Annotated in this window: 53 protein-coding genes (2 of these 53 running past the window's edge); 21 read left to right on the top strand and 32 right to left on the bottom strand. The window is 44.3% G+C overall.

Features of this window, described 5'->3' with window-relative positions; translation table 11 throughout:
- From C7Y69_RS09250 to mgtE, 12 genes are all read left to right on the top strand, one after another.
- Window positions 1–83 carry the final stretch of a calcium/sodium antiporter gene (locus tag C7Y69_RS09250; protein WP_126872533.1) on the top strand. It extends 874 nt beyond the left edge of the window, so only the last 83 of its 957 coding nucleotides appear in the window; its start codon lies off the left edge, out of view; the stop codon is at window positions 81–83.
- Complete coding sequence (locus C7Y69_RS09245; protein ID WP_126872500.1) at window positions 83–1,057, top strand: KpsF/GutQ family sugar-phosphate isomerase; 975 nt, start codon at window positions 83–85, stop codon at window positions 1,055–1,057. Before C7Y69_RS09250 ends, C7Y69_RS09245 begins: the two co-directional genes overlap by 1 nt.
- Complete coding sequence (kdsC, locus tag C7Y69_RS09240; protein ID WP_126872499.1) at window positions 1,057–1,623, top strand: 3-deoxy-manno-octulosonate-8-phosphatase KdsC; 567 nt, start codon at window positions 1,057–1,059, stop codon at window positions 1,621–1,623. The genes C7Y69_RS09245 and kdsC overlap by 1 nt, the downstream gene beginning before the upstream one ends.
- Complete coding sequence (lptC, locus tag C7Y69_RS09235; protein ID WP_013785357.1) at window positions 1,620–2,198, top strand: LPS export ABC transporter periplasmic protein LptC; 579 nt, start codon at window positions 1,620–1,622, stop codon at window positions 2,196–2,198. The genes kdsC and lptC overlap by 4 nt, the downstream gene beginning before the upstream one ends.
- Entirely contained in the window at window positions 2,167–2,730 is a 564-nt protein-coding gene (lptA, locus tag C7Y69_RS09230) for a lipopolysaccharide transport periplasmic protein LptA (RefSeq protein WP_126872498.1), read from the top strand. Before lptC ends, lptA begins: the two co-directional genes overlap by 32 nt.
- Window positions 2,731–2,732: 2 nt before the next feature.
- Window positions 2,733–3,458: an LPS export ABC transporter ATP-binding protein gene (gene lptB / locus C7Y69_RS09225; protein ID WP_013785359.1), complete on the top strand. Its 726-nt coding sequence runs from the start codon at window positions 2,733–2,735 to the stop codon at window positions 3,456–3,458.
- Between the two features lie 75 nt (window positions 3,459–3,533).
- Complete coding sequence (locus C7Y69_RS09220; RefSeq protein ID WP_013785360.1) at window positions 3,534–5,018, top strand: RNA polymerase factor sigma-54; 1,485 nt, start codon at window positions 3,534–3,536, stop codon at window positions 5,016–5,018.
- Between the two features lie 29 nt (window positions 5,019–5,047).
- A complete protein-coding gene (gene hpf, locus C7Y69_RS09215; RefSeq protein ID WP_013785361.1) occupies window positions 5,048–5,335 on the top strand; it encodes a ribosome hibernation promoting factor in 288 nt (95 codons plus the stop codon).
- A gap of 8 nt (window positions 5,336–5,343) precedes the next feature.
- Window positions 5,344–5,787, top strand: coding sequence for a PTS IIA-like nitrogen regulatory protein PtsN (ptsN, locus tag C7Y69_RS09210; RefSeq protein WP_013785362.1), 444 nt, complete (start codon window positions 5,344–5,346; stop codon window positions 5,785–5,787).
- Window positions 5,788–5,825: 38 nt separating this feature from the next.
- Window positions 5,826–6,671: an RNase adapter RapZ gene (rapZ, locus tag C7Y69_RS09205; protein ID WP_041453031.1), complete on the top strand. Its 846-nt coding sequence runs from the start codon at window positions 5,826–5,828 to the stop codon at window positions 6,669–6,671.
- Window positions 6,671–6,943: an HPr family phosphocarrier protein gene (locus C7Y69_RS09200; protein ID WP_013785364.1), complete on the top strand. Its 273-nt coding sequence runs from the start codon at window positions 6,671–6,673 to the stop codon at window positions 6,941–6,943. The genes rapZ and C7Y69_RS09200 overlap by 1 nt, the downstream gene beginning before the upstream one ends.
- A 158-nt stretch (window positions 6,944–7,101) precedes the next feature.
- On the top strand, window positions 7,102–8,460 hold the full coding sequence (gene mgtE, locus C7Y69_RS09195; protein ID WP_013785365.1) for a magnesium transporter: 1,359 nt from the start codon (window positions 7,102–7,104) through the stop codon (window positions 8,458–8,460).
- A gap of 37 nt (window positions 8,461–8,497) precedes the next feature.
- On the opposite strand, the gene C7Y69_RS09190 is transcribed toward mgtE, so the two are convergent.
- From C7Y69_RS09190 to rplM, 15 genes are all read right to left on the bottom strand, one after another.
- Window positions 8,498–10,516 (bottom strand): cache domain-containing protein, encoded by a 2,019-nt coding sequence (locus C7Y69_RS09190; RefSeq protein ID WP_126872497.1) that lies wholly within the window; start codon window positions 10,514–10,516, stop codon window positions 8,498–8,500.
- A gap of 187 nt (window positions 10,517–10,703) precedes the next feature.
- The gene (locus C7Y69_RS09185) at window positions 10,704–11,597 is read right to left on the bottom strand and encodes an AraC family transcriptional regulator (RefSeq protein ID WP_126872496.1); all 894 of its coding nucleotides are present in this window, start codon (window positions 11,595–11,597) and stop codon (window positions 10,704–10,706) included.
- Between the two features lie 79 nt (window positions 11,598–11,676).
- A complete protein-coding gene (locus C7Y69_RS09180) occupies window positions 11,677–12,213 on the bottom strand; it encodes a hypothetical protein (RefSeq protein ID WP_126872495.1) in 537 nt (178 codons plus the stop codon).
- 138 nt (window positions 12,214–12,351) lie between these two features.
- Window positions 12,352–12,807, bottom strand: a complete 456-nt coding sequence (locus tag C7Y69_RS09175; protein WP_126872494.1) for a ClpXP protease specificity-enhancing factor — start codon at window positions 12,805–12,807, stop codon at window positions 12,352–12,354.
- Window positions 12,804–13,436 carry a stringent starvation protein SspA gene (gene sspA / locus C7Y69_RS09170; RefSeq protein ID WP_013785368.1) on the bottom strand — a complete coding sequence of 211 codons (633 nt, stop codon included), beginning with the start codon at window positions 13,434–13,436 and terminating at the stop codon, window positions 12,804–12,806. Before sspA ends, C7Y69_RS09175 begins: the two co-directional genes overlap by 4 nt.
- 109 nt (window positions 13,437–13,545) lie before the next feature.
- Window positions 13,546–14,280 carry a cytochrome c1 gene (locus C7Y69_RS09165; protein WP_126872493.1) on the bottom strand — a complete coding sequence of 245 codons (735 nt, stop codon included), beginning with the start codon at window positions 14,278–14,280 and terminating at the stop codon, window positions 13,546–13,548.
- Window positions 14,280–15,542: a cytochrome b gene (locus tag C7Y69_RS09160; RefSeq protein ID WP_126872492.1), complete on the bottom strand. Its 1,263-nt coding sequence runs from the start codon at window positions 15,540–15,542 to the stop codon at window positions 14,280–14,282. The genes C7Y69_RS09165 and C7Y69_RS09160 overlap by 1 nt, the downstream gene beginning before the upstream one ends.
- Before the next feature lies 1 nt (window position 15,543).
- Window positions 15,544–16,176 carry a ubiquinol-cytochrome c reductase iron-sulfur subunit gene (gene petA / locus C7Y69_RS09155; RefSeq protein WP_013785371.1) on the bottom strand — a complete coding sequence of 211 codons (633 nt, stop codon included), beginning with the start codon at window positions 16,174–16,176 and terminating at the stop codon, window positions 15,544–15,546.
- Between the two features lie 350 nt (window positions 16,177–16,526).
- Window positions 16,527–18,050 carry an amidohydrolase gene (locus C7Y69_RS09150; RefSeq protein ID WP_232363147.1) on the bottom strand — a complete coding sequence of 508 codons (1,524 nt, stop codon included), beginning with the start codon at window positions 18,048–18,050 and terminating at the stop codon, window positions 16,527–16,529.
- Window positions 18,047–19,243 carry a M14-type cytosolic carboxypeptidase gene (locus C7Y69_RS09145; protein WP_126872491.1) on the bottom strand — a complete coding sequence of 399 codons (1,197 nt, stop codon included), beginning with the start codon at window positions 19,241–19,243 and terminating at the stop codon, window positions 18,047–18,049. The genes C7Y69_RS09150 and C7Y69_RS09145 overlap by 4 nt, the downstream gene beginning before the upstream one ends.
- A 74-nt stretch (window positions 19,244–19,317) precedes the next feature.
- Window positions 19,318–22,443, bottom strand: a complete 3,126-nt coding sequence (locus tag C7Y69_RS09140) for a TonB-dependent receptor (protein ID WP_185864153.1) — start codon at window positions 22,441–22,443, stop codon at window positions 19,318–19,320.
- Between the two features lie 66 nt (window positions 22,444–22,509).
- A complete protein-coding gene (locus tag C7Y69_RS09135) occupies window positions 22,510–23,499 on the bottom strand; it encodes a FecR family protein (RefSeq protein WP_126872490.1) in 990 nt (329 codons plus the stop codon).
- Window positions 23,499–24,062 (bottom strand): RNA polymerase sigma factor, encoded by a 564-nt coding sequence (locus C7Y69_RS09130; RefSeq protein ID WP_013785376.1) that lies wholly within the window; start codon window positions 24,060–24,062, stop codon window positions 23,499–23,501. Before C7Y69_RS09130 ends, C7Y69_RS09135 begins: the two co-directional genes overlap by 1 nt.
- A gap of 141 nt (window positions 24,063–24,203) precedes the next feature.
- A complete protein-coding gene (gene rpsI, locus C7Y69_RS09125) occupies window positions 24,204–24,596 on the bottom strand; it encodes a 30S ribosomal protein S9 (protein WP_013785377.1) in 393 nt (130 codons plus the stop codon).
- 12 nt (window positions 24,597–24,608) lie between these two features.
- On the bottom strand, window positions 24,609–25,037 hold the full coding sequence (gene rplM, locus C7Y69_RS09120; protein WP_013785378.1) for a 50S ribosomal protein L13: 429 nt from the start codon (window positions 25,035–25,037) through the stop codon (window positions 24,609–24,611).
- Window positions 25,038–25,323: 286 nt separating this feature from the next.
- On the opposite strand from rplM, the gene C7Y69_RS09115 reads away from it, so the two are divergent.
- The gene (locus C7Y69_RS09115) at window positions 25,324–26,214 is read left to right on the top strand and encodes a transporter substrate-binding domain-containing protein (protein ID WP_126872489.1); all 891 of its coding nucleotides are present in this window, start codon (window positions 25,324–25,326) and stop codon (window positions 26,212–26,214) included.
- A 94-nt stretch (window positions 26,215–26,308) separates the two neighbouring features.
- Window positions 26,309–26,953, top strand: coding sequence for a tetratricopeptide repeat protein (locus C7Y69_RS09110; protein ID WP_126872488.1), 645 nt, complete (start codon window positions 26,309–26,311; stop codon window positions 26,951–26,953).
- A 50-nt stretch (window positions 26,954–27,003) separates the two neighbouring features.
- Here the strand turns inward: C7Y69_RS09110 and mazG are convergent, their stop codons facing one another.
- The 11 genes from mazG to djlA all read right to left on the bottom strand — a co-directional run bounded on the left by mazG (window position 27,004) and on the right by djlA (window position 38,584).
- A complete protein-coding gene (mazG, locus tag C7Y69_RS09105) occupies window positions 27,004–27,960 on the bottom strand; it encodes a nucleoside triphosphate pyrophosphohydrolase (protein WP_126872487.1) in 957 nt (318 codons plus the stop codon).
- Window positions 27,938–30,121: a GTP diphosphokinase gene (relA, locus tag C7Y69_RS09100; RefSeq protein ID WP_126872486.1), complete on the bottom strand. Its 2,184-nt coding sequence runs from the start codon at window positions 30,119–30,121 to the stop codon at window positions 27,938–27,940. Before relA ends, mazG begins: the two co-directional genes overlap by 23 nt.
- A gap of 12 nt (window positions 30,122–30,133) precedes the next feature.
- Window positions 30,134–31,555: a 23S rRNA (uracil(1939)-C(5))-methyltransferase RlmD gene (gene rlmD / locus C7Y69_RS09095; protein ID WP_126872485.1), complete on the bottom strand. Its 1,422-nt coding sequence runs from the start codon at window positions 31,553–31,555 to the stop codon at window positions 30,134–30,136.
- A gap of 17 nt (window positions 31,556–31,572) precedes the next feature.
- Entirely contained in the window at window positions 31,573–31,950 is a 378-nt protein-coding gene (acpS, locus tag C7Y69_RS09090; RefSeq protein WP_013785384.1) for a holo-ACP synthase, read from the bottom strand.
- Between the two features lie 72 nt (window positions 31,951–32,022).
- Window positions 32,023–32,760 (bottom strand): pyridoxine 5'-phosphate synthase, encoded by a 738-nt coding sequence (gene pdxJ, locus C7Y69_RS09085; protein ID WP_013785385.1) that lies wholly within the window; start codon window positions 32,758–32,760, stop codon window positions 32,023–32,025.
- 158 nt (window positions 32,761–32,918) lie between these two features.
- Window positions 32,919–33,629, bottom strand: a complete 711-nt coding sequence (recO, locus tag C7Y69_RS09080; protein WP_013785386.1) for a DNA repair protein RecO — start codon at window positions 33,627–33,629, stop codon at window positions 32,919–32,921.
- A 43-nt stretch (window positions 33,630–33,672) separates the two neighbouring features.
- Complete coding sequence (locus C7Y69_RS09075) at window positions 33,673–33,948, bottom strand: hypothetical protein (protein ID WP_013785387.1); 276 nt, start codon at window positions 33,946–33,948, stop codon at window positions 33,673–33,675.
- Between the two features lie 102 nt (window positions 33,949–34,050).
- Complete coding sequence (recJ, locus tag C7Y69_RS09070) at window positions 34,051–35,772, bottom strand: single-stranded-DNA-specific exonuclease RecJ (RefSeq protein WP_126872529.1); 1,722 nt, start codon at window positions 35,770–35,772, stop codon at window positions 34,051–34,053.
- 137 nt (window positions 35,773–35,909) lie between these two features.
- A complete protein-coding gene (gene dsbC / locus C7Y69_RS09065; RefSeq protein WP_126872484.1) occupies window positions 35,910–36,632 on the bottom strand; it encodes a bifunctional protein-disulfide isomerase/oxidoreductase DsbC in 723 nt (240 codons plus the stop codon).
- A gap of 183 nt (window positions 36,633–36,815) precedes the next feature.
- On the bottom strand, window positions 36,816–37,733 hold the full coding sequence (gene xerD, locus C7Y69_RS09060) for a site-specific tyrosine recombinase XerD (protein ID WP_126872483.1): 918 nt from the start codon (window positions 37,731–37,733) through the stop codon (window positions 36,816–36,818).
- Window positions 37,733–38,584: a co-chaperone DjlA gene (djlA, locus tag C7Y69_RS09055; RefSeq protein WP_013785391.1), complete on the bottom strand. Its 852-nt coding sequence runs from the start codon at window positions 38,582–38,584 to the stop codon at window positions 37,733–37,735. The genes xerD and djlA overlap by 1 nt, the downstream gene beginning before the upstream one ends.
- A 441-nt stretch (window positions 38,585–39,025) precedes the next feature.
- Here djlA and C7Y69_RS09050 point away from each other — a divergent pair, with 441 nt between their 5' ends.
- The 7 genes from C7Y69_RS09050 to C7Y69_RS09020 all read left to right on the top strand — a co-directional run bounded on the left by C7Y69_RS09050 (window position 39,026) and on the right by C7Y69_RS09020 (window position 47,886).
- Window positions 39,026–41,260: an LPS-assembly protein LptD gene (locus C7Y69_RS09050; protein ID WP_126872482.1), complete on the top strand. Its 2,235-nt coding sequence runs from the start codon at window positions 39,026–39,028 to the stop codon at window positions 41,258–41,260.
- A 54-nt stretch (window positions 41,261–41,314) separates the two neighbouring features.
- Window positions 41,315–42,601 carry a peptidylprolyl isomerase SurA gene (surA, locus tag C7Y69_RS09045; protein WP_260563486.1) on the top strand — a complete coding sequence of 429 codons (1,287 nt, stop codon included), beginning with the start codon at window positions 41,315–41,317 and terminating at the stop codon, window positions 42,599–42,601.
- A gap of 14 nt (window positions 42,602–42,615) precedes the next feature.
- A complete protein-coding gene (gene pdxA, locus C7Y69_RS09040; protein WP_013785394.1) occupies window positions 42,616–43,599 on the top strand; it encodes a 4-hydroxythreonine-4-phosphate dehydrogenase PdxA in 984 nt (327 codons plus the stop codon).
- Entirely contained in the window at window positions 43,596–44,423 is an 828-nt protein-coding gene (gene rsmA, locus C7Y69_RS09035; protein ID WP_126872480.1) for a 16S rRNA (adenine(1518)-N(6)/adenine(1519)-N(6))-dimethyltransferase RsmA, read from the top strand. The genes pdxA and rsmA overlap by 4 nt, the downstream gene beginning before the upstream one ends.
- Before the next feature lie 9 nt (window positions 44,424–44,432).
- Window positions 44,433–44,807, top strand: a complete 375-nt coding sequence (gene apaG / locus C7Y69_RS09030) for a Co2+/Mg2+ efflux protein ApaG (protein ID WP_013785396.1) — start codon at window positions 44,433–44,435, stop codon at window positions 44,805–44,807.
- A gap of 12 nt (window positions 44,808–44,819) precedes the next feature.
- The gene (locus C7Y69_RS09025; RefSeq protein WP_126872479.1) at window positions 44,820–45,635 is read left to right on the top strand and encodes a symmetrical bis(5'-nucleosyl)-tetraphosphatase; all 816 of its coding nucleotides are present in this window, start codon (window positions 44,820–44,822) and stop codon (window positions 45,633–45,635) included.
- Window positions 45,636–45,861: 226 nt separating this feature from the next.
- Complete coding sequence (locus C7Y69_RS09020) at window positions 45,862–47,886, top strand: methyl-accepting chemotaxis protein (protein WP_126872478.1); 2,025 nt, start codon at window positions 45,862–45,864, stop codon at window positions 47,884–47,886.
- Between the two features lie 114 nt (window positions 47,887–48,000).
- On the opposite strand, the gene lysC is transcribed toward C7Y69_RS09020, so the two are convergent.
- From lysC to C7Y69_RS08990, 6 genes are all read right to left on the bottom strand, one after another.
- On the bottom strand, window positions 48,001–49,365 hold the full coding sequence (gene lysC, locus C7Y69_RS09015; protein WP_013785399.1) for a lysine-sensitive aspartokinase 3: 1,365 nt from the start codon (window positions 49,363–49,365) through the stop codon (window positions 48,001–48,003).
- 72 nt (window positions 49,366–49,437) lie between these two features.
- Window positions 49,438–49,887, bottom strand: coding sequence for a DUF192 domain-containing protein (locus tag C7Y69_RS09010; RefSeq protein ID WP_126872477.1), 450 nt, complete (start codon window positions 49,885–49,887; stop codon window positions 49,438–49,440).
- Between the two features lie 70 nt (window positions 49,888–49,957).
- Window positions 49,958–52,570, bottom strand: coding sequence for a bifunctional aconitate hydratase 2/2-methylisocitrate dehydratase (gene acnB / locus C7Y69_RS09005; protein ID WP_013785401.1), 2,613 nt, complete (start codon window positions 52,568–52,570; stop codon window positions 49,958–49,960).
- 324 nt (window positions 52,571–52,894) lie between these two features.
- Window positions 52,895–53,911: a DNA ligase gene (locus C7Y69_RS09000; RefSeq protein ID WP_126872476.1), complete on the bottom strand. Its 1,017-nt coding sequence runs from the start codon at window positions 53,909–53,911 to the stop codon at window positions 52,895–52,897.
- 212 nt (window positions 53,912–54,123) lie between these two features.
- Window positions 54,124–56,937: a bifunctional aconitate hydratase 2/2-methylisocitrate dehydratase gene (locus C7Y69_RS08995; protein WP_013785403.1), complete on the bottom strand. Its 2,814-nt coding sequence runs from the start codon at window positions 56,935–56,937 to the stop codon at window positions 54,124–54,126.
- Between the two features lie 436 nt (window positions 56,938–57,373).
- On the bottom strand, window positions 57,374–57,671 hold the 3' end of the coding sequence (locus C7Y69_RS08990) for a PQQ-dependent sugar dehydrogenase (RefSeq protein WP_126872475.1). Its footprint extends 1,025 nt past the window's final position; 298 of the gene's 1,323 nt are visible here — the last part of the coding sequence; the start codon falls outside the window, past its right edge; it ends in the stop codon at window positions 57,374–57,376.

Below are 57,671 nucleotides of genomic sequence, written 5' to 3'. Positions count from 1 at the left end.
TGGGTAATCGACGAATAAGCCGAAGAAATGGCGGCTTATTGATTGCTTGCTTTATTGGTTATCAATTTTGGCTTTTTGCGTAATGTCACAAGAAAATAGCTTCATCACTTCAGCCAAGCGCGTTATAGAGATTGAAGCGCAGGCAATTTCAGCGCTTTCATCGCGTATGAACGATGATTTTGTTACCGCATGTAATTTATTACAAAACTGTGTGGGCAAAGTTGTCGTGTGTGGAATGGGTAAATCTGGGCATATCGGGCATAAGATAGCAGCAACGCTTGCCAGTACCGGAACACCTTCGTTTTTCATGCACCCAGGTGAAGCCAACCATGGCGACTTAGGCATGCTGAGTAAAGGTGATGTGCTACTCGCTATTTCTAATTCTGGTGAAACCGCAGAGCTAGTCAATTTACTGCCCATTGTGAAGCGGTTAAATGTGCCTGTTATAGCAATGACCAACAGCGTAACCAGTTCATTAGGACAGCACGCAGACGTGGTGTTGAATATCAGTGTAGAAAAAGAAGCGTGTTCTTTAGGCTTAGCACCTACCTCTAGTACCACCGCTACCTTGGTAATGGGTGACGCCCTTGCCGTGGCCCTACTTGATCGTAAAGGTTTTACCTCTGACGACTTTGCGCTTTCTCACCCGGGTGGCAGCTTAGGCAGAAAATTACTGCTGAAAGTGAGTGACATCATGCTAACTGGTAGCGAATTACCCTTGGTAGACGAAAACGCCTTGGTTGCCGAAGCACTATTGGAGATATCCAAAAAGGGGCTGGGTATGACCGGTGTTATCGATAGCGATGGCGTTTTAATTGGAATTTTCACCGATGGTGATTTACGTCGTATTTTAGATGCCCGCATAGACTTGCATACTGCCACGGTTACGCAGGTGATGACTAAAGGCGGTAAAACAACAACGCCTGAACAACTCGCCGTAGAAGCGCTAAATGTAATGGAAACTCATAAGATAAGTGCGCTTATGGTAACGGATGAAGCCCGCAAGCCTGTAGGCGCATTCAATATGCACATGCTACTTAAAGCGGGAGTTTTATAATGCGCGACACCCAAACAACCGTAAATACACTTTATACCGCTATGCCAACGGCGTTGTATTCCTCGTTAACACAAGTTCGATTATTAGTCTGTGATGTGGACGGTGTGTTTTCAGATGGCCGTATTTACCTTGGTAATGCTGGCGAAGAGTTAAAAGCATTTCATACCCGCGATGGCTATGGTGTTAAAGCGCTTGTGAATTCAGGTGTGGCAGTGGCGGTCATTACGGGCAGGCGCTCTGCCATTGTGGAAAATAGAATGAAAGCGCTGAATGTCGCACACATTGTGCAGGGTGAAGAAAATAAATCTGACGCCCTTGCTGAACTGATGGCTCGCTTATCACTTAAGCCCGAACATGTGGCGGTAGTTGGTGACGATATGCCTGATACGGGCATGTATCCTCACGCTAATGTAAGAATTGCGGTAAAAGACGCCCACCCTGTGGTTGCACAGCAAGCGAATTGGATCACCACGTTGCCCAGCGGCTTCGGGGCCGTTCGCGAAATATGTGACACCTTGCTTCAAGCAAACGACAAGCTACACGGAATTCAAGGTGCTAGCGTATGAAGGTATTAGGTTTTGACCGATTAGGCTTAAGTATTTCGGTGTTATTTATATTGGCATCCGCCCTGTATATTCCTATTTGGATGGACGAAGATCCTGCTCAGCAATCTGATCAAGGGCCGGACGCATTAAAGCCTGCATATAAAGCCAAAAACCTAACGACCACCTTATATAATCAAGAAGGACAGCTAAATCACAAAGTATTTGCAGCGTCGATGGAACATTACGACCAATTGGGCTTTGTTTTATTCCAAAAGCCCAGATATACATTGTATACCGACGATGCACAGTCACCGTGGGAAGTTACCGCGACAGAAGGCACTTTGTATAATAACGAATTGATACAGCTAGAAAATAATGTCGTTATTGAAAACCAAAGTGTCGATGACTTTGTAAGAACAATACGCACAGCGTTTATAGAGATAAACCTGTACACTAAGCAAATGACATCTGATCAGCCCGTGGAAATACGTGGCTTACAATATGTGATTAACAGCAATGGGTTTAACGCTAATTTGCGTACCCAGGAATACGAGTTAATAGACCATGTACAAACCATTTATTCGCCTAGCCACTAAAGCATTAGCGACCAGCCTCGCTGTTAGCCTATTCGCTACTGTGGCTATAGCGGCTGAAAGCGACTTTAACAAACCGATTAAAGTTGACTCGAAATCGCAATTCGTTGACGGTAAAAACAAAACCTCATTGTTTAAAGATGATGTGCGGATTACTCAAGGTTCTTTGGTGATAAATGCCGATGAAGTTGAAGTGATTGCCAGCGAAGGTGATGGACGAGAGATATTCGTGGCTCGCGGCAAACCAGCCAGCTATTCGCAAAAACTTGAAGACGGTGCTCCTGTCACAGCGAAGGCCAATGAAATTCGCTATGAAGTAGTAAATCGAACTATTTCTTTACAAGGAAATGCTGAGCTACAGCAAGACACCAGTAAAGTACAAGGCGACAAGATTACCTTCGACATGGTCACTGAACAATTACTTGCAACAGGCGGCGAAGACGGCGAAGGTGGCAGAGTCACTACCGTATTTACCCCTGAGGCAATACGTAAAGCGTCATCGAATAACGAAGACGATAAGGCGGACGACAATTAATCATGGCAACGTTGAGCGCACAGAGCCTTGCAAAGGCGTATAAAGCACGTCAAGTGGTTCGCGATGTAAGCTTATCAGTATCGACGGGGCAAATCGTTGGATTACTCGGCCCGAATGGTGCCGGTAAAACGACTACCTTCTACATGATTGTTGGCTTAGTTCCTCTAGATAAGGGCAAAATCAGTATTGATGACAGCGAATTAACCCACGAGCCCATGCACGAACGTGCTCGCCGCGGTATTGGGTATTTGCCGCAAGAAGCCTCTATTTTTAGAAAATTGACGGTGTTTGAGAACATCATGGCTATCTTGCAAACCCGTAAAGGGTTAAGTTCATCAGAACAAGAACAAGAAGCCGATGCGCTACTTGATGAATTTAATATCAACCATATACGTAATAGTACGGGTATGAGTTTATCCGGTGGTGAACGCCGCCGAGTAGAAATCGCACGAGCATTAGCAGCCGATCCGCAATTTATTTTGCTTGATGAGCCATTTGCTGGTGTTGATCCTATATCGGTTAATGATATAAAGAAGATCATTCAACATCTTCGTGACAGAGGAATTGGAATCCTCATCACCGATCACAACGTAAGAGAAACACTGGATGTGTGTGAGAAAGCGTATATTGTGAGCCAAGGCGAACTCATCGCGCAAGGGACGGCAGAACAAGTTTTAAGTAATCAGAAAGTAAGGGATGTATACCTAGGAGAACAATTCAGGCTATAGTTACTGTAACCGAATTGTCATTTTCAGTTTTAAGCACGGGTATATTCACAACAAGAGTTTAAAAATAAGACGTAGATGAAACCATCTTTACAGCTAAAGTTCAGTCAACAACTTACCATGACACCGCAGTTGCAGCAGGCAATCAAGCTGCTGCAGTTGTCTACGCTCGACCTGCAACAAGAGATTCAGGAAGCACTTGACTCAAACCCTCTTTTAGAAGTTGAAGAAGGCGGTGATGACCACCCTGTTGAGAAAAACAACATGGACGGCGACGACCCTTCTGTAGAAGCTGCTCCTACTGCTTCTAGCGATTCATTAGAAGCTGGTGACGCGCTTGAAAAGAACGATCTTCCCGACGAGTTGCCAATCGACAGCACATGGGATGAGTATTACTCGGCCTCTTCTGCCCCCGCTCCTGGCCCATCGAATAATGATGACGACCAATTGTTTCAGGGTGAAACCACCGACAATATTCAAGACCATTTGCTTTGGCAGATGCGCTTAACCCCGTTTTCAGATACAGACCGCGCCATTGCTACCGCCATTATCGACTCAATTGATGAATCTGGTTACCTTAACGTACCCATTGAACAGATTTTAGAATCGGTAAACTCTGACGATGTTGAAGAGTTGGTAGAAATGGACGAAGTTGAATGTGTACTAAAACGTATTCAAATGTTCGACCCTATTGGTTCAGGTTCACGTACACCGCAAGAATGTTTGCTCGTGCAGCTTCGCCAGTTCTCAGACGATACGCCATGGCTTACCGAAGCCAGACAGCTTATTAATGAGTACTCAGACCTGCTGAGCAGCAAAGATTACCGTACGTTAATGCGCAAGAGTCGTTTGAAAGAAGATCAACTTCGTGAAGCCATGCGCTTATTGCAAACGTTGAATCCTCGTCCTGGCAGTGCATTAATTACTAAAGAACCCGAATACGTTATTCCTGATGTTTCGGTAAACAAAAAGAATGGCCGTTGGGTAGTAGAACTTAATCCCGACAGCTTGCCAAAATTAAGCGTAAATCAACAATACGCTGCCATGAGCCGACGCTCTAAAAACAGCAGCGATTCGCAATTTATTCGCTCGCATATGCAAGAAGCCAAGTGGTTTATAAAAAGCCTTGAGTCAAGAAACGACACCTTGATGAAAGTAGCAAACTGTATTGTGCAGCAACAAATGGGCTTTTTCGAGCACGGCCCAGAAATGATGAAACCAATGGTGCTAAATGATGTCGCAGAAATGGTAGATATGCATGAATCCACCATTTCACGAGTCACCACGCAAAAGTATATGCATACCCCTCGTGGCATTTTCGAGTTGAAATATTTCTTCTCTAGCCATGTAGCAACGGAATCTGGTGGTGAGTGTTCATCTACCGCTATTCGCGCACTAATTAAAAAGCTTGTGGCAGCGGAAACGCCCAGCAAGCCATTAAGCGATAGCAAGATTGCTCAATTGTTGGCCGAACAAGGCATTAAAGTAGCCCGGCGAACAATAGCAAAATACCGGGAATCGTTATCGATTCCGCCGTCAAACCAACGCAAAAGCCTTATTTAAAGGCCTTGATAATTTAAGGAAGACGAAATATGCAAATCAACCTTACCGGTCATCATGTCGAAATTACTGATTCTTTGCGTAGCTATGTCGATACTAAGTTCAGCAAACTAGAGCGTCACTTTGATCACATATCTAATGTGCATGTCATCCTGAACGTCGAAAAACTCAATCAAAAAGCCGAAGCCACCATGCACCTTAGCGGCGCAGAAGTGTTTGCTTCATCTCATAATACAGACATGTATGCGGCGATAGACAGCATGATCGACAAACTCGACAGGCAAGTTATCAAGCATAAGGAAAAGCTGAAAAAGCACTAAATATTAGTATGGAAATTCAAGCCATAGTAAGTTTGGACCGCACCGAGTGTGCGGTTCAATGTAACAGTAAAAAACGTATTCTAGAGATTATTAGCGACATTGCTGCTAAAAATAATCCCGACATCGATCAGGCTAGTGTATTAAATAGTCTACTAACCCGTGAACGAATGGGGAGTACGGGTATTGGCAATGGTATTGCTCTGCCCCACGGTCGATTACCGGGCTTAGAACACGTTATCGCCATTATTGTAACCAGCAACCCTGCCATCGATTTTGATGCGCTTGACGATCAGCCCGTAGATATATTCTTTGCCCTATTAGTGCCAGAAGAGAAAACAGAAGGTCACTTACAAACACTCGCTACCGTGGCGGGTAAGCTAAGTGATAAAGAAACGGTGAAAGCCATTAGGCGGGCCTCCACCAGTGATGACATCATTACGGCTTTAAGCTAAAAAAGCACTGCACCATATTTTAAAAGGGAGAAATGCAGGTGAAACTGATTATTATCAGTGGTCGATCCGGTTCAGGAAAATCAGTTGCGCTACGTGCCCTTGAAGATTTAGGTTACTATTGCGTAGATAATATTCCGGTTAACCTTCTCCCTACTCTGACCCATACCGTGGTTGATGAATATGACCAAGTTGCGGTAAGTATCGATGTAAGAAACCTACCCAAAAATCCAGCGGACTTGGTAGAGATCTTAGATTACCTACCCTCATCGTGGTCTATGACCATTGTGTACATCGACGCGAGTGACGATGTACTGGTGAAGCGTTTCAGCGAAACCCGCCGATTACATCCGCTAGCTAAGCTCAACAAATCTTTATCTGAATCGATAAAAGCCGAATCAGACTTACTTGCGCCTATTGTTGAGCGCGCCGATTTGTATATTGATACGGATAAACTCACTATTCATCAACTCGCAGAGCTTATTCGCGAGCGAATTCTAGGCAAGAAAAGCTCTCGCCTAGTATTGGTGTTTGAATCGTTTGGCTTTAAGCACGGTATCCCCAAAGACGCCGACTATGTATTTGACGCCCGCTTTCTCCCCAACCCGCATTGGGAACCCGATTTAAAACACTTAACTGGCTTAGATGCCCCCGTAGAAGTATTTTTAGGTTCCCAGCCTGTTGTAACCAAATTTATTTGGCAAATTCAGAACCTAATCACTACATGGCTGCCACACTTAGAACGCAATAACCGTAGTTATGTCACCATTGCGATTGGTTGTACCGGCGGTCAGCACCGCTCAGTATTTATTGCTCAATCGTTAGCGAAAACCTTTGGCGAAATGCATCCCGATGTACAAATTCGCCACCGCGAGTTAAATCAGTAATGACAATCGAAAAAACACTTACCATAGTCAATAAATTGGGCTTACACGCCCGCGCTGCCACACAGTTGGTTCAATTAGCCAATCAATTTGACGCAAAAATCGTGTTGGTGAAAGGCGATAAGAAAGCCGATGCTAACAGTGTGCTGGGCTTAATGATGCTGGAAAGCCACCAAGGTGAACAGGTAAACGTTGTGGTTGAAGGTAATGATGCCGAAGCGGCATTAAACGCCATTGAAACGTTAATTGAAGGCCGTTTCAACGAAGACGAATAATGCAGCTTCCAATACGACTGAGAAATTCTGCTAAAAGCCGTCTATAATTTCACCATACGGCTCGTAATTGTCTGTACCTACTGCGCTTTTGTCATGACAGCGTCATGGCAAGTGCGATATCCTACCATTATTGAAATTCCATTTTTTAGGCGAAAGCAGTGGCAGAAGCGCTGGTCTCAAAATACGTACAAAGCCAACTAAGGGCACTAAATGGCGCGTTGAATAATGGCCAATTTGTTTCTGTACGTAAGCTTCTGCTTGAATTACCCCCATCTGATGTTGCACACATTCTAGAATCTAGCCCCAGTCGTACTCGTGACGAGTTGTGGGAGCTTATCGATGGTGATTTCCATGGTGATATTTTAGAAGAACTCTCTGACGACGTACGTAACGGTATCATCACCAAAATGCTGCCTGCTAACGTGGTAGACGCGTTAGAAGAGATGGATACCGATGACTTAGCGGTTACCCTTAGTAGTCTGCCTGAGCCTGTATTACAGGACATTCTAGACTCTATGGATGCACAAGACAGGGTACGTGCTGAACAGGCATTGTCTTACGGCGAAGAAACTGCCGGTTTCATTATGAATACCGACACCATTACACTTCGCCCTGATGTCACCATTGATGTGGTCCTTCGTTATATTCGCCTCAAAGGTGAATTACCTGAAAATACCGATACCTTTTATGTGGTTAACCGCACCGATAATTTGGTGGGTATTGTACCGGTAACGCGATTACTCACCGCTGAGACTGAAGCCAAAGTGTCTGATGTGATGGATGAAGAGTCTGAAGCGATTCCTGTGCATATGCCAGATGATGAAGTGGCGAGCTTATTCGAGCGCTATAACTGGCTATCGGCCCCCGTGGTTGATGAGAAACACCGCTTAGTCGGCCGAATTACCATTGATGACGTGGTAGATATTATTCGTGAGGACGCTGAGCACTCCATGATGAGTATGGCGGGTTTAGATGATGACGAAGATACTTTCGCCCCTGTGCTTCAAAGTACCAAACGACGCTCCGTTTGGTTGGCTGTAAACCTGGTTACCGCGCTAATGGCAGCCATGGTAAGCGACTTGTTTGAAGCAACGCTAAGCCAATTGGCCGTACTTGCCATATTGAACACCATAGTACCAAGCATGGGCGGTGTTGCCGGAAACCAAACCCTTACCCTTGTTATTCGCGGTATGGCGCTTGGGCACGTTAATGCCAACAACTCCCGCTGGTTAATAAGCAAAGAGATATCTATTGGCTTCTTAAACGGTGCTATTTGGGCAATCTTAATTGCTTCGGTAATAGCGCTTTGGAAACAAGACTACATGTTAGGGATTATTATTGCCTTTGCCATGCTGGTTAACATGATAGCCGCAGCAATGGCAGGCGCTACTTTGCCGCTCATCATGAAGCGTTTGAAAATAGACCCTGCACTAGCAGGAAGCGTAATTCTGACCACCATCACTGATGTGGTGGGTATATTTGCGTTCTTAGGCACTGCGACCCTGTTTTTAATGTAATGCCGCGACAATCGTGTAGGCGTTGTTCTAATGCTATTTAGCTTGGCATCATGATGAACGCCACCACATCGTTTTGATAATCACCGGTTGTTTTGTACTCTCTATACCCTTTAGACGCGGCAATACCAATTGCGTATTTCTTACCTTGATAATTTGTAATTCGAGAGTCTTTCTCGCCGCTTTTTAAACCTAAAAGTGTGTCGTCTATCTCGATAACGTCCCCCACCTGCTGAGGGCTACCTTCGGTAGCAGAAATAATCATCCCATCACGCTGGCAAAACATGCCAAAACACCCGGTTACAGTATGCCCACTTTCATCTTTAGGTAGCGAGTCGTTTAACATTTCAGTGAATTGTGGCCCACTGTCAAACACAATTCCTATACCGCCAACTACGTTGTTTTGTTCTAAACTGGTGATTGATGCGTTGTAGATGTAGGTGTGCTTATTATCGTACTGCGCGCTAGGAACAAATTTCGACACGGAATATTTTTGTGAATCTGTACAACTCAACGCATCTATAGCGCCGCTCTGTGTATCGACTTTGTCTCCAATGACTGACGCATGGTCTTTGTTAGATACCGCGACAATAATGCCATTTTTGTCATAAACGTATAAATTGGTGTAAACCGTGTATAGGTCATTAATGTAACCAAGAATATTTGAAATTTCTTGCTGAGCATCAGGCCCTACGGTGGGAAGTTGCAAGTACTGTCGAAACACAGTGGTAAGCGCCCACCAGCGACAATCGTTCGCTCTCTCGTACAGATTTCTGTCCATAATATCTACTGCTAAGCTTGCGCAAAACCTTACGTCACCAAGCCGTGCGCTTATCACTGTAGATTGTAGGTTATCGATAGAGTCAGAAAAGATTAACGCGATACTCTCACCGGTCGATTTGATCTCAGAAAGTACAGGCATGAATTCAACAGCATTATTACGCGCTGCTGCAATAATGCCATTCAATACCACTAAACTCAGATCGTCATTGATTAACATCGACGTTTTGAATATTTGCTTTAAATCATCAGAAAAGAGTTGAGAATTGAGTAACTGACAAGAGTCTGTTTGAGGTTTTCCAGTTTCTTTTGAATGCTTAAAAGCATCGTTGAGTGGCGTCATAGCTACACCCTGCCAAGATAAACCTTTAAAACCTTGGTATCCCTTAGTTTCCGACGTTGTAGATATATAGCTTTTATTTTTTATGGTGATTAAATCAGGAGACCCACTGTTAGGTATTTTTTCACCCACTTTAAACTTTTGTGAATGGCTAGTTGCCATGACTTCTCTGCTTTCAGACAAAATCATAATACTACTGGCGGCACGTTCAGATTGTAAGTTGCTAAAAATTGACTGCATTTCATCGTCAAATTTGAAGCATAGACAAAGAACACCTAGTGCTTTGGCATCTTTTTCGTTACTTTCCTTAATGACACACGAATAAATTAATGAATTGCGCTTGTGAGGCTGAAGATCTGAATAACGAAAAGTTTCTGTATAGTCATCTGTAGACGCCAAGGTTTTTGAAATTAGCGGATCTTCGCTAAATTCAATTGAGCTATCAATATCCAAATTAGCCTTAACCCGCCCCTGGGTATCGAGAAGAACAATCTCATCATATACGCTATATTTTTTTACGTATTCCGCTAAACGGTGGCGAATATTTTCAATGTCTTCGACTTGCCTATCGGTGTGAAGCAAGAAAGCTCGGATATCATCATCAGTAGCCAAAAAGCCTACATCGGCAGTACGCTCAAACAAATTTCTAATCAGAATATCGATAGCGACTTGAGATTTATTATGATCGTCAGCCAAACGCTTCAATAAATGCTCTTTCATCAGGTTTTGAATGAGCCGACCTTGTAACTCAGAAAATTTCTCTTTGGTGCTAAGCATTTCTTCCAAAATGCTATCAGATACATTATGGCTGTTGATTTTACCTATCAGCGATATTTTCCCCCACCAATGGTTCAAATCATCAAACCTATCGTTGTAATTATTGATAAGTGGAATTGCCGCTTGTAATTTTTGTCGGTTATTTGAAAGTAACTGTTCCAATACTGCACTGCCTATTATTTTTATTTTATGACAAATAGTTTTTGTGCTTGAAGAACGAATTTTCTCTTACAAGGTTGTGGTTAGTCGTATATTTTGCGTTTGACTTTACAAGGTGTAATGCACTTTTTTACCTTCCCAGTATATTTGCGACAATGCAATACAATCGGCTTACACCTTTAGTTTAATATTACAGCAATCCTGCAGGTACCTGCCTATCGTGGCTCCATTGCTTAGGTGACTGTCCATACAACCGTTTAAACTCGCGGCTAAATTGCGATGTACTTACATATCCTACATCCATTGCAGCTTCATTTACGGTCATCCCACCTACAATTTTCATTGCAGCCGTGTTCAGGCGCATAGACTTTACGAACTGAATGGGCGACAAACTTGTGGCTTGCTTGAACTTTCGATGGAATACCGCACGGCTCATGTTCACATGAGACGCCACTTCATCTATTGTGATTGGCTTGTCTAAACGGCTTGATAAATAGTGAATGGCGCGGGCAATCTCATTATCTACACCAAACGCTCTACTTGCCGACGCTCCAGCATTGCCCTTTAAAATAGCGTAGTACACTTCCCGTAAACGACTTTCACCTAGGATCGCGGTATCCGCAGCACTCTGGGTTAACTGTAATATTCTATATAGCGCCTCGGAAAAACACTCATCCCACGAAGAAAGTACGATACTTGGAGGAAGGGCACTACTGCGAGGCTGACGTGTTACCCCCGTCGCGCGCTCATATTCCATTGTAACCTCCGTCATCATCGGGGGCTCTAGCGCAATAGACACCCCTAGCAAGGGGTTCTCTTTAGATGCGTTAGGGGTTCCTGCTTCTACAGGCATAGACATACAACAGCACATATACTGTTCGGCGTCATAAACATAAGACTTTCCATCAACAATGGCTTCTTTTGTGCCACTGACTATAGCAATAACAGCAGGCTCATAGATGGCTGGTGAACACCTTACCCCTTCTGTAACTCGAAACAGTCGTACCCCTTTAACGCCGGTCTCAAACAGGCCATCTTCCGTAAGCTTACTTTCAATTAGTTGCTTTAATTTTTGCTTAAACATAGTACCGCCCAAGCTACTTCACCGATATTAGGGGGCGAAAAAACGCCTATTATCCCGCCCTATATATCAAAATACCCGTTTAATTATTGTGACTTGGTTGTTCCAAAACAGAGTGATATTTAGTCAAGAGTTTTTCGAAAGAGTCACTCCTAATTTTCCAAGTACCCTCTTCCTTTTTAAAACTCCATTTATTGTAATCCGTTCCTGGATCTACCATTTCACCTGACTCATTGACAGTAAGATTAAGTGCTATTCTTATTGAAGCAGCGTCGTCATTGTGCATTCTCAGCGTTCTTATCGTTTTAATAGTAACACTAAGCTTTTTACAGAACCTCTCTAGCGCACCTAGCCGCATTTCGAAAAGCCGCGTTACATCGGCATCAAAAGATAATTGCTCTTGACTAATGTACGTTGACGCTTCGTCGATATCACATCGATTATATGCACCAATATAATTTTCGATTATTGGCCTAAACTCGCGATTAAGTATTTTGTTTTCCAGCGCTAATTCGGCCTGGCGCTCTTTTTCGGCGATGCTAGATTGATACCACGCGAAAGCCGTTGCACATAGGACGAAGACAATAATTAAACCCAATAGAACCTTTAAAATTTTCATAGTAGTTATTATTCTTTTATTAGTTTATTAAACAATATCTATTAGAACGCAAAGCTAAAGGGAAGTGCAAGGGAAACACTAGAACAACGGGGGGGAAATAAGCTGACTTCCTGCTAAGGCAGCAGGAAGTCAGAATGCTTATTTAATCACTTTTAAGGTGGGTTTTCCCTTTTTAGGGGGAACGGGTGCATCTGTATTATCCGACGCGTCTACGTCTTCAATAGATGCTGGCCCAGTGGCTTGAGGTTCAGATGGCTTACTTGTTTTGGCCATCTCCTCTTCGGTTGCAAATACAGTACCGGCGCCATTTTCACGCGCATAAATCGCCATAATAGCTTCGCTAGGCATGCTTAATCTTCTTGGTTGGCCACCAAAACGAGCTTGAAAAGAAAGCCCGGTTAAGTCCAACGAAAAGTTAACACACGCACTAGGCGACACGTTTAAAACGATTTGCCCGTCCTTAACAAACTCTAAAGGCACTTCCACCATTTCATTCGTTGCATCAACAACAATGTATGGGGTGAGATCGTTGTCCACTATCCATTCGTAAAAGGCCCTCAAAAGGTAGGGCTGATTAGACGTCATAGATGTCATAGTGGGTTATGGATCTCGCGCTCTTGATCGGTTAGCGATGCTTTAAATGAACTGCGAGAGAAGATACGGTTCATGTAGGCATTAATTTCTTTACTACCTGCGCCATTAAGCTCAATACCTAAAGCAGGTAAGCGCCATAATAACGGAGCAAGATAACAATCAACTAAGCTGAATTCTTCGCTCATGAAGTAAGGCAATTCACCAAACACAGGTGCTAATGCAAGTAGCGCTTCACGTAAGTCGTTACGCGCAGCTTCAACATTACCTTCGCCACGGAAGATACGAGCTGCTAACGAATACCAGTCTTGTTCGATGCGATGCATCATAAGACGACTTTGGCCACGAGATACCGGATAAACTGGCATAAGTGGTGGATGCGGGAAACGCTCATCAAGGTATTCCATGATGATATGCGATTTATAAAGCACCAGTTCACGATCAACAAGAGTTGGAACGGTTCCGTAAGGGTTTAACTCCAACAGATCCTCTGACAGATTGCTAGGATCTGTGTAGCTTATTTCAACACCCACACCTTTTTCTGCCAACACAATACGCACCTGATGGCTGTAAATATCAATTGTGTCAGAGAACAACGTCATAATAGAACGTTTATTCGCGGCTACGGCCATTCAATTTCCTCCGTCGAGAAACTAGTTATGCCCACTAAATCGGGCGAAATTCAAATACTAAAAAAGGGGGCGAGAAGCCCCCTTTGCTATTATACATAATTCTGTGCGATTAGTGCACTTCTCGCCAGTATTCTTTCTTCAGCAAGTAAACAAATACAAACAGTACGGCAATGAAGATAAGAACCCATTTACCGATACGGTGTGAATCTAGCTTAGCTGGCTCACCGGTATACTCTAAGAAGTTAACAATATCGGCAACAGCTTGGTCGTACTCATCTGGAGACATTGAACCTGTACCATCAGATTTAATACCTACATATTGTTCAACCATTTCACCGTCGACCATAACTTCTTCGTGCATTTCAGTTGGTGTACCTTGCAAAGGTTGAAGCACATGCGGCATACCCACTTCTGGGAATACTTTATTGTTCACACCAAATGGACGACTCTCATCTACGTAGAAAGAACGTAGATAAGTGTAAATCCAATCTTCACCACGAACACGAGCTACAAGAGTCAAGTCTGGTGGCGCAGCACCAAACCAACCAGCCGCTGCGTCTTCAGGCATTGCACGAGTAATGTAGTCAGCAACCTTTTCGCCGGTAAACTGAAGGTTTTCTTGACCTAACTCGTCAGGAATACCTAAATCGGCAAACGTACGCTGATAACGCTGATACTTCATTGAGTGACAACCTAAGCAGTAGTTCATGAACAACTGCGCACCACGTTGCAACGAGGCCTTATCGGTTAGGTCGATAGGTGCCTTATCTAGATGCACACTACCACCAGCGGCTAACGCTACACCCGGTAGAAAAAATGCTAAAAAGCACATCAATTTTTTCATTAGGCAATCCTCTCTGGCACAGGCTTAGTTTTCTCGTTACGGCTGTATAGGAACAACAACACGAAGAAACCAAAGTACATAACGGTCGCGATTTGCGACGCAACAATCTTCCAGTTTTCTTGAGGTGTAGCACCTAAGTAACCTAAGAAAACGAATACAATTGCGAACACAATAAGGTTTACTGTGTGTAAACCACAACGATAGCGCCACGATTTAACACGACCGCGATCTATCCATGGTAAAGCAAACAAGGCTGCAATAGCACCAAACATAGCAAGTACACCAATTAGCTTATCAGGTACTGCCTTAAGGATGGCGTAGAACGGCGTGAAGTACCAAACAGGGAAGATATGTGCAGGTGTTTTCAACGGGTTCGCAATTTCGAAGTTAGGATGCTCAAGGAACTTACCGCCCATTTCAGGTGCGAAGAACAAGATATAAGTGAACAAGGCTAAGAAAATACAGAACGCTACTAAGTCTTTCAGCACCATGTGCGGGAAGAATGGCAAGATGTCATCAGCGATATCATACTTGCTTGTGTAGTACTCATGGATTTGGAATTTAGTCTTTTCTGACTCAGGTAACGAGCCTTTCTTATGCTTAATCGCAATACCGTCTGGGTTGTTTGAACCCACTTCGTGTAGCGCAATAATGTGTAAGAACACTAAAATAACAATAACCAACGGCAATGCAATAACGTGCAATGCGAAGAATCGGTTTAGGGTAGCACCCGAGATTACATAGTCACCTTGTAACCAGATAACTAAGTCTGGACCTACAACAGGAATTGCACCAAATAGCGATACGATTACCTGTGCACCCCAGTAAGACATTTGTCCCCAAGGCAATACATAACCCATGAAGGCTTCAGCCATTAGTGCAAGGTAGATGAACATACCAAACACCCAAAGCAATTCACGAGGCTTTTGGTAAGAACCGTAAATCATGCCACGGAACATATGCAGATATACCACAATGAAGAACGCTGAAGCGCCTGTACTGTGCATATAGCGGATAATCCATCCGTAATCAATTTCACGCATGATGTATTCAACAGACGCGAACGCACCTTCAGAAGTCGGTACGAAGTTCATTGTTAACCAGATTCCAGTAATAATTTGGTTAACTAAAACGATGGTAGCCAAGAATCCAAACACGTACCAAAAGTTCATGTTCTTAGGCGCTGGGTATTGGATGGCGTGCATATTCGCCACACGCATAATTGGAATACGCGCTTCAATCCACTCTAAAAAAGCATTCATATTACACAGCCTCCGCTTCTGAGCCGAGGATGATGTTTGTGTCATCTACGAACTGGTAAGGCGGAACAACAAGGTTCAACGGCGCAGGTACATTTTGGAATACACGACCAGCCATATCAAACTTAGAACCGTGACATGGGCAGAAGAAACCGTCTGGAACCCCTTCAACCACTTCTTCGAAAGCGCCATCTTTAAGGTGCTGCGGTGAGCAACCTAGATGCGTACAAATACCGACTAAGATAAGGTACTCTTCTTTCATAGAACGGAAACGGTTCTGGGCAAACGTAGGTTGTTGCTCTGCTTCAGAGTTAGGATCTTTCAGTTTATCTTCGTGAGTGCTCAATTCTTCAAGAATTTCAGGAGTACGACGAACAATCCATACAGGCTTGCTTCGCCACATCACACGCACTAGCTGTCCAGGTTCAATCCCGCTGATATCTACTTCAACGTCAGCACCGGCCGCTTTCGCTTTGGCACTTGGATTCCAGGACGCAATAAAAGGCACTGCCGCTCCAACAACACCTACACCACCAACTACCGACGTGGCAACGGTCAAAAACCGACGACGGGTGTTGTTTTCTGGCTGGTTATCATTGTGTGCAGACTCTGTTGCATCTACAGATACATTGCTCATCCACATTTCTCCAGGTTCGGATAATTATGATGTATAACCCTAACTTTTACTGGTTTTATCACGTTAGGATCGTCCATCATATGGCTTGTCATGAAGTTAACTCAAAGGCACTTATGTGCTCATTCGAGAATTCACTAAAGTTTCGTCAAATTTCGACCGCAAATGATAAAAGAAAAGCCCTTATAAACACAAGGTTTTACTGGTATTTAAGCAATAAATTAATCTGAGGCCACTGTTAAGAATTAGTGAGTGATTGGAATAAAATCAAGAATTTGACCGAAATTCGGTCAAATCCCTTTGTTATATTAAAACATTGTTATAAACCTTCGACCCAGTAGTGCGAAGATATTCTACTTACGATAATCGAGTGCTGGTGCTCTCTGCCCTAGCATGGATTCATAGTTCAGCGTACTTTTTCGTAGCTGAAACTCTTGCTTCGCTTTACTAATATTTTCAGGTTCAGAGAAAAGGGATATAGCGGTTTGCGTGATGACCTCACTGGCCAAGTACATACCTTTGTAACCAATGTCAGTACCACTCATTGCTGACGCCTGCCAAGTGTGAGGAGGAGTACCTTTTACCCAGGTGGTACTAGATAGCCCCACGGTAGGTACTTGCCAACTCACATCACCTACATCAGTTGATGCCGACCAAACAGTAATCTTTTCATCGAAGGGCTCTGGTGTGCTGTGAGCATTGTGACTAAAGGTCTGCTCGCGGGTGCTACTTATTTCGCTAGCAAACTGCTGCTCACTTTTGGTCAAAATAATCGGCGGTGCGGCGTCAATATGCTTGTGCATTAATTTTGATAAGGTCACATTAGGTAATACATTCCACACTCCACCTGTGACTTCCCAATCAACACGGGTTTCAGTGCCAAGTGCTGCACCCTTCGCCGCTTTTTCCAATCTATCCCATAATGATAACACGACAGCAGGCTGTGCTGAGCGGACGTAATAATACACTTCGGCGAAATCCGGCACCACGTTCGGCGCCGTTCCGCCATCGGTGATCACATAATGAATTCGCGTGCCATCCGGCACATGCTCACGCATTAAATTTACCATCATGTTCATGGCTTCTACGCCATCTAATGCCGAGCGCCCTTTGTCTGGCGCTGCGGCAGCATGCGCAGCTACACCGTAAAAACGAAACTTACCGCTCTTATTGGCCAGCGAAGATGAGGGTGAAGAAGATGTACTATCTGATGGGTGCCAGTGAAGCGCAACATCCACATTTTCAAAAACGCCTGCTTTTACCATATAGACTTTACCTGAGCCCCCTTCCTCTGCGGGTGTGCCAAAAACCTTTAGTGAACCTTGGTTTGGGTGAGTATCGAGATAATCAGCTAAGCTAAGCGCAGCGCCTATTACCCCGCCGGCAAACAAGTTGTGTCCACAAGCATGACCTGCGTGAACATGTCCGTTAGTGCTAATCGGCTGTTTGTCAGACGTGTTTAATACTCCCATGCTGGGAAGAGCATCCATTTCGGCAAGTAAGCCGATAACAGGCTTATGCTCGCCATCTTCCGTCTGGTCTGCTGGGCTGTATTGCGCAATAAATGCAGTAGGCATGCCCGCAATGCCAGCAGTAACATCAAAGCCACGTCCAATCAGCGTTTGTTGCATTAATGCGCTGCTGTTGTGTTCTAAAAAACCTAGTTCAGGCTTTTCCCACATGGTTTTTGCAATATGCTTCATCGTGCTTTGATGAGCAAACGTAATCGCGGCTTTAGAGTCTATAGCCGAAGCATCGGTTTGCTCAACACTTTGAGCCTTCACAGCGCCAACAACACTAATGAAGGATATGAGTATAGCGAAAGCGAGTTTATGCCAAAATGCTAAGAGTTTAGTTGTGCATAAATGCATCATCATTGCTCACAACTTGTTGCTTCAGCAGTACACGCTTTAATATAAAATGCCTCGGCAGGGGTGGCAATTAACGTATCGACAAGCGTATTGGCAGCATGCTTAGCGACGTAACGTGTTTTCTCATTGGGTTCATTATCACCGACTTCATAAGTAACGCCATGCACGTGATAAACATCAGCAAAAAACTGTTTAAAAACGCCCTTCCCTGGCGATGTGCCAGGTTTATCTACGACTTTGAACACGCCTCTTGTTTGCGTTTGCAACTCGGCTAACCAGTCTACAACCATGTCGCTAGGGGCAATACTTTCATCTACCGGAATGGTATAAAAAACATTGTTGTGGGTAGAGTGAAAGTCCATACCCATTACAATTTTCCCGCCGGCATCCGTGATTTTATCTAAATACGTTTTCACTGCTCTGGTCTCTGGTTGAGAGAATACATTCCAATCGCGGTTTAGATCTTTATGCCCAAGGCTATGTCGCCAATGTCCATTAGCTACACCATCAGGGTTTATGTTTGGCACTACCAACACATTAAATCGTGACAAAAACGCACTGGTTTCAGACGTAGTGGTTAAGAATTGATTTAGAAAAGAGAACATAGCTACTGCGCCTGTTACTTCCGGTGGGTGTTGGCGACCAACGAAAATAACCCACTCTGTGTTTTCTGGCTTTTCTAGAGCAAATGCAGAAAGCGTGCGGCCTTCGGTAGATTTACCAATCGTAAACGGCTTAATGCCAAAGTCTTGCTCTGCTTGTTTTAGCCAGTTTATGTAAACTAAATTTGGAATAGGACGCTGGGCTGCCACATAGAGTGGTCGTTTTGACACAGGTAAAGATATTGTCATTCCCTGCTCTGTGGTATCAAACGCAGTTATCTCCCAGCTTTTTTGATCGTAACTCACTTTAGGTAAATACCTTGGCGTATAACCGTCAAAGGTCAGCACTACGTCTACTTTTTCTGCTTGTTTTGACGATGAATCACCTGATGCGGTAACACTAAAGTAATACCAAGGACTAGGGTTTATGGGCTTATCTTCTGGTAAGAAGCTCAATACATAGGTGCCGTTTTCGTCGACTTCACAGGAATCTAACTTACCGGCTTCAAAATCTGCAGAAAAAGTAACGCCTTCGAATTCACACGCCAAAGTAACTGGGGAAGCAAATGCCAGTGCAATGAAAAGTAATCGAAACATGATATCTCCATGAAATAAGCGCCCCCTAATGGTAGGCGCTTTTTTATGATGTAAAAGTAGGTTAAGTATTTAACTTAGAATTTATGATTAAGTGTTACGTAGGTATAACGGCCAATCGATGAATGGAGGCTACTGCTGAATCCAAAGGTTCCATCGGCAAACGGCGGTTCTTCGTTTGTCAGGTTACGCATGCCTACGGTCACTTTCGTTTTTCCGCTAAATAAGGCGTCTTCACTTAAGCGGTAACTTACGTACGCATCTAACGTTGACCAATCATCAATGACGTAAGTCACTAAATCACCTGAATCGTCGGTATAATTTAAGCTAGTGTCTTCAACATCACTAACGTAACGATATTTAAGACCGGCACGCCATGCATCGCGAGAATAGGTTAGCGATAAATTAGCCCGCCATTCTGGGCGTTCGTTTTGACGAATAAGGTCGCCATCGCTACCAAATATGGCAACTCGCTCCCCTTCGTACAATAACGCTTCGTTTCCAGCTTCTTGCGCTGCAACCACTAGGTCTGTGATATCGTCAGATCCTTGATCGAACTTTCGTAAGTTAGCGGCACTGAGCTTAATGGAAAAATCACCTACTTCAGTTTCAAAACGGTAATCAGCACTGTAATCGATACCAGAAATGTCTCTTGGCAATAAGTTAGTGTAGTCGTTTCGAATATATATAATTTCGTCATTTTCATCACGAACCACATTTTCATTCGCGCTACCCTGGCTACGCAATAATGCGTCATACAAAATTTGCGTTTGGCTATTTAAAATACCCACCGTGTTCTCTTGCTTGATTTGCCACCAATCGACTGTAAGGGTTAACGCTTTGGTAGGCGTAAGTACTACACCAAACGAGTAGTTTTCACTTTCTTCGGGGCTTAAGGTATCGCTACCATTTCGAAGTTCTAGCGTACCGCGACTCGTTTGTGTCAACGGATCGGTTCTGGTATTTGAACGGGCAACATTTACTGCTGTGGTTTGTGGCAACCCTGGCGCTTTGAAGCCCCCTGAATAAGCACCACGAATTAACGCGTTTTCATTTACCGTCCATGCAAGGGCAAATTTAGGTTTAAATATGCTGCCTACGTCAGAGAAATCTTCGTATCGGCCAGCCACCTGCAAATTCAAACTTTCAATAAAGGGTTTATCGGCCAGCAACGGAATAGCAAATTCCGCGTACGCAGATACCACATTGCGACTTCCGCTGGCATCAGGCGTGGGGCTACTTCCTAATACTTGGCTAGCAATTTCAGACGAAGTGCCACCCACTACGTCACTGAAAAACACCGTGCCGTTCAAATCATCGGTACGTTTGTCGAAAAAGCTTTCATAGCGATATTCAATACCTGCGGCAAAACCTACATCACCGGCGGGTAAACTAAATAAATCTGGTCGAGATACTTTGGCATCAATTGAAGCAAGTTCTGTTTCTGACTCCCGCTCAACGTCTACCATAAAGCTATCGATAACACTTTGTGATACCGGCGTATCGTCAACCGTATTTGGGTTAGTTACACTGGCGCCGCTAAAAATATTGTAAGCCGTGCTTTCATCGGTACTATTAACCGCTTGTTGGAACAAGGTGGTGTTAATTCGATTTGCGGTATCGATAGTATTGGCTTTTGAATACAACACGGCTGAATCGAAGTCCCAATCGCCGATATAACCCCGAAAGCCTGCCAATAAACGATAACTGTAGTCATCGACTTCGATATTTCGTGGGCCTGTATCAATGGGACGATAGCGACGCACTGTCACGTCCTCACCAAAAGGGTTGTAAAATGCGTCAGCCGACACCGTAAAACGCTGTGCTGTTAGATTGCCCGATTGTTCACGAATACGTTTTGCCGTTGCTGAGTAGTAAAGGGCTTCACCGTATATCTCAACGTCATCGTTGATTTGATGATTCACCAAAGTGTATAGGTTCAGCCTATCGACTTCAGAGCTCAAGCTACGCTGTGAGTTTGAATCGAAGCGCATATCTCGAGGTGTTGACCCGGAAGACGCGCATACATCGTCGCTAGCGTCTGCGATACAGTCGTTGTATGAGGCTGGCTCTAAATGAAATGTACCTAAAGTGTCAGTCGAAAACTCGCCCCAAGGTGTTACCGTTGAACGGTTATCTAGTTGCGTATCCCCGACAAAATCAGCAGGTACTTCGCTGTAGTTACGTAAGTCAGAACTGGCTGAATAATCTCTCTCACTCGCCATGACCATGTCACGATGATAGTACCCACCACTAAAAGTAACGTGAGTTTTATCATTATTAAATAACCAGCCACCAGCGCCTGATAAATTGATTTGGTCGCGACCTGTACCTTGACTACTACCATATTGGGCTTGAAGCTCACCGCCGGTATACTTATCGTCTAATACATAATTCACTACACCTGATATGGCATCAGTACCGTAAATAGCCGCAGCGCCATCGCGTAACACTTCAACGCGTTTTAGCCCTTTAACTGGCAGCGTATTTGAATTCACAGTAGTAACAGGCACTAAGTTTTCGGCTTGCGTACCTGGGTGCAGCACTAATCGGCGACCATTCAACAGCGTAAGTGTGTAGCCTGTACCTATACCACGTAAGTTTACTGATGAGACATCGCCACGTGCGTCGTTAACACCACCAACTACACGCTCGCTATTAAAATTTACGGCACCTTGTTGCGGTAACTCCGCTAAGATTTCAGCGCCACTGCTTAAGCCCAAACCGTCAATATCTTCAGATGACATCATGGTAACCGGCAAAGCGCCAGTATCTTGCATACCACGGATGTTCGAACCGGTAACTTGAATACGCTCTACGCTTGCTTCTTGCTTTTGAACGTCAGTAGGAGCAGAGGTAGCAGGGCGCGTACCTGATTGGCTCTCCTCTTTATTTTCAATTGGAGTAACAATGTAAGTGCTTTTAGATGTCTGCTTGTAGGTAAAGCCAGTGTCTTTAAGCAAGGTAGAAAGTGCATCCTGCAAATCCATACTGCCTTCTAGCTTAGGGCTTAGTTTTTGCTTTATTCTAGCGTCTGAAAACAGAATTTGAATTTCACTGTGCTGTGCCAGTGAGAGCAATGCGTTATCGAGTGTGGTGGCTTGAATTGAAATGTTGTCTATTTGCTGTGCTTTGATACTTGCACTTAGTGATAGTGCGACACACAGAGCTAACGTACTTGTTGTGGTTTTTGGCAACTTCATGGCTGCTCCTATAGTATTTTGTTGTGTTCCCATAAGCTAATACGCAGCCAAAAACAAAATCCTCCGCTATTTTTTCACTAATTTAACCTTTTCATTCTCTTTTTTTATTTCTACAGGCAAGGTCGCTTCAAGTGCCGTTAAAATAGCATCACCATCTGAAAGTTTAAAAACGCCACTAATACGTAAATCAGCAATCTCTTGGCTAATCACTATTTTTTTGCTTCTATAGCGGTTAAAACTGGTAATCACTTTCTCTAGCCGTTCTTCATCAAAACGTAAGTAACCGGTACGCCAACTTTGCGCTTTTACTACACTGTCCACACTTTGTTTTGCGATAAGAGCACTGGTATCATTGAACGACGCGACTGCGCCGGCTTCCAATAACACTTGAGTATCATCTTTCGCTGGTTTGTCGGTGTTCGGCTCTGCCTTTTCTTCTATGGCAACGATACCTTCTTCTACTGCGATATTAAATCCAGCCTGTGATAGCTTAATATTAAACTTCGTTCCTACGACTCTCACCGTCTTGTTTGCGGTATGAATTAGGAATGGACGAGACCGATCTTTAGCAATATCAAAAAATGCCTCACCTTGTTCTAGCCAGAGCTCTCTGTGCGCTTCACTAAACTTTATATTAATGCGGGTATCTGTATTTAACGTAATGGTAGAGCCATCTGATAATCCAACATTGCTTACCTCGCCAATGGCAGTAGAGTAATTATTGGCAAGCTCACTGTTATCAATACTTTGGTCAGGCGCATTGTGATGAGTGATGAGTAAAAAGCAGAACGATGCAACAACAATAGATGCCGCTAGATAGCGCATTCGATAGAAGCGCTTTTCCAGCTTTTGCCGCCAGCCTACATGAGGAGCAATTTGAGCTGAAGTTTCCCACAAATAAAGCGCATCGTTAAAAGCAGCTTGATGTGCGCCTTTCGCATCGCACCACTCAAGGATCTCACTTTCTTCTTTAGCTGTCAGTTCACCAGAGTAAAGACGCACAACATATTCGCTTGCACGTTTATTAATTGAATGCTGGTTCAAAGCCGTAGCCATTAATCTTGCACCTTATTTCGAATAGCCATCAGTGCGGCTGAAATATATTTTTCTACTGTACTCACAGAAACGCCTAATATGTCGCTGATTTCCCGGTAAGCCTTACCTTCAACGCGGCAAAGCACAAATGCAGATTTGTGATGAGGGTTAATATTTTCAAGCACGTTTTCAATTTCAATTAGCTTCTCAGCAATCCCTGCACACTTTTCCGGCTCATTGTTCCACGTAGAATATAGAGTATCAGAAAATGGTTCGTGAGCATCATGAGCGCGCACTTTTGCCCGCCGTTCCCTATCTATAATTAAATTAGTCACAACGGTAAACAAAAAGCTTCGAAACGTATCTTGTCGCGCTTCAACCTTCTGTGCCAATTCATCAAGTGAAAAGAGTTTGGCGTACATTTCTTGAAGTATGTCTTCTACCTCAGGGGCATTCGCACGGGCTCGAACACGAATAAACCGACGAAGCGCGGGCTCATGTTCAGAAATGAGTTCGTAAAGCATAGCATTGTCGCTTTGAGACTGCGCTATAGCTGATTGAGTATTTAAATAAACGACTTTCACACTAATTCTTCATTCATTTCTGGCTTAACTACTAATACGCAGTAGAGCATAACCCCCTCCACTATTATTCATTTTATTAGCGCCAGAAAATAAAAAACCCGGCATGAGCCGGGTTTTTTGCACAATATATAAAACGTAAAATTAACGTTTTGAGAATTGTGGACGCTTACGTGCTTTGTGTAGACCCACTTTCTTACGTTCAACTTGACGAGCGTCACGAGTAACGAAGCCAGCTTTACGTAGAGCAGGACGTAACGTCTCATCGTACTCCATAAGAGCACGAGTGATGCCGTGACGAATTGCGCCAGCTTGACCGTTAGAACCACCACCTTTAACAGTGACGTATAGGTCAAACTTTTCCAACATTTCAACAAGTTCTAGAGGTTGACGAACAACCATGCACTCAGTCTCGCGACCAAAGTACTCGTCTAGAGCACGTTTGTTTACTTGAATGTTACCTGAGCCTGGACGCAGGAACACACGAGCGGTAGAACTTTTGCGGCGGCCGGTGCCGTAGTATTGAGTATCTGCCATGTCGATTGCCCCTTAGATGTCCAAAACTTGTGGTTGCTGTGCTGCGTGCTTATGTTCAGCACCAGCGTAAACTTTCATTTTACGGAACATTGCACGGCCTAGAGGACCTTTTGGCAGCATTCCTTTCACTGCTTTCTCAATAACCATTTCTGGTTTGAAAGCTAGCAGCTTTTCAAAGTTAGTTTCTTTCAGACCACCTGGATAGCCACTGTGTGCATAATAGATTTTGTTCAATGCTTTACGGCCAGTAACCGTAATTTTATCAGCATTGATAACTACAATGTAATCACCAGTGTCCACGTGAGGCGTGTACTCTGGCTTATGCTTACCACGAAGGCGCAATGCGATTTCTGAAGCCAAACGGCCTAGAGTTTTGTCTGTGGCGTCAACCACGTACCAGTCACGTTGTACCGTTTCTGGCTTTGCAACAAAAGTTTTCATTTAAATATCACCCGAATAATATCGTCGTTACTGATTTCTGAACACCAGAAATCACCATAAAATCAACACAAAGACCCCTTCGAGCCGGTCGATTCTTCCACCTTCCCAAAGGTGGGCGTAACTGGGCAGGGCGCGAATTATACAGGTTTTGACGAAAATGCGAACCCCTAATTTGCAATTATGGGTTCTTTTTCTGCACAAATTTTCTACAGAAACCGTGACAAGCCTAATTAATTCCGTTAATTTCAAGTAGAAGATTTTTCTGAAGAGAATGAATAGGGAAATAATGCGTTTATCGGCCTTGGTTTTAGTTGTGCTTCAATTTGTGGCAAGTACTCATGTTAAAGCCGAATTTAATGATGTCACGCTCACACAGGCATTCGCCGATGACAACTATGGTTTGTATCAGCAAAAAGTCCTTGAGGCTGTTTTTTCGGCAACGCCCGAATATGGTGAAATACAGATTTCGCTACATCCTCAACCAATGTCACAAAGTCGACAAGTAGTAACTCTGTTAAAAGGTGATGCCCATGTAATGTGGAGTGTGACCAATGCTGAGCGTGAGAAATTACTCACCCCAATTAAATTCCCCCTCTTAAAAGGATTGGCTGGGTACCGAGTATTAGTGATTGCAAAAAATGCCCAACACAATTTCCAACAGACATTAACTACCGATGAACTTAAAACCCGCACCTTGGTGCAGGGGAACGACTGGCCTGACTTACACGTACTTAAATCGAACGGGTTTAATGCGGAAGGCGAAGAATGGAGTTTATGGTTTACATCAATGTACACCATGGTGGAAAAAGGTATCGTGGACGGCTTTCCTCGAAATGTTACTGAGGCAAACAGAGATTTAATACGTCATGCCGATAAAGCCGTTACTATCGATAAAAATCATCTATTTATTTACCCCAATTACGAATACTTCTTCGTGCACCCTGATAACAGCGCTCTAGCAAAAAGAATTCGTGTTGGCCTGTCACGACTGATTGAAAACGGTACCCTTGAAGCCCTGTTCAATCAATTCGAGTCTCATAAACTCGCCCTTACATTGGCGGACGACCCTCATCGCGCTAGGCATTTACTGCAAAACCATTCTTTACCTTATGTGCTTGATTACGCCCGATGGGATTTAGAAAAAGCAAAAGCCATTAAGGCCCTTTTAAGCGAATAATTACCTCGTGTGGCCATTTTTCTTGTTTTATACCCCGTATTACTGGTAAAACACCCGCCTAAAACTCTACTTACCATCAATTAGGAACCCCACAATGCGCAGTAAACGTGGACTTATCTCGGTTTGTATCTCTCTTATGGTTTATGCCAATCTTACCTTTGCTGACAACAGCAGCACATTGCTTAATATCCAGCAGCAGTGGGCGTCAATCAATTATGACGCTGATAGCAGCGAAAAAGAAAAAGCCTTTATAGCGCTTATCGCTGATGCTAGAGCCTTTGTTGCATCATCGAATAACAGTGCCGAAGCCCTCACGTGGTTAGCCATTACCCAATCTAGTGCTGCGAAAGCTAAAGGTGGCCTAGGTGCGCTCGACTTTGCAAAAGCAGCTAGAGCAAACCTTGAAAAAGCATTAGAGCAGGATGAGCAAGTATTACAAGGTACAGCATTAACTGTATTAGCGGCGCTATATCACAATGTACCTGGCTGGCCGGTTGCGTTTGGCAGTGACAAAAAAGCAGCGCGCTTGTTTGACAAAGCGCTAGCGCTTTACCCAAACAGTATGGATACGCACTACTTTTACGCAGAATACTTGTTTGATGATGGCGAGTATGAAGAGGCAGCTCGGCATTTGACATTAGCCAAAAGCGCGCCTGAAAAACAAAACCGTCCTATTGCGGATAAAGGCCGCAGAGCAGAAATAGAAAGTTTAGAGGCCAAGGTAGCGAACAAGCTTTAAAAGTAGCGAGCAAGCTTTAACGGCTAAGCTTTAGTAAGACCGGTAAAGCGTTATGAATTAGCAGTAGTGATTTTTGCTTGCTGCCATAGTGCTTCCATCTCATCAAGCGTCATATTAGCTAATGGTGAGCCCTTACTCTCGGGCCCGCCTTCTATTATCGACAAGTTTTCTGAGTCTATTTTATGGGCTGATTGTGCTTTGAAGGCTAAAGACTCTACCACTTTAAAACGTTTGGCGAATTTGTTACTGGCGTTACGTAACGCCGTATCTGCATCGACTTTACAATGTCTTGCCAAATTAACCATAGCAAACAACGCATCGCCAATTTCTTCTTCTAAGGCTTGCTGATTCAGGGTTTCGGCGTCAAGTTCTTGTTGAATTTCTTCAACTTCTTCTCGCACTTTATCTAAAACAGGCGCAACGTCTGGCCAATCAAAACCCACCTTTGCACAGGCTTTTTGTAATTTTTGGGCATACATTAATGCCGGCATTCCCACTGGCACATCATCAAGTAGACTCGGGAAAGTCGGTTCATTATCTTTACTCGGCGATGTAGAAGTCAGTTTTTGCTTTAAAGCCCGTTGCCTTGAATTCTCATGCTTTAACGCTTTTTCTTGCGCTTTTATACTGTCCCACTGTGCAGTTAAGCCTTCTTCGCTACTTGGCTGCGCTGAAGCATTGCCGAATACATGTGGATGACGGCGGGTCATTTTGTCGCTAATGCTTTTCGCAACATCGTTAAAGGTGAAATTGCCTTCTTCCTCTGCAATACGGGAATAGAACACCACCTGAAACAACAAGTCACCCAGTTCGTCCCGAATATCTGAAGGCTCCCCTTTCGCGATAGCATCAGCCACTTCGTAGGCTTCTTCAATGGTATAGCGGGTTAGGCTTTCCATCGTTTGCTGAATATCCCACGGGCAGCCAGATTCCGGATCACGAAGCGTCGCCATTATTTCTTGAAGTCGCTTTATCTCAGGCAACTCAGAATTGTTTGCGTTTTGCATCCGTAATGCCTTTTAACTGACGTAATCGTGCAAGTACTTTTGATAAGGTATCTAAGTCTTGTACTTCAATAGAAATGGTAATTAGCGCCGTTTGCCTATGTTTATCACTTAAACTGTTCACACCCAGTAATGGCACGTTTTCATTTGCCAGCACGGTAGTGATATCACGCAACAAACCGGTTCTGTCGTGACAAAAGATATCAACTGAGGTTTCAAAACCTACTTTAAGCTCTTGTGACCAGTTCACCTCAATTTGACGTTCTGGGTGCTGCTCAAGCAAATGCTGCAACTGATCGCAGCTTTCTTTATGTACGCTTACTCCACGCCCTTGCGTGATATACCCCATGATGGGCTCACCCGGAACGGGTTTACAGCAATTGGCCAACTGGCTCATCAAGTGGCCAACCCCTTGTACAACAACTGCGTCTTTCTTGCCTGCGCCTTTAGCCGTTCGCTTTGTTTTTACTTTAGGGCTAATTTCAGGCTCTTCTGGCTCAGGCTCTTGTAAGAAATGAATAAAGTTGATGACTTGCATCACCCTCACATCGCCCGTACCTATAGCTGCATACAAATCGTCAACGCAATGTCCATTGAACTTCTCGTATACTTCACTGGTGATCTTCAAAGGCAAATGGGCGCGATGCAATTCACGCTCTAGCAGTTCTTTACCCGCAGCTAAGTTTTTATCCCTGTCTTGTTTTTTGAAATAGGAATGGATAGTAGCGCGAGCGCGAGATGAGTGAACATAGCCCAAGCCTGGGTGCATCCAATCGCGACTGGGGTTAAGCTCTTTGCCAGTAAGCACTTCCACTTGATCGCCGCTATGCAGCTGATAAGTAAAAGGCACAATTCGTCCATTGGCTTTCGCCCCAATGCAGCGATGCCCTACATTGCTGTGAATATAGTAGGCAAAGTCGAGGGGCGTAGCGCCTTGTGGCAAGTCGATAACATCGCCTTTTGGGGTAAACACATACACACGGTCATCAAATACCTGACTGCGCAACTCTTCCACCATATCACCAGATTCGGCCACTTCTTCTTGCCAGGCTAATATGCGGCGAAGCCAGTTTATGCGTTCATCGTAGCCCGACTGTTTACCCGTACTGCCTTCTTTATATTTCCAATGCGCTGCAACACCTAGCTCGGCGTCTTGATGCATTTTGTGAGTACGAATTTGGATTTCTACTGGTTTACCTTCAGGACCCACAATAACGGTGTGAATAGACTGATAGCCATTCGCTTTAGGCGTGGCAATATAATCGTCGAATTCATTGGGCAAGTGCTTGTAACTGGCGTGCACGGTGCCAAGCGCGGCATAACAATCTTGTAACCGCTCGGCGATAACCCGCACAGCACGTATATCGAAAAGTTGTTCGAAGGTAAGGCGCTTTTTCTGCATTTTTTTCCAAATGCTGAAAATGTGTTTTGGCCTGCCGTACACATCCGCGCGAATATTTTCGCTATTCATTAATGATTGAAGGTCATCAACGATGCCATCAATATAATCGGCTCGCTCTCGACGTTTACCGTCAAGTTGCTTAGCGATTTGTTTGTAGGTAATAGGATGCAAATAGCGAAAGGCTAAATCTTCCAATTCCCATTTTAACTGACCTATTCCTAAACGGTTGGCCAACGGGGCATAAATGCTGGCACATTCACGGGCCACCATAACCCGCGTTTCTTCATCCGCTTTTTTCGCTTGTTGAAGGGCGCAAATACGTTCTGCCATTTTAATCACAACGGCACGTACATCTTCAACCATAGCAAGCAACATACGACGAATACTATCTATATGTTGTTCATCAGATTTTTCGTTGAACGGCGAGCCATTATTTTTTCTAGCGTGTAAGGTTTTAATGGCGTCCATACGCCTAACCCCCACGACTAAGTCACGAATTTCAATATCGAATTCTTGCTCAATATCAGCTTCGGTTAAACAGTGTTGTTCGCAGTAAGGAAAGACCAATGCCGCCTGCAAGGTGACGTCATCCATATTTAACTGACAGAGTATTTCGACCATTTCTTGGCCTACTAGAAGACGCTCTGGCATAGAAGACACACTGCGTAGTTTGTCTTTCGTTTCTTCACTTAAATCGAGGCTGTCTAGCCACACCTCAAAAGGAGGCCTATCGGCTGCATGCACTTTTCTTGTTGTCACCATAACCGCTGCTCGCTATTGCTGTTGGCGTGTAAATAGCGCCATCGTTTCCATGTGATGGGTAAAGGGGAACATTTCAATCACACCCGCTTTTTGCATTTGATAACCTCCATCTATCAGTACACGCGCATCCCGCGAAAAAGTGTTCGGGTTGCAAGAAACATACACTATCGTACTAGGAGTTGCTCGAACCAGGGCATGACAAACCGTCAATGCTCCTTCTCGAGACGGATCAAGCAAGACTTTATCGAAGCCACCCGCTAACGCTTTATCCACTGATTTTTCATCAGCCAAGTCAAGCTGCATCCAATCCACGTTCGTTATGCCCTGTTCAAGGGCGTTACTTTTGGCGCGCTGCACCATTTCAGCAACCCCTTCTACCGCGCTTACGGTGGCGCCACTGTTGGCAATAGGCAAAGTAAAATTACCTAAACCACTGAACCAATCGGCTATACGTTCACCGGCTTTTGGTGCTAACCACGACAGGGCTTGCGCCACCATTTTAGTATTTACTTCTGCGTTCACCTGAACAAAATCATTAGGCCCAGGTTGCAAATAGAAGCCATCTACTGTGTTACAGGTAATTGGCGCTATTTCATGCAAATGAGTAAATTCGCCATTACCGTCTTCGATTGTCATATTCACGTTTTGTTCCACAGCGAACTGGGAAAGCGACGCAATAAAGTCGTTGGCCAATGAACGGGTATGCTTTACCGTGACTTGCACCGCGTTTTCTCCGGCCAACAAGCTGACATGCCCAACCAAGCGAGCGCTAGCATAGCCAGTAATGGCAGATTTAAGTGGCGCGATAAGTTGGCTTAACGATTCAACTAAAACTGGGCAGCCTTCGATATCAACAATGTTTTTGCCTGCATTTTCTCGAAAGCCAAGTTTTATTTTATCTGGATTTCTTGCATCAATTGCTAGTCGAGCTTTACGGCGGTAGCGTGGTCGATTACCACTGACGGGCGCTTGCCAGGCCCCCTCGTTGAAACCGAGTTTACGCTGGAACATACTTTTAAGCGCATCGTCTCGCAGTGCGAGGGCTTCCTGAGGCTCTACGTGCTGGAGCTGACAACCACCGCACTGATTTGCCACCCCGCAAAACGGTTTTTGGCGGTGCTCTGAGGGTGTATTCACTTTAGTGACTTTCGCGTTAACAATCTGCTTGTTGCTTGAAAGTGCTTTTATTTCTACGGTTTCACCAGGTAAAGCGCCATCAACAAAAAATAAGGTTTCACCCCGAGCAACGCCCTGCCCCTGCCAATCCATACCATCAATGGTTACCGCTTCATTAGCAGTATTAATGTCATCAACCGAGGGCCATGATTGTTTAGTTTTTACAATGTGCTGCTTTTCACCTGAGCCAGCGCCGCGCACTCGCCCTTTCAGATTACTTTTGTTTTTGCCTTTGCTCGGCTTATAAAATATGGCCACGTGGTGCTCCCGTTACATTAATTTTCAAGAATAACGGTAGCAACCGCATAGTGAGTTTCATCGGAAATGCTGATAACACTAGAGGTAATAGCTCGCTGTTCACACAGCATGGCAACCTCTCCAGTAAAATGAAGTTCTGGCGCGCCTAAAGCATTATTGCGCACTTCAATATGTTGCCAACTGACGCCGTTACCAATACCTGTCCCTAACGCCTTCACTGTTGCTTCTTTAGCGGCGAATCGCTTGGCTAAATAGCGCACGGGCTCATTACTAGCAACATAAAGGTTAAGCTCGTAAGGCGTGAGTACACGTTTGGCGAGGCGCTCGGTAGTAGCGTCGCTTTTATTCAAACGTGCAATTTCAATAATGTCTGTGCCTAATCCAGCTATGGCCACAAGGTATTCTCTTTTTGGTTTTTAGCGTTTACTTTCAATTTTACTTGTTTAGCAACTTAAACGGATGTGACGTTAGATTCCACTTCTTGCTTCTAACATGAGCTTACGCATATCAGCCACCGCAGTGGCTAAGCCATCAAACGCCGCTCTTGCGATAATTGCATGGCCAATGTTCAGCTCAATAAGTTGAGGGATAGCCGCAATCGGTTTCACGTTATGGTAATGCAAACCATGACCAGCATTCACTTTAAGACCTCGTTTATCGGCATACTCAATACCTTCCACTAATCGAGCTAGCTCTTCTTCAAGTTCGGCTTCACTGGTTGCTTCAGCATACTGGCCAGTATGAATTTCTATATAAGGCGCACCGCACTCAACCGCTGCATCTATTTGTTGTTTATCTGCATCGATAAACAAAGACACCAAAATGTTCGCGGCCGCCAAACGCTCGCATGCTTGTTTCATCACGGCCAAATTACCCGCTACGTCAAGACCGCCTTCAGTGGTTAGTTCTTCACGCTTCTCGGGCACTAAGCAACAAAATACCGGTTTAACTTCCTCGGCAATCGCTAGCATCTCGTCGGTAACCGCCATCTCCAAGTTTAGGCGGGTATTGATAGTTTGCGCCAAAATGCGTACATCTCTGTCTTTTATATGGCGACGATCTTCACGTAAGTGAACAGTAATACCGTCCGCTCCAGCGCGCTCCGCAACATCTGCTGCATGCACAGGATCGGGGTAGTTGGTACCACGGGCATTTCGAAGTGTGGCAATGTGATCGATGTTAACGCCAAGAAGAAGTGTACTCATTAACAGATACCTATAGTAGAACAAGCCTTTGGTAATCAGCGCTTCATAGTAAAGGCGCGTATTACCTATCTAAAATTGATTAAGCGCTATTGTAACAAACTTTCGAACCATCACATGGCAAAAAGCGTGATTAAATATGCGTAACACTTATTGTTTTATTACTTTCTAACCACAAACAATTCTCTACTTTTTAGTGGTTTATCGCCAATAAGCGGCTTGAGTAAATCACGGCATAGCACTTTGGCCACACGTTTACTCATAGGCGTAAATTCACCTTGTGCTAGGGCGAGTAGCGCACTACCCGGCAAGCCCTTGCGAGTATGGCTATTTGACACATCATCTGGCAGCGCACAAAAGCCAAATTCCGGCTGCAGTACATAGTGCTTTTCGGCCTCGATGGGCATTTCATATTCTACATCTTCAGTGAAATCAGGCAGTAATCCCATTTCATCTAGAAGTGACAGTTCAAACTTTCGCAGGGTAATTTCAATGTCATCATCGCTAAATAGCGCCGTAAGCGCCTGTCCGTAAGCCTCAAATACCGCATCACTGGCAAGGCCAGCAGGCATTATTCGATTGGTAAGTTCATTGAGGTACATAGCACAAAATAGCGGCGTGCCCACTAAATTAATGGATGGCGCAGTGCTTTCGACATGCCGCAAGTTTTTTAAATCAGATTTACCGGCAAGTTGTAGTTTGAGAGCTTGAAAAGGTTGAAGCAGACTTTTTTTATCAGACTTGCTGTTACGTACACCTTTCGCCACGGCACTCACTTTGCCTTGTTCTAGGGTAAAGAAATCGACGATATAACTGGTCTCTCTATAGGCTCGGCGGTGCAACACAAAAGCAGTCAACCAGTCGTTATTCATTCATTTTCCCGTATGTATTAGCAACTCTAACAGAGTAATGGGCTTAGCTTCGTTTAATGCGTACCACTTTCATGGTTTCAAACTCAATCCCTGCCACCTCTTCTACCTGTCGGTAGTAAGTGATATTGACCCGCGCCCCTTTTAGGCTTTGGTATAGCTTTTTTCGGCGATAAATAAACGGCACATCAATGCCTTCTAACATTACGGTGTTGCGCACCCAATCATCTTCTTCACGCTGGACGTGCGACACCACCTTCATATTATCTGATTGATTTAATTGGCCATGCTTGCTGATTAATTTGTCAGTCTCTGATTTCATATTATTCACCTTGCACCGCGTTGTATTCTGATATGCGAACCTTAAGCGCTTTGCCTTTAAGTACTCTAGCTGTTTGATTTATGCGCTTTCTAGCTGTCTAATCTATGCGCTTTCTAGCTGTTCAATAATAAGCTGCACCGATTCTTGGCCGCGAAATACGTTTACATCTAATCGGTAGGCAATGCGTACTTGTTTCACCATGGCATTGGGCCACGCTTTAATATCAATATTAAAGGCAATCGCATCCACTTCGCCAACCGAAGGCTCTCGTAGTACCAACTTTAAGTGTTTTTCACCCACCAGTCGCTGTTGCACTACTTGAAACTCGCCATCGAATAATGGCGATTCAAAGCCCTGCCCAAACGGGCCAGCTTGCCTAAGCAAATGGGCGAATGGCAACGATAGCTCTTGGCCCGTTAGGCTGCCGTCAGACAGTAACACTTGGTTACCGTCTAGTTTATCCATATGTTGCTTAGCAATATCGATGAACGCCTTTTGGAATGCGGCTAAATTAGCCACCGGCAAACTTAGCCCTGCTGCCATTGCATGGCCACCAAATTTGTCAATAACACCCGGAAAACGCGTATTCACTTCATCGAGTACATCACGAATATGCACCCCTGGAATAGAGCGAGCCGAGCCTTTTATTGTCGCCTCGTCTTGATGAGCAAAAGCGATAACCGGTTTCAAATACTTTTCTTTTAAACGCCCCGCCACAATGCCAATCACACCTTGATGGAAATCGGCTTGATACACCACTAACGCGGCAGGAATATCACCTTCAGCTAGGGACATTTTTTCTAGCACTTGTTCTGCTTGCGCCTTCATTCCGGTTTCTATTTCTCGGCGTTCACGGTTAAGTGCATCTAGCTCCGAGGCTATCATGCGAGCTTGCATAGTATCGTCTTCTAGCAGGCAAGCTATGCCTTGAGACATATCATCTAACCTGCCGGCAGCATTTAAGCGAGGGCCAATAACAAAACCTAAATCGGTTGAAGTAAGGTGAGCACAATCACGGTTAGCCACTTCAACTAACGCTTTAATACCCGGTCTGCATTTACCTGCACGAATACGCTGCAGGCCTTGATGTACCAAAATTCGGTTGTTTTTATCTAAAACCACCACGTCGGCCACCGTACCTACGGCTACAATATCTAGTAACGATGCCAAATTAGGCGCTGGAAGATTCTTTTTAGTAAACCAATTACGTTGTTGTAGCTCGGTTTTAAGGGCTAACATGATGTAGAACGCCACCCCAACCCCCGCTAGGTTTTTAGAGGGGAAAGTACAGCCTGGCTGATTGGGGTTCACAATAGCATCGGCGGGAGGGAGCGCGTCACCGGGTAAGTGGTGGTCGGTAACAATAACCTCTATGCCCAAGGCTTTTGCATGCGTCACTCCGTCAATACAGGCAATGCCGTTATCTACCGTAATAATAACGTCAGCGCCTTGCTGCTTGGCGATATCCACAATAGGTACGCTAAGGCCATAACCAAAATCGAAACGATTTGGCACCAAATAATCAACCTTATTAAACCCCATCATATGCAATGAATGAATACACACTGCAATACTGGTGGCACCATCGGCATCGAAATCACCCACAATAATGAGCGTCTTATCTTGCTCAATAGTGTCAGCCAGAATACTTGCCGCACCGGCCATGCCTTTTAGCTCATTGAAATGGGTAAGGCCCTTCAGCCCATTTTCTAGTTCGCTAACATCTTGCACATTTCTGCCGCGATAAATACGGTCTATTACAGGGTGCAAAGTAGAAGCAAGAGGGGCGTCACCAGTTTCACGGCGCACTACAGGCAATATCATCGACATTCATCACTACGGTTAATTAGAGGGTAATGATACCCAAGGGAATGAGGTAGGTAAAATCAGAACATAAAAAAACGCACCTAGCCTGAGTATTCACTTTTGCTACGGTGCGTTTTAAAAAATTAAAATTGGCGCTATTCGGCTTGCTCAATAGCCTGTGCAATCATGCCTGCAGGTTGGTAACCTGGAATTAGCGAGCCATCTGGCAAAACAATGTTAGGGGTACCGTTTACACCTAGTTTTTGTCCCAACAAATATTGCTCTGCCACTTTGTTAGCGCATTTAGCGGTTGCTACATCGTTGCCCGCTTTTGCATCAGTTAATGCTTTTTGCGGATTTGCTGCACACCATACCGACACCATATCTTGGTAATTCTGGCTGTCTAACCCTGCACGAGGAAAAGCCAAGTAGTTTACCGTAATCCCCATGTCGTTTAAGTCGCCCACTTCTTTGTGAAGCTTGCGGCAATAACCACAGGTGGTATCGGTGAAAACACTGATCACATGCTTTTCGTTTTTAGCTTTAAACGTAATGGCTGATGATTCCATTTCCTTCACACCTTCGATGCGAAGGTCCGAATAGGCGACTTCGGTTTCATTACGCATGCCTTCATCTATATTGAGAATACGCGCCTGAACCAAATATTTAGCATCATCACTGACATAGAAGAAACCGCGATTGGTCGATACTTGTACCAAGCCTGGAATGGGTGAATCGGCAAGAGAGTCAACCTCTAGCCCCAGCATATTAGTCAGCTTACTTTTAATTGCCGTTTCATCAGCTGCGCTTGCGACACTCGCGAAAAGGCTCGTAGTGAACACCATTGCAACCAATAAGCTAAATTTTACTACTTTCACTATATTTACTCCGACAGCAATCATGCTTTCAAAATATTAAAATGGGATATAACTAAGACCGCCCATGCATTAGAAAAATTTCATTTGCGCATTTTACTAAAGCGATACTTAGCGAGTATTTAACGTAATGCTATCACACCACTCGCTGGGTAACACTGAAGTTTGCCTTACCAATTAGTGGAGTTATCCCCTAGGGTGATGGCTGTGAATGAGCGTTTGTAAACGCTCGGTCGCCACATGGGTATAAATTTGGGTCGTCGACAAATCACTGTGCCCCAACAACATCTGCACAACCCGCAAATCGGCGCCATTATTGAGCAAATGGGTGGCAAAGGCATGACGCAAAGTGTGTGGAGAGAGATGCTGTTCAATATTCGCTTTCACAGCATAATATTTTATACGATGCCAAAAGGTTTGCCGCGTCATTTTTTGACCACGTTTGCTCAAATACACATAGTCTGACTGCTTAGTGGCCAGCACGGGACGGGCAGTTTTTATATACGTTAACAGCCATTCTATGGCATCTTCCCCAAGTGGCACTAATCTATCTTTATTACCTTTACCGGTAACCCGTACCACGCCTTGCTGTAAGCTTACCTCGCTCATTTGCAAACCGATAAGCTCACTTACCCGCAATCCTGTGGCATAAAGCACTTCTAGCATGCTTTTGTCTCTGCACTCTATCGGGTCTTCTATTAAGGGCGCAGCGAGTAAATCTTCAACTTGGCGTTCACTTAAAGAGGCAGGCAAAGATTTAGGTAGCTTGGGATTTGATAAGGAAGATATAGGGTTATCTACCCGTATTTGCTTACCGATTAAATACGTATAAAAGGCTCGTAGCGCACTCATTGCCCGTTGTGTGCTTCGCGCCGAAAGCCCCTTGTCGTGGCGGTAGGCAAGATAGTCTTGCATCATTTCAGTGGTCAGTACCGCAATGTCTTTAATGCCTTGGTTATTACAGAATATAGCCAGTTTAGTTAAATCGGTACGATAGCTTTGCTGAGTATGATCTGATAATCCCTTCTCAAGCCACAGCATGTCTATAAAGCCATTGATATGTGCCTGACTAGCAGCAGGCACATAAGTAAGCTCACGCGCCATTAAAAGCCACGCTTTTGCTTGATAAGCTCATAGGCAGACTGAATATCTTGGGTCTTTTTCTTCGCCATTTCCATAGCTTGCTCAGGTAACCCTTTCGAAACGAGTTTATCTGGGTGGTGCTCAGACATACGTTTTCGGTAGGCACGCTTAATGGTTTTTTCATCATCTGATGCACTAACACCCAAAATACGATAAGCATCATCAAGAGATTGTTTTTCGGTATAGGCGCTTTGTTGCGAAGAACGCTGACGTCCATTGGAGCCACTTTGTCCGCCTCGCTGCCTAAAGCGTATTTCAGCTTCAAACATGGAAATAAGATAATCGAGATCACGACGTCTAAAACCCAGTGGCTTCGCTACTTTTTCTAAAACCACATACTCTTCTTGGGTTAACTTGCCATCGGCAAATGCCGCTTGAATCAATATCTCCAAGAAAACTTGTAATATATCTCGGCGACCATGACTAGCCTCGTACAACCCTTTCAACGTATCAGTAATAGGGAAGTCTCTGGCTTTACCTTCACGAAACGCTTCTTGTGCTTCTTTTCGTGCATCACCGGTTAACTTCATGTCATCCATGAGTGCAGTAGCAATTTGAATTTCACGACTGGTTACTTTGCCATCAGATTTCGCTAAATGACCCAGCGCCGAGAACAAGCTATGAAAGAAGACAGCTTGTTGCTTCATACTATTTTGATCGGTAAAGAAACGGCCGAACCCACCGAGTTGATTAAAGTCTTGGCTGTACGCCTTATCAAAGAAGTGCCCTACAATTAATCCTAAAATAGCACCGGGGATTTTTAAAAACATAAACCCAAAAAGTACACCAAGGATTTTTCCCCACACGGCCATGTCAGTATTCTCCTGTAATCATTAGCGAATTATTGATGATGATTTTGCACTCAACCCACGTCTGAAATCGTTGTTTAAGCACTATGATCTGCAAGCCTTAAAAGGCTATAAAAATAAAGTAATCTTTAGAAGTAGGTACAGCTTGACGCTTTTCAAGCTAAAAACTCGTCTATTCGCTTCATTAATTGAGACGTTTTTTACCCAATAAGTCAGTAAATATGCGGTAAATCCCTATTTAGATAAAGAGAAATACGATTTTTTTAATCCAATGGTTGGTAAATACAACAGAAGTGCTTAGAATTGACGGCTAATTACATTGCGTTAACTGCCAACGCTACTAGGTTGGCGTAATATTAACTCTATGCAGAACTATATGTGCGCCTTAAGGTCACATCATTATAGTGTCAGCACCGAATAACAAAACAGGCCATTCACCACCGCATGAAAAAGACCTGCGCCATGCTTGTTTCCGCGACCTTGTCTACTCACGTCGCGTTTGCACAGGAAGCTAATCCAGAATCAGTCTCACCGCTAGCCTTTTGCTCGGTGGAGCCCATTGTCTTTAAAAGCTCAGCACTTATGCCGAAAGGGCATGTGAAAGTTGAAGCTAACCGAACTGAAATCATCGAAAATAAAGTGGCACTGTTTTCAGGAAATGTTGATATTACGTCTGATAGCGCCATCATCAGTGCGTCTCAAGCACAAGTGAATGGCAATGGTGAAGACGTGCTGGCAAAAGGCGATGTGCATTTTCGCGATGCACAGTTAAGCGTAGAAAGTGATGCGGTGTCACTTCGTTCAAAAGAAGAACGCTTAGAAATGCAAAACACCCGTTATCAACTCACTGGGTTTGTTGGACAAGGCGCAGCCGAAGACATATTGGTCGATACCAATGAAGGTATTGTTTTAAAGGAAGTGAGTTTTACTACCTGCCCCGAAGGCCATGAAGATTGGATGATTCGGGCCAGTGAGATTAGCATTGAAAAAGGCACAGCATGGGGTAAAGCCAAACATACCCGCTTTTATGTCGCTGATGTTCCTGTTTTCTATCTCCCTTATTTCGCATTTCCAGTAAGTAATGAACGTCAAACGGGCTTATTGTTTCCCGAAATAACAAGCTCTAGCAATACCGGTATCGATTACACACAACCATTTTATTGGAATATTGCCCCTAATTTTGACATGACTATTTCGCCTCGGGTGATGACCCAGCGCGGTATTCAGCTAAATACAGAGTTTCGTTACCTAACCGAAAAAAGTGAAGGGACCGCTTACGTAGAATACTTGCCAAGCGACAGTGATATTGAAGGGTCTCCCGATCGTTATTTCTACCGCTTACAGCATCAAGGTCAACTTAACGATAACTGGGTACTGGGCATTGATTTCAATGGTTTGAGTGATGACAACTATATTGTTGATTTAGGCTCCGATTATTATAACAGCGCAGATACACACCTTTATCGTACCGTAAGCTTGGGTTATTACACCCGAGATCTCACAGTAAATATGCAAGTAAAAGACTTCGAAATATTGGGTGATACCGCCGACAGTTATCGTGCGCTTCCTGAAGTTAAAATTGATTACCGTACGCCTTTTGGCCGCTATTTCGAATTTAGTGTTAACTCTGAACTAGCGTATTTTGACAACACTTCTGAAACCGCGCCAACAGCAACCCGCTTTCATGTAGCCCCTACCCTTGCTATGCCTATTCGTGCTGCATGGGGTGAATTTGTTGCTGAAACCACCGTGTTGCAAACTGTCTATAAACAAGAAAATATTCAAGATACTGACTTAGAAGAAAATGTAGAGCGTACTTTAGGTCAAGCTCGCCTATTCGGCGCGCTGTATTTCGAAAAAGATTCCTCATGGTTTGGTCACGATACCGCCATGACGTTAGAACCTAAAATTCAGTATCTTTACACCTCATATGAAGACCAAACAGCGATTGGGCTGTATGATTCAACGCCTCTGTTAACCGATGTTGAAGGGCTATTCAGAGGGCAAGAATTTACCGGATTGGATAGAATTTCAGATAACAACCAAGTTACCCTTGGTATAACCAGTCGAATATTGGATAAAAACAATAGGGAACAATTTGTACTTAGCTTGGGTCAGATATTCTACCTTGAAGATAACAAGGTTATTGCCGCGACTAAAAATCAAGACCGTTCGGCGCTAGCCGCTGAGATGGACTGGCGCTTTAACAAAAACTGGTACGCCCATTCTGATATTCAAGTGACTACCGACACCGACAAAGTTGACTTAAGTAGTGTTGGCTTAGAATATCGACAAGATGCAAAGCGATTTATTCAGTTGAGTCACCGATATGTTCGTGACTTAAGTGGTGAAACCATTGACCAAGTGGGAATATCGGCGAGTTGGCCTATTACTGAAAACTGGCAATGGGTGGGTAGAACTTACCGTGACATCGAGCGCGATAGAAGTATTGAGACTTATGCAGGTATTCAGTATGAATCCTGTTGTTGGGCAATACGCTTAGTGGCAGAAAGAAGTTTAAGCAACCGTTATGATTCATCGGGTGAACAATCTACCGACGATTTCGATACGGGTGTGTCATTACAATTTATATTCAAAGGTATCGGTACGTCTGGTACACAAAGAAGCATGTTACAAGATGGCATGTTTGGCTATCGTCAGCCATATAGTTTAAATTAATCCGTTGTAGCGTGGGGAGTAGCCCTACGTTAAGCATTAACCAATAATAAAAGAGTGAGTATGAAGTTCATAATCCGGGCCTTGTTAGTCAGTGCAGTGTTGTCGTTTAGCAGCTACGCGCAAGAAGTAATGCTTGACCGCGTAGCGGTTATTGTCGATCAGGGTGTTGTACTTCAAAGTGAAGTCGATGCACTCATGAACGATGTAAAACGAAACGCAGAGGCAAATGGGCAAGAACTTCCTTCTGACCGCGCACTGCGTACTCAAGCCATTGAGCGTTTAATCACCAAAAGTCTTCAATTGCAGATGGCACAAAGAATGGGTATTCAAATAAGCGACCCACAGCTTGAACAAACCATTGCAAATATTGCTGCAAACCAAAATACCACGGTAGATGAACTACGCAGACAATTGCGTTTAGAAGGCATCGCTTATGAAGATTACCGTGAAGATATACGCGAAGAAATCGTGATGGGTGAAGTACGTCGCGCGAATGTTCGCCGCCGTGTTTATATTACCGACCAAGAAAGAGAAACCCTTATTGAACTTATGGAACAACAAGGTGCAGAACAAGAAGAATACCGTCTAGGCCACATTCTTATTGGCTTTCCATCGGATCCTTCCGACGAACAAATCGATGCAGCAAGAGAGCGTGCAGACAAAGTACTTTCTCTATTAAATTCTGGGTCAGATTTTGCTAAAATAGCTATCGCATCATCATCAGGTAATGAAGCCTTAGAAGGTGGTGACATGGGTTGGTTGAACATTAACGCTATGCCTACCTTGTTTGCTGAAGCGATTCAGGGGAAAGCAAAAGACGAGCTGGTCGGCCCTATTAGAAGTGGTGCTGGTTTTCATATCTTGAAAGTATTAGATACTCGAGGCATTGAAAAAGTCACTATTGAAGAGGTTAACTCTCGTCATATCCTCGTTAAGCCTTCAATCATACTCAGTGAAGACAAAGCCAAAGCGATGCTAGTTAAATTCAGAGCTCAGCTTGAAGCGGGTGAAGTTGAATTTGAAGATCTTGCTAAAGAACATTCAGAAGATCCAGGTTCAGCCCTTAAAGGCGGCGAGCTCGGTTGGTCAGATCCAAACAACTACGTACCAGCTTTTAAAGACGCCCTTGCGCAATTATCAGCTGGTGAATACAGCGACCCAGTACGTTCAGTACACGGTTGGCACTTAATCCAATTAATCGATAGACGTGTAGACGACGCAACAGAGCGCCGCAAAGAAGACAAAGCGTATCAGCTTATTTTCAACAGAAAGTTCGCAGAAGAAACGGAAAACTGGTTACGTGAAATGCGCGACGCTGCCTACATTGAAGTTATCGAGTAATATATAGAGCATAAATGACACCGATAAAAATTGCAGTAACACCAGGTGAGCCTGCCGGTATTGGGCCAGACTTAATTATCAAGCTGGCTCAAGAATCATGGCAAGCTCAGTTAGTGGTATTCGCCGATGGCGAGATACTTGAAACCAGAGCGAAGGCACTTGGTTTACCGCTTACACTGCTTCCTTATGATGCATCAAACCCGCAGGTTCAGCCTGCGGGTTCGCTGTTTATTAAGCAAATTGATAAAGCGGCCGATGTGGTTGCAGGAACCTTAGATAGTGAGAACGGGTTATACGTAGTAGAAACCCTTCGACAAGCGTGCCAAGCAAACATGGAAGGCGACTTTCATGCGGTAGTCACCGGACCGGTGCACAAGGGCATTATCAATAAAGCTGGCGTATCTTTTAGTGGTCATACTGAATTTTTCGCGTATCAATCCAATACGATTGATGTTGTCATGTTGTTGGCAACAGAAGGCTTAAATGTCGCACTAGCTACTACCCATATTCCTTTAGAATATGTATCTCGCGCCATTACTAAAGAACGCCTTCACAAAGTGCTCCATATTATTAACACCGACTTTAAACTAAAATTTGGTGTTCGTAATCCGCATATTTACGTGTGTGGGCTTAATCCCCATGCAGGTGAAGATGGTCATATTGGTACAGAAGAAATTCAAACCATTATTCCGGCGCTAAACGAGTTACGTGAAGAAGGGCTAAATATTACCGGGCCACTTCCTGCCGATACGATATTTCAGCCTAAATATCTGGAAGATGCAGATGTTGTTCTTGCGATGTACCACGACCAAGGCCTTCCCGTGCTAAAATATAAAGGGTTTGGCGCTTCGGTTAACATTACCCTTGGCCTTCCATTTATAAGAACATCCGTCGATCACGGTACTGCACTAGATTTAGCAGGCCATGGTAATGCCGATCCTGGCAGTTTCAGAAAAGCATTGGAAAAAGCCATTGAGCTTGCACATCATCAACAATGAGTAAAACACATTTAGGCCACACGGCCAGAAAACGCTTCGGACAAAACTTCCTTCATGACGACTATGTGATTGGACAAATCGTGTCGGCCATTAATCCGCAACACGAGCAAAACTTGGTTGAAATCGGCCCTGGCTTAGGCGCGCTAACCGATCCTGTTTGCGATGAAGTTGAAGCACTTACCGTTATCGAGCTTGACCGAGATTTGGCTAAGCGTTTACGAGAACATCCGTTTAACGGCGATAAGCTAACTGTTATTGAACAAGACGCAATGACCATGGATTTCACCGAGCTGGCTAAAACTATGCCCGTGAAAGATAAAGGGTTGCGCGTTTTTGGTAACTTACCGTATAACATTTCAACGCCGCTAATGTTTCACCTGTTCTCTCACGCTGCGTGCGTAGATGACATGCACTTCATGCTACAAAAAGAAGTGGTGAACCGTTTAGCCGCAGGGCATGGCTCTAAAAGCTATGGTCGATTATCGGTAATGGCCCAATACTATTGTAAGGTTATGCCGGTACTCAATGTGCCACCAGGTGCCTTTAAGCCGCCCCCGAAGGTTGATTCTGCGGTAGTACGTCTTATTCCGCACAAAACACCGCCAGTAGATGTGGTTTCAGTGGCTACCCTCGAACGAGTATGCGCGCAGGCGTTCAATCAACGTCGCAAGACAATACGCAACTCGTTGAAAGAAAGTCTTACTGAAGCACAAATCAGCGCGCTGGGTATAAACCCAACCGTAAGGGCTGAAGTGCTATCCTTGCAGGATTTCGCCACTATAGCGAATGCAGTATCAGCGTTAGAAGAAGCACAAGAAAATTAAAGTTAGCTTATGAATGAGTCTGAAATTAAGGTACGGGTGAAAACCCGTCACCTTCCCGAGCACCTACCTTCTGATTCGCCACAATTTGCGTTCGCTTATCACGTGACCATTGTGAATGACAGCCAGGAAACGGTACAACTTATTAATCGTTACTGGCAAATTACCGATGCTAATGGTAAAACCTCAGAGGTGAGTGGCTCAGGTGTTGTGGGTAAACAGCCCATATTAAAACCGGGCGAAGATTTTGACTATACCAGTGGTGCAGTACTCGATACCCCGGTAGGAAATATGCAAGGCTATTACGAAATGGAGCGTGAAAACGGAGAACGTTTTCGTGTTCCAATTGAAGTATTCCGTTTAGCGGTTCCCAACATTCTTCACTGATTTTTGAGATTTATGACTTATCGCAACACCTTCGTCGTGGGTGATATTCAAGGTTGTTATAGCGGGCTACAGCGACTGCTAGAAAAAGCCAAATTCTCTGCGGATAAAGATAAACTCTTCGCCGTCGGCGACTTAGTTGCCAGAGGCGAAGACTCGTTAAGCACCTTACGGTTTCTAAAAAGCTTAGGTAGCAGTTTTGAAACAGTACTAGGAAACCATGATCTTCACTTGCTTGCGGTTGCGAACAAAATTCGTAAACCTAAGAAAGCTGACAACCTACAGCCCTTGCTTGATGCTCCCGATTTAAAAGCACTACTAGATTGGCTTCGCCGATTTCCCCTCGCGAAAAAAATCAATGACAATCACACCATCGTACATGCCGGTCTCTACCCTCACTGGAGTACAGACACACTCGTCAGCTTAAGTGATGAAGTCAGTAAAAAATTACAATCGAAGCACTACACTGATTTTTTAAAAAACATGTATGGCAACACACCGGTTAAATGGTCTAATAAACTTGAAGGTGAATCGCGAACCCGCTTTATTGTAAACGCGTGCACCAGAATGCGCTTTCTACACGCAGATACTAGCTTAGAGTTTGAGACGAAAACCCACCCTGCTCAGGCTTCGAAATCTGTTGTTCCTTGGTTCAAGGTAGATAACCTCCATCTTAAGGCACAAGAACAGGTACTCTTCGGTCATTGGGCTGCACTTAACAGCGAGACGCAAGATGATCGTTTTGTCGCGCTAGACACTGGGTATGTTTGGGGTCAAGAAATGACCATGCTGGACGTCAATACAGGTAAACTCATCAAAGTACATGCGTAAATGACTTAATTGATACAGCAAACTACTAAATCGCAATTTCTTGTGCTTTACTTGTTAACTTAATGGCTTACCTGCCGATACGTTGGTTATATACGTTAGTCTATAATCCCATTACCGTTCATGTTATACATTTTAATACCTTCCTCTAGGTCATTGAGGTGTATTTTGGACGTAGTGCGGGGTAGTATCGTCACGCAAAAGAATAAAAAATAGTCTAGGAGTTTCAATGAAGATTACAGTAGCCACTCGCGTAGTCGGCGGTTTTGTAGCAATTACTTGTCTACTGATTGTCATTAGCGTTGTTTCGTTGTTTAACCTCAATTCCATTGGTTCAGCAACCGAAGAGGTAAATGACGTTGCGCTTCCTACAGTAGCGGGTAGTAACGCCTTAAAAGCAAACTTCCTAAACATGGGTAGATTGACATTCGAAGCCTATATTGAAGAAGATTTATCTGGCCTTCAGGAAAAGCGTACAGCGTTCAATCGAAGCCGAGACATGTTCGAAACTGAATATAAAAAGCTTGCGACTGCGGTTGCCAATGAACCTGAACTTCAGAGTAAGTTAAACAGCGTCCGAGCTTCCTATGATAATTACATTAAGAATGTTGAAGCGGTTTACCTGAACCACCAAAAGTTCATGGATATTCGAAACACCATTGACGACCGTTTAGGTGATGCTGAAGACAATGCTGACGATGCGTCTACTTACCTACTAGACTTTTCTGACCTTGACGCAGTGCAAAGTGATCCAAATCTTAGACGCGCAGCAGATATTGGTAGCCAACTAGAAACCTCATTGCTTTCTTTACTTACCGTTTCTTATGAATACGTAAAAACCGAAACTATCGTGCGCTCTCAAACCCTAGGTAACGAAGTTGACTTAGTGGTAGATAAGGTTGCTACTTTACTTAGCGATATGAGCCAAGCCGCTGGACAGCGAGACCAGTCTGGTACGCTTAGCGATATTAATGAATTAGTAAACGATGCCCTTAATGCGATTACAGCCAGTGACGGCGTAATGGCGTTGCATGTAGAGAGGCTGGAACGCAGAAACGATTCTGAGGCGGCACTTAATGCATCAGATAAGAACATTGCAAATGGTATTGTTGAACTTGAACAATTACTAGCGCTTGCAGACGCCAAAGCAAAAGACGTCGAAGACCAGGTGAATAGTGCTATTACTACAGGCAATATCATCATTATAGCGGTGGTAATATTTTCAATTTTGATAGCCGCTGCGATTGGTTACGTGACGGTAAGAGCTATTACCCGTCCTCTTTATCGCGTGAACGAGTTGCTTACCGTAGCATCATCTGGAGACTTAACACATCGCCTTGACGATTCTGCTCAAGATGAATTTGGTCTGTTAGCTAAAAACTGTAATACCCTAATTGGCAACCTCAAAGAGCTGATTTCAGGAATTAATACCCGTGCGGAGCAACTTGCCGCGGCATCAGAACAAACCTCTGCCGTTACTGCGCAAACCACGCATTCGATTCAAGATCAGAAGTCGCAAATTGGCCAAGTGGCAACCGCCACTACAGAGATGCACTCTACCTCACAATTAGTAGTGCAAAACGCTGAAGATACGCTGAGCCAAATTCGCCATGCTGATGCCGAAGCTGAAAATGTACGTCAAATCTCACTTGAGAATAAACGTATTATCGAAATTCTCGCCAAAGACGTTCAAGACGCTGCCGATGTTATCAACAAGCTTCACCAAGACAGCGCTAGCATCGGGGGTATTCTTGATGTTATACGCGGCGTGGCCGACCAAACTAACCTACTTGCCTTGAATGCCGCCATTGAAGCTGCCCGTGCGGGTGAGCAAGGTAGAGGCTTTGCGGTAGTTGCTGATGAAGTACGTACACTAGCGAGCCGAACGCAACAGTCTACGCAAGAAATTAACGCGATGATTGAGGTACTTCAAGCGGGTGCTGAACGCGCGGTATCAGTAATGAATCAAGGTAAAGAGCAAACCGTAGCCTGTGTAGAGCAAACGGAAAAAGCAACTCAAGCGCTTGATATCATCTCTGAAGCGGTACACAAAGCCCACGACGTAAGTTCTCAAATTGAACAATCGGCACGTGAACAAAATACGGTATCACAAGAAATTAGCGAGAAGCTTGAAACTATCGTTAATATTGCTGAAGAAACCACTTCAGGAGCTCAGCAAACTTCTGACTCTAGCCACGAAGTGGCAAGGCTTGCTGAAGAACTACAGCAATCTATCCGTCAGTTTAAGGTATAGAATCTCACTGCGTATTTGGTTTAATTGGATTGGATAGACTTAAATACTTAGCGTTAAATGACAAAGGGAAGGTTAACACCTTCCCTTTTTTGTCTGTGAAAAACACATTACACGCTATTCAAAAAGCGCTTTATGTAAGTCCTTCACTATTTTATCGCTGTCAGTTTCATTCACTAAGAATGACAGGTTGTGCGGATTTGCTCCAAAGCAGATCATGCGTAAGTTAAAGTCAGACACCGCAGCAAAAATCTTGCTAGACACACCAATGGCAGTTTGCATATGGTTACCTACCACAGTGACTAAGTCGTAACCATTCTCTACTTTCACATCACAGATAGTTTCAAGTTCTGCAATGGTTTCTTTATTTAAGCGCTGCGCCACTGAATTGGCCGGGTTGTCTAAGGTAAACGACACCGAGATTTCCGACGTAGTCACCAAATCCACACTTAGCTTGTGCTTAGCGATGATGGCAAAAACCTGCTGTAGGAAGCCCTGTGCATACATCATCTTGGGTGTTTTCACTGTTACCATAACTTGGTCTTTACGGCGAGTAATGGCACGATAAGGTGGTTCTTCAACACAATCGCGAACAATCCAAGTACCGCCTTTTTCTGGCTCTTTACTTGAACCTACAAACACTTTAATGTTTTTACGAAGGGCTGGTTCCATGGTGGCAGGATGCAGTACCTTAGCACCAAATGTCGCCATTTCAGCCGCTTCTTCAAAGCTAAGTTCTGGTAATGGGCGAGCAGCAGCAGTAATACGTGGATCAGTAGTATAAACCCCAATCACGTCTGTCCATATTTCACAGGCGTCAGCGTCTAATGCTTCTGCTAGAAGCGCGGCAGTAAAATCAGAACCACCACGACCTAAGGTCGTAGTTCGCCCTTCATCATCGGCTCCCACAAACCCTTGTGTAACCACAATAGCATTTTCAATTTCAGGGGCCAGCAACTGCTTTGCCAAAGCTTCAATAGTGTCTATCTGCGGCACTGCTTCACCAAATTCACTGTCGGTGCGCAAGACTTTGCGTACATCGAAGTTCATGGTAGTCACATTTTGTTCGGCTACTTTTTGTTCGGCTAAGACTGCACTGAACATCAATGACGACATGCGCTCCCCCATAGAAAGCAACTGATCTTTCAAATCGTTTCTATGTAAAATCTCTTCGTGGAACGCTAGCGATTTCATTTCATCTAGCAAATCATTTAGTTTGCTTTCAACCGAGCTCTTATCTGCAAGCTTGTTGAGAATGGCAAGTTCAATATCAACAATAGACTGGCAAGTAGATTCTATTTGCTCTTGGGTAAGTGGGCTGTGCGCTAAATTCACCAGGTGGTTTGTCACCCCTGCTGATGCGCTGACTACCACGATACGGGTCGCACTGTTTGAGGCAACAATTCGCGCACAGTTTTGCATCACTTCATAGTTCGCAACACTGGTTCCGCCGAACTTGGCGATGGTTAAAGCATTTGCCACGATTTTACTCCGAATTTCTTTTACCGAGCATACTGCTCGATACCGACCGGCGAATTAATTATTCGCACCGGTTTAACGATTAATTTTTATCTGGTCACCCACACGAATGTCATGTGAAGCGAACCACCCTTGGTTCATTTCTAGCGCGTAGAGTACCTCTTTAGTTGCCTGCACTGACGTTAGGTCGTGAGGCTCTAGAGGTTTTATATCTGTAATTACGCCATTTCTGTCGATATAGGCGACATCTAAAGCAACATTTGTATTCTTCATCCACATACTGGCGTATCGCGGCGATGCAAACTTAAAAAACATTCCACAGTCATCACACAGTGATTCTCTGAACATTAACCCTTGAGCACGTTGTTCAAAAGAATGCGCGTATTCCATTTGGTAAAGTTTTCCATCAATCGTTAAAGTAACTTGATCAAACTTTACGCTAGGTTCCATTTGCGCGCTGGCATTTAAAGCGCCATACCCTAGAAGCACAAAAAGCGCGATTGCGATGACAGTAGTTTTAGCCATTAGACATTCCTTTTACCCATAAAAAAAGCCGGACACTTACGGCGCCCGGCTTTGTAGTTTATACACTAAATCAGGCAACATTCAACGTTGGAATGATATTGGCCTTTGCCTCTTCCTCTGCCTTCTTGAAACTTGGCATTTTATCGAAGTTTAAGTAACGGAATACTTCAGACGACATGGAGTTAATTTTGCTCGCATATTCCATGTATTCTTCTGCCGTGGGAATACGGCCAACGATAGCACCTACCGCCGCTAATTCAGCCGACGTAAGGTACACATTCGCCCCGTCACCTAAACGGTTAGGGAAGTTTCTGGTAGAGGTAGACAGCACCGTAGCACCTGCATTTACACGTGCTTGGTTACCCATACACAATGAACACCCGGGCATTTCTGTACGCACGCCCACTCGCCCATAAATGTTGTAGTAGCCTTCTTCCATCAACTGAGCCTTATCCATTTTCGTGGGTGGCGACATCCACAAACGGGTAGGTAGGGTTTTATTGAACTGCTCAAGTAACTTACCGGCCGCTCTAAAGTGACCAATGTTTGTCATACATGAACCAATAAAGACCTCATCTACGTTCTCACCAGCTACTTCTGATAAGGTTTTCGCATCATCAGGATCGTTAGGGCAACAAACGATAGGCTCCTTAATATCGCTAAGGTCTATCTCGATAATTTCTTTGTACTCAGCATCTGCATCGGCGCGCATAAGTTCAGGGTTGGCCAACCACTCTTCCATCTTCTGAGCACGGCGTTCAAGCGTACGTGGGTCACCGTAACCTTCGTTAATCATCCAACGAAGCATAGTGATGTTTGAGTTCAGGTATTCAGCAATAGACTCTTCTGAAAGGTTAATACTGCAGCCCGCCGCAGAACGCTCTGCCGATGCATCAGATAATTCAAATGCTTGCTCTACCGTTAGGTGTTCCAGCCCTTCAATTTCAAGTACGCGACCAGAGAACGCATTAATTTTGCCTTTCTTCTCTACGGTAAGTAAGCCTTGCTTAATACCGTATAACGGAATGGCGTGTACTAAATCACGCAGGGTAATGCCCGGCTGCATTTCGCCTTTAAAACGAACCAGAATGGATTCAGGCATATCAAGGGGCATCACACCGGTTGCTGCAGCAAAAGCCACTAAGCCAGACCCTGCTGGGAATGAAATGCCCAATGGGAAACGGGTGTGTGAATCGCCACCGGTACCTACTGTGTCTGGCAACAACATGCGGTTTAACCAGCTGTGAATAATGCCGTCGCCGGGGCGAAGGGATACTCCGCCTCGGTTCATCATGAAGTCTGGCAAGGTATGCTGAGTTTCAATATCAACAGGCTTAGGGTATGCCGCGGTATGACAAAACGACTGCATGGTTAAGTCGGCAGTGAAACCAAGACAGGCTAAGTCTTTTAGCTCATCTCGCGTCATAGGGCCTGTAGTATCTTGCGAACCAACGGTGGTCATCTTAGGTTCGCAATAGGTGCCGGGGCGAATGCCTTCTACGCCACATGCTTTACCTACCATCTTCTGGGCAAGAGTGTAGCCCTTACCGGTATCGGCAGGTTGTTCTGGCGTGCGGAACAAATCTGTTGCGCCTAAACCTAATGTTTCTCGTGCTTTTTCAGTGAGCGCGCGGCCAATAATAAGGTTGATTCGACCACCAGCGCGTACTTCATCTAAAATGACTTTAGATTTGTATTCGTACTCAGCTAACACTTCACCTGTTTCATGGTTGGTAATTTTGCCTTCAAACGGGTAGATGTCGATAACATCGCCCATATTCATTTTTTCTACATCAGCTTCAAAAACCAAGGCCCCAGCGTCTTCCATAGTATTGAAGAAAATGGGTGCTACTTTGCTGCCAATACATACACCGCCGCCGCGCTTATTTGGCACGCCAGGTAAATCTTCACCAAAGAACCACAGCACTGAGTTGGTGGCCGATTTACGTGAAGAGCCGGTTCCTACCACATCTCCTACAAAGGCAACGGGATAACCTTGGTTTTTTACATCTTCGATTTGCTTCATTGGGCCTTTAACACCATGCTCTTCTGGCTCTAAGCCATCACGGGTCATCTTATAAGCGGCTAAGGCGTGAAGAGGAATGTCTGGGCGCGACCACGCATCTGGGGCGGGAGACAAGTCGTCGGTATTGGTTTCACCGGTTACTTTAAATACAGAGTAAGTGATTTTATCGTCCATTAATTTACGCGAGGTAAACCACTCACCTTCTGCCCACGACTTAATAATGTCAGTGGCAAATTCATTTCCGGCTTTGTGTTTTTCTTCAACATCATGGTAGGCGTCAAACATAAGCAGCGTGTGCTTAAGTTCTTTAGCCGCTAGTGGCGCTAGGCCCTCATCGTCGAGAAGCTCAACTAATGTCACGATGTTGTAGCCACCATGCATGTTGCCTAGAAGCTCAATGGCCTTTTCTTTTGAAATTAACGAGCAGCTGTCCTCGCCTTTAACGATAGCACTTAGGAAACCGGCTTTAACGTAAGCGGCCTCATCTACGCCAGGTGGAACACGTTCAGACAACAATTCTAGTAGATTGTCTGCTTCGCCTTCTGGTGGATTTTTAATTAACTCAACCAAGCCTGCTACCTGTTCAGCATTTAGCGGCTTTGGAGGGATCCCTTCAACAGCACGTTCTTCTACGTGTTTGCGATAGTCTTGTAACACGATGTCTTCCTCTTGGTTTAGCTTGCGCAATGGGAATAACGGTCTTGTACGGTCTTGACGCAAGGTCTGATTAAAAATACTTCATAAGTATAACGATTAACCTGCCTAAATTAAATTTTTGAGGCTTTTTATTCGCTTATAGTCGCCATTCAGCGCGCTTAATATTGAACGATTAAAGCTATTAAAAACTCTAAAATTAAACCTTAAAAACAATCATATTTATTGGGTGTTATTGCTTCCTAGGATTATTCCCTGTCATCATTGAAATGGAGGCGATAATCGTGGAACACAAGCTCGGTTTGAACACCATTGGGAGATAACATCTTATAAATCGGGAAGGTCTTTGTCTGGGCGTACATGCCTAAAGCTTGCAAATCGGGGGATCCCCTTCTTTGTAACGCCAAAGTATTTGAAGGTGATCCAACTGTTCATTGGTGGCGGATATCGGCGCTGTTTCATACTAAACCCCGTGCCGACTTTAAATTGTACCCCTTCGGGCGTCTCGACAATAAGCGAGCCCATCATGCCGGCGAACTTTCCTTTACCTTTTACATAGCCAACCACTTTGGCTTCAGCATCGTTGAACCGTTTCGCTTTTAATAATTGATTACTGCGTCCGTCCTGATAAAAAGCAGCTTTGTGATGTAGCATTAGGCCTTCACCGCCCTTCGCAGTGACCTCATCTATTTTCGCTTCAAGAAGCCGCTGAGAATCCAACGTAAACTGGGGGATAGTAGTTAAACTATTGCTATTTGCTTGCTTTACCAGTGCCTCCATCGTAGACAAGCGTGTGGCAAACGGGACATGACTGACGGGCATATCAAACAGCATCATCTTCACCGTCCTCCAGCGTTCATCAGGCGTATGACTAAGCACAATAGAAGCGATAGCTTCAAAACTGCTTCGCTGAGTCCATAGCTCTCCATCAAGGGCTACATCAGGCCAGTTCTTGGTAAACCACTCAGGTGCGTGAATTTTATTACCGTTGCGGGTAAGAAGCTGCGTACCCGTCCAGCGGGCACGCACGCCATCTAACTTTTCGCTAACCAAATACTCAGCAATATTGATGTAGTCACTCTTATTGTAGGTCGCTGCCAATTGGATAGGCATTACACCCTGCTCTGTCACGGGTTTAATGGGGCTAAACACTGGCTTGGCGACATTAGCCATCGGCTTAGCAGCATCAGAAATTGGCTTAGCAAAGTCAGACATCGGTTCAGTTGTGTCAGACGTTAGGTAAGTGACGGGGGTGGTAACGGGTGTCGCAACGGGTGTGGCAAATGAAACTGTAGGCTGGCTTATCGCAAGTAGTAGTATCGAGATAACATATTTAATATTCATTTTGGCATTCTTGTTAAAAAACAAAAAGCTTACGCTTATCAACTTATGTGTAAACTGGGCTTAAGGTGGGTTTACATGAAGGCTTTGAATACAGGCGGAATACAGGCGGAATACAGGCGGAAATACAGGTGGGAATAGAGATATAAAAAAGCCCCAACCGAGGTTGAGGCTTTATATGCTAGTTGCTATTTAGCGTAAGGTTAAATAGCGTTTTAGCCTACTGTTTTAACAGCAACGCTTGGCTCGAACTTAGCTTTAACGCTCATGTCTTCTGCTGGCGGCGCGAAGTCAGTAAGGTTAATACCCTCAACCGCAGCTTTGTACTCTTCCATTGTTGGGAAGCGACCTAGCACAGCAGATAGCACGACTAATGGTGTTGAACCAAGAAGTGACTCACCTTTCTTCTCGTTAGAGTCGGCAACAACACGACCTTGGAATAAGCGCGTAGAGGTAGCAATTACCGTATCACCAGGTTCTGCCTTTTCTTGGTTACCCATACAAAGGTTACATCCTGGACGCTCTAGGTACATGATGTTGTCGTACTTGGTACGCGCAGATTCTTTTGGCTTGTCGTCGTTAAACTCGAAACCTGCGTACTTAGTAAGAATGTCCCAATCGCCTTCCGCTTTTAGTTCATCAACAATGTTGTATGTTGGTGGTGCAACAACAAGTGGTACGTTAAACGACACGCTGCCATTTTGCTTTTCTAAATTACGAAGCATTTGAGCGATAATCTGCATGTCACCTTTGTGAACCATACAAGAACCAACAAAGGCTAAATCAACAGTTTTGCCGTCGTAGAAAGAAACTGGGCGAATAACGTCATGGGTATAACGCTTGGAAACGTCATCGTTATTTACGTCTGGGTCAGCAATCATTGGCTCGTCGATTTGGTCTAAATCAACAACCACTTCTGCGTAGTATTTTGCGCTGTCATCTGGTGCAAGCGCTGGCTCTTCGCCAGACTCGATTTCAGCAATACGCTTATCAGCAAGGTCAATCAAACCTTGAAGCATGCTGGCATCGTTTTCCATGCCCTTATCGATCATTATCTGAATGCGGCTCTTCGCCACTTCTAGCGACTTGATCATAGTCTCGTCGTTAGAAATACAGATTGAGGCTTTCGCCTTCATTTCTGCTGTCCAGTCGGTAAAGGTAAACGCTTGGTCAGCAAGCAAAGTACCGATTTGCACTTCAATAACACGACCTTGGAACACATTCTCACCGCCAAATTGCTTCAGCATTTGAGCTTGAGTAGCATGAACAACGTCACGGAAGTCCATGTGGCTCTTCATGTGGCCTTTAAAGGTCACTTTAACCGACTCTGGAATTGGCATCGCCGCTTCACCTGTCGCAAGCGCTACCGCTACCGTACCCGAGTCAGCTCCGAACGCGACGCCTTTAGACATACGTGTATGTGAGTCACCACCAATGATAATAGCGCGATCGTCAACGGTAATATCGTTCAATACTTTGTGAATAACGTCAGTCATTGCATGGTAAACCCCTTTAGGGTCACGTGCCGTGATTACGCCAAAGTTATTCATGAAAGACATAAGCTTAGGAATATTAGCTTGGGCTTTCTTATCCCATACCGACGCTGTGTGACAGCCCGACTGGTATGCACCGTCTACAAGCGGAGAAATAGTTGATGCTGCCATCGACTCTAGCTCTTGGCATGTCATCGGGCCGGTTGTATCTTGTGAGCCTACAATGTTTACTTTAACGCGAACGTCTGAGCCAGCGTGAAGCGGAGTCTCAGACTTAACGCCTACCGCATTGCGGTTAAAGATTTTTTCAACAGCTGTTAGACCTTGGTTCGCTACAGATACTTCTTTCGAACGTGCATAAACTTCAGGTACGTCTGTACCTAACACTTTTGCAGCAAAAGTTTGTAACTGCTTACCAAACGTTACCGCGTAAGAACCACCGGCTTTCATAAACTCCATTTTTTGCGGAGTGAAAGCGCTTGATATATCAGCAAGTTCTTCTGAGCCGTTAAACAGTTTCTTCGCTTTAGTGTCGATGGTAAGCACGGTGCCTGTAGCAACAGAATATGCTTCTTCTAACACTGGGTCGCCGTTAGCATCGCGAACCACATCACCGTTAGCATCCGTCTTTTTAACCCAGTTTTTAAGGTCTAAACCAATACCGCCGGTAACGTCTACGGTCGTTAAGAAGATAGGCGCGATACCGTTGGTACCTGCAACTACTGGCGCTTTGTTCACAAATGGAATGTAAGGGCTTGCTGCCTCACCGGCCCAAAGTGCAACGTTATTCACACCTGACATACGCGAAGAACCTACGCCCATGGTGCCTTTTTCAGCAATAAGCATTACTTTAGCGTTAGGGTGCTTTTTACCTAGCTCAACAATTTCTTGCTGTGCTTCAGGGGTGATCATGCACTGACCGTGTAGCTCGCGATCTGCACGAGAGTGAGCTTGGTTACCAGGAGAAAGCAAATCAGTAGAGATATCACCTTCTGCAGCAATATAAGTCACTACATCAATTTTTTCTGGAACGTCAGGCAGTTTAGTAAAGAACTCTGCTTTTGCGTAGCTCTCTAGGATCTCTTTTGCTATCACATTACCTGCGTTGTAAGACGCTTCTAAACGTTCTGTATCAGCTTCGTATAAGTAAACCTGTGTTTTAACTACTTCAGCAGCAGCCTTAGTGACGGCTTCGTTGTCTGAAAGCGCCAAATCAAGAAGCACTTCAACAGACGGACCACCTTTCATGTGTGAAAGCAGCTCTAACGCAAACTCAGGTGTAATTTCAGCAACAACTGACTCACCTAGTACGATTTCTTTAAGGAATGCAGCTTTAACACCTGCAGCACTTGTTGTACCTGGCAGTGTGTTGTAGATGAAGAAGTTAAGAGAGTCTTCACGGTGCTCGTTATTCGTATCTTTAATTTGAGCAATAATTTCTGACAGTAAATCGGCACTGTCGATAGGCTTAGGGTGTAAACCAAGCTCCGCTTTACGGGTCTCGATTTCGGCCATGTAATCTGAATACAAACTCATATAATTCTCTCGGTCTTGGTTATACGTAGGTATTTTTATACGCAGGGTTTAATTATACGTCGGTCTTAGCTATACGCATGAAATTATAGTGGTTATTTTAACTGATTTTTAAGCGTCAGGTAATCATTAGAAAACCGCAGAATGGCGCAAAGCCCTATTTACACTTTTTATTAACTTCGGCGTATTTACAATTTTCTTACTTGTCAGTTAAAAGCCAATTGACTAAAACAAAAAATAGTTACTAATTATCATTGAGTTAGAATAAACAGTTAGCGTTAAACTACTTTTATACTGCTTCTTTGGGCAATATGAAAAGCGAGCTATACAAAGTACGACTTATCTTAGGTATTTCTCGTATTTATGGTCGAACCAGATGAAATAATAAACAATAATGTAGTAATTTTACAATATTTTCTAGTTATTGAATTCTCTGTAACTAATCTAAGTTTGTTTCAGCGATAAAAGGGTTAGGGGGGAGTAACTGTATCAGCTCGGCTCTTTCCCCATCAGTCAGCACATAAACGCCGCCATCGTTTCCTACCGCAACATCACGAACCCTTTGATTTACCGAAGAAAATACCTTTCGATATTGAAAAGACTGGCTTGATAAGTCAACCGCATAAAGCGCCTTCGCTTTTAAGGCCGAAACAAGCAAGTGATTAGAGAGTGCCGGAAAAGTATTGTGGTTGTATATCGCCATAGACGATGGCGCTATAGATGGCGTCCAATCCACC

The organism is Alteromonas sp. KS69 (assembly GCF_003989595.1).
GTDB lineage: Bacteria > Pseudomonadota > Gammaproteobacteria > Enterobacterales > Alteromonadaceae > Alteromonas > Alteromonas naphthalenivorans.
Note: the sequence above shows the minus strand (reverse complement) of the source record. Positions and strands in the feature narration are given on the sequence as shown.

What these genes read in the sequence shown, in the direction of transcription:
- lptC (WP_013785357.1), top strand. Translation starts at nt 1,620, where the DNA reads ATGAAGGTATTAGGTTTTGACCGATTAGGCTTAAGTATTTCGGTGTTA.
- rplM (WP_013785378.1), bottom strand. Translation starts at nt 25,037, where the DNA reads ATGAAAACTTTTGTTGCAAAGCCAGAAACGGTACAACGTGACTGGTAC.
- kdsC (WP_126872499.1), top strand. Translation starts at nt 1,057, where the DNA reads ATGCGCGACACCCAAACAACCGTAAATACACTTTATACCGCTATGCCA.
- hpf (WP_013785361.1), top strand. Translation starts at nt 5,048, where the DNA reads ATGCAAATCAACCTTACCGGTCATCATGTCGAAATTACTGATTCTTTG.
- pdxA (WP_013785394.1), top strand. Translation starts at nt 42,616, where the DNA reads ATGACACCGATAAAAATTGCAGTAACACCAGGTGAGCCTGCCGGTATT.
- rpsI (WP_013785377.1), bottom strand. Translation starts at nt 24,596, where the DNA reads ATGGCAGATACTCAATACTACGGCACCGGCCGCCGCAAAAGTTCTACC.
- C7Y69_RS09145 (WP_126872491.1), bottom strand. Translation starts at nt 19,243, where the DNA reads ATGTTTCGATTACTTTTCATTGCACTGGCATTTGCTTCCCCAGTTACT.
- C7Y69_RS09110 (WP_126872488.1), top strand. Translation starts at nt 26,309, where the DNA reads ATGCGCAGTAAACGTGGACTTATCTCGGTTTGTATCTCTCTTATGGTT.
- apaG (WP_013785396.1), top strand. Translation starts at nt 44,433, where the DNA reads ATGAATGAGTCTGAAATTAAGGTACGGGTGAAAACCCGTCACCTTCCC.
- recO (WP_013785386.1), bottom strand. Translation starts at nt 33,629, where the DNA reads ATGAATAACGACTGGTTGACTGCTTTTGTGTTGCACCGCCGAGCCTAT.
- C7Y69_RS09135 (WP_126872490.1), bottom strand. Translation starts at nt 23,499, where the DNA reads ATGGCTACGGCTTTGAACCAGCATTCAATTAATAAACGTGCAAGCGAA.
- C7Y69_RS09115 (WP_126872489.1), top strand. Translation starts at nt 25,324, where the DNA reads ATGCGTTTATCGGCCTTGGTTTTAGTTGTGCTTCAATTTGTGGCAAGT.
- C7Y69_RS09175 (WP_126872494.1), bottom strand. Translation starts at nt 12,807, where the DNA reads ATGACATCTATGACGTCTAATCAGCCCTACCTTTTGAGGGCCTTTTAC.
- petA (WP_013785371.1), bottom strand. Translation starts at nt 16,176, where the DNA reads ATGAGCAATGTATCTGTAGATGCAACAGAGTCTGCACACAATGATAAC.
- C7Y69_RS09000 (WP_126872476.1), bottom strand. Translation starts at nt 53,911, where the DNA reads ATGAATATTAAATATGTTATCTCGATACTACTACTTGCGATAAGCCAG.
- C7Y69_RS09050 (WP_126872482.1), top strand. Translation starts at nt 39,026, where the DNA reads ATGAAAAAGACCTGCGCCATGCTTGTTTCCGCGACCTTGTCTACTCAC.
- C7Y69_RS09180 (WP_126872495.1), bottom strand. Translation starts at nt 12,213, where the DNA reads ATGAAAATTTTAAAGGTTCTATTGGGTTTAATTATTGTCTTCGTCCTA.
- C7Y69_RS09025 (WP_126872479.1), top strand. Translation starts at nt 44,820, where the DNA reads ATGACTTATCGCAACACCTTCGTCGTGGGTGATATTCAAGGTTGTTAT.
- pdxJ (WP_013785385.1), bottom strand. Translation starts at nt 32,760, where the DNA reads ATGAGTACACTTCTTCTTGGCGTTAACATCGATCACATTGCCACACTT.
- ptsN (WP_013785362.1), top strand. Translation starts at nt 5,344, where the DNA reads ATGGAAATTCAAGCCATAGTAAGTTTGGACCGCACCGAGTGTGCGGTT.
- C7Y69_RS09075 (WP_013785387.1), bottom strand. Translation starts at nt 33,948, where the DNA reads ATGAAATCAGAGACTGACAAATTAATCAGCAAGCATGGCCAATTAAAT.
- djlA (WP_013785391.1), bottom strand. Translation starts at nt 38,584, where the DNA reads ATGGCCGTGTGGGGAAAAATCCTTGGTGTACTTTTTGGGTTTATGTTT.
- C7Y69_RS09020 (WP_126872478.1), top strand. Translation starts at nt 45,862, where the DNA reads ATGAAGATTACAGTAGCCACTCGCGTAGTCGGCGGTTTTGTAGCAATT.
- C7Y69_RS09185 (WP_126872496.1), bottom strand. Translation starts at nt 11,597, where the DNA reads ATGTTTAAGCAAAAATTAAAGCAACTAATTGAAAGTAAGCTTACGGAA.
- C7Y69_RS09220 (WP_013785360.1), top strand. Translation starts at nt 3,534, where the DNA reads ATGAAACCATCTTTACAGCTAAAGTTCAGTCAACAACTTACCATGACA.
- C7Y69_RS08995 (WP_013785403.1), bottom strand. Translation starts at nt 56,937, where the DNA reads ATGAGTTTGTATTCAGATTACATGGCCGAAATCGAGACCCGTAAAGCG.
- mazG (WP_126872487.1), bottom strand. Translation starts at nt 27,960, where the DNA reads ATGCAAAACGCAAACAATTCTGAGTTGCCTGAGATAAAGCGACTTCAA.
- lptA (WP_126872498.1), top strand. Translation starts at nt 2,167, where the DNA reads ATGTACAAACCATTTATTCGCCTAGCCACTAAAGCATTAGCGACCAGC.
- C7Y69_RS09165 (WP_126872493.1), bottom strand. Translation starts at nt 14,280, where the DNA reads ATGAAAAAATTGATGTGCTTTTTAGCATTTTTTCTACCGGGTGTAGCG.
- C7Y69_RS09160 (WP_126872492.1), bottom strand. Translation starts at nt 15,542, where the DNA reads ATGAATGCTTTTTTAGAGTGGATTGAAGCGCGTATTCCAATTATGCGT.
- rsmA (WP_126872480.1), top strand. Translation starts at nt 43,596, where the DNA reads ATGAGTAAAACACATTTAGGCCACACGGCCAGAAAACGCTTCGGACAA.
- recJ (WP_126872529.1), bottom strand. Translation starts at nt 35,772, where the DNA reads ATGATATTGCCTGTAGTGCGCCGTGAAACTGGTGACGCCCCTCTTGCT.
- C7Y69_RS09010 (WP_126872477.1), bottom strand. Translation starts at nt 49,887, where the DNA reads ATGGCTAAAACTACTGTCATCGCAATCGCGCTTTTTGTGCTTCTAGGG.
- C7Y69_RS09245 (WP_126872500.1), top strand. Translation starts at nt 83, where the DNA reads ATGTCACAAGAAAATAGCTTCATCACTTCAGCCAAGCGCGTTATAGAG.
- C7Y69_RS09140 (WP_185864153.1), bottom strand. Translation starts at nt 22,443, where the DNA reads ATGAAGTTGCCAAAAACCACAACAAGTACGTTAGCTCTGTGTGTCGCA.
- relA (WP_126872486.1), bottom strand. Translation starts at nt 30,121, where the DNA reads ATGGTGACAACAAGAAAAGTGCATGCAGCCGATAGGCCTCCTTTTGAG.
- sspA (WP_013785368.1), bottom strand. Translation starts at nt 13,436, where the DNA reads ATGGCCGTAGCCGCGAATAAACGTTCTATTATGACGTTGTTCTCTGAC.
- xerD (WP_126872483.1), bottom strand. Translation starts at nt 37,733, where the DNA reads ATGGCGCGTGAGCTTACTTATGTGCCTGCTGCTAGTCAGGCACATATC.
- lptB (WP_013785359.1), top strand. Translation starts at nt 2,733, where the DNA reads ATGGCAACGTTGAGCGCACAGAGCCTTGCAAAGGCGTATAAAGCACGT.
- C7Y69_RS09150 (WP_232363147.1), bottom strand. Translation starts at nt 18,050, where the DNA reads ATGATGATGCATTTATGCACAACTAAACTCTTAGCATTTTGGCATAAA.
- C7Y69_RS09200 (WP_013785364.1), top strand. Translation starts at nt 6,671, where the DNA reads ATGACAATCGAAAAAACACTTACCATAGTCAATAAATTGGGCTTACAC.